This is a genomic window from Trinickia sp. EG282A (genome assembly GCF_040965455.1).
In the GTDB taxonomy this organism is placed as follows: domain Bacteria; phylum Pseudomonadota; class Gammaproteobacteria; order Burkholderiales; family Burkholderiaceae; genus Trinickia; species Trinickia symbiotica.
This window is the reverse complement of sequence record NZ_JBFRCC010000004.1, coordinates 460,440-517,279: the sequence shown is the minus strand read 5'-3', so window position 1 is coordinate 517,279 and position 56,840 is coordinate 460,440. Positions and strand designations below refer to the sequence as shown.

Below are 56,840 nucleotides of genomic sequence, written 5' to 3'. Positions count from 1 at the left end.
GAACGGAGCTTTCGTAAGCGCGGCCTGGCGCGCGAGCTCATGCGGATGGCGGAAGCCGAGTTTGCGAAACGCGGCGTCGAATACGCCATCCTGCATGCGACTGAACAGGGGCGCAGCCTTTACTCGGGCCTCGACTGGGGCACAACGACGGAAATGGCCAAGTCGATCGGTTTACTTCAGAAAAACCAAAACTGATTTTTTTGTTTCCGCGATTTTTCGCTACGTATGCTCGATGACAGTATCGGTGCCTGACTGCTGGAACTGGCGCCGAATCCGATCGAGCATCACTCATGCGACTAGACATTTTTCGTTCCCTCTGGGGCTATCGCGGCGAAATGCGGACCGTGCTCGAAGAAGCAAGCGTGTCCGAACTCGCGGGGATCGAGGCCCGCCTGCCGCTGGAAGCGGAGGCTCGTGTCGCGCTCGCTAAATCACTCGCCGCATACGGGCTCGATTACATCGCCATTTGCTTTACCGACAGTGCCGTGCTCCCGCGCCAGCACGCGACGCCCGCGGAACATTTGCAGGACCTCGCGCGAAAGCTCGATTGGGCCTCGGAGCTTTCGCCGCGGTTCGTCAATGTGCTCGCGGGCAATGACAGATGGCCGCTCGCGCAACAGGTCGACTTCTTTGGCCGCGCATTGGAACTCGCTGTCCGGCACGGACAGTTCTGCAGTTTCGAAACGCATCGCGCGCGCTCGCTCTACAGCCCGTGGGTCACGCTCGACCTCATCCGGCAACTGCCGGACCTTCGCTTTACGAGCGACATCAGCCACTGGGTGGTGGTCTGCGAGCGCCTCCTCGATGACACGGCCGACGACCTCGCGCCGTTCGTCGAGCGCGTTCACCACATCCAGGCCCGCGTCGGATATGACCAGGGGCCGCAGGTGCCGCATCCGGCCGCACCGGAGTTCGCGGCCCAATTGGCGTTTCATCAGTCGCATTGGGCCGCCGTATGGCGTGCCCAAAAAGCGCGCGGCTACGAGTCCTCGACGCTGACGCCTGAATTCGGACCGGACGGATACCTGCACCATCTGCCGTTCACCGACGTCCCCGTCGCTGATCTGACGCAACTCAACGATTGGATGGCGCGGACGGAACGCTCTCATTTCCACCGCATCGTGAATATCGATCAAGAAGGAGCACTCGATGCAAGACGCTGACAACACGCTCGCCAAGCCGTCCAAACACTTCACGTCGGTGCCCGTCGTCGATATTTCCGGCCTGTTCAGCGACGACCTTTCATCACGCCAGGCCGTTGCCAGCAAGCTCGGCGAGGCGGCACGCAATGTCGGCTTTCTCTATATTTCGGGCCACGGCATCGAGCCCGACGTCGTGGAAGGGCTGCGGCAAGCGGCGCAACATTACTTTGCCCAGCCGCTCGACAAAAAGATGGAACACTACATCGGGGCCTCACGCAGCCATAAAGGTTTCGTTCCGGAAGGCGAAGAGATCTACAACAAGGGCAAACCCGACCACAAGGAGGCATTCGATATCGGCTTTGAAGTCCCGGAAGACGACCCGCTCGTGATCGCACGCACGCCCTTGCTCGGACCGAACGATTGGCCGTCGCTCGACGGGTTCCGGCCCGCCGTTCAACGCTATTACGCGCAGGTATTCGCACTGGGACGCCGATTGTTTCGCGGATTTGCGCTCGCGTTGGGCCTGCCCGAGGACAATTTCGAAGGCTTCGTGACACGGCCTCCTTCAAAGCTGCGCCTCATTCACTACCCGTTCGACGACGAGGCGCAGGACGCCCCGGGGCTCGGCGCGCATACGGACTATGAATGCTTCACGATCCTCCACGCGGACGCCCCCGGCCTCGAAGTCATGAATGGACGGGGGGAATGGATCGACACCCCGCCGATCCCGGGCACGTTCGTCGTCAATATCGGCGACATGCTCGAAGTCATGACGGCAGGCGCATTCGTCGCGACGGCGCATCGGGTGCGGACGGTGAAGGAGGAGCGCTATTCGTTTCCCCTCTTCTATGCGTGCGACTACCACACCCTGATCGAGCCTCTGCCCGCATTCGCAAATCGCACGGATGAATATGAGCCCATCACGATCGGTGAGCACATGTATTCGCAGGCGCTGCAGACCTATCGATACCTGCGGCGGCGCGTGGAAGAAGGCACGGCGGTTCTGCCGCCGCGGGCGCGCAAGCCAGCGAGCTTCGGACATTTGAAGAAGAACGCGCAGCCGAGTTGAACCGATCGGCGAGCGCTCGCCCCTGTTACGACAAACCGGAGAACCACTGATGAATTCGATGAAAAACGCTCGACGCAGCCTCGCCGCATTCGCCATTTCGACGGCGATGACGCTGACCGGCGCATCCGCCTTCGCGCAAACGGCGTCTGCCACGCTCGAGCCGGGCCAATTGAAGGTCGGCATGGAGATCACCTATCCGCCGTTCGAGTCATACGAGGGCGACAAGGTGGTCGGCTCGGACCCGGACCTTGCACGTGCGATCGCCAAGCAACTCAGCACGGCCCCGAGTTTTGTCGATACTCGCTTCTCCGGCCTTATTCTCGGTCTCAACGCACGCCATTACGATCTCGTCATCTCGGGCATGTACGTCACGCCGGAACGCGCGGCACAGGCGCAGGCGATCCCTTATGCGCAGACGGGCGCGGCGATCATGGTGCCAGCGAGCGGTTCGCTCAGGCCCAAGACGCCCGAGGATCTGTGCGGACTGCACGTCGGCCTCGAGCAGGGGACGACGTGGGTGGCACAGCTGCAGGCGCTTTCGAAAAACTACTGCAAGCCGAACGGCAAAGGCGAGATAACGGTCAGCGAATACCCGTCCGCCCCCGAAGTATTGCAAGCCTTGTTGTCGAACAACGTACAGGCACAGATGGAAATCGCAGGTGCCGCGCACGCGCTCGCGCAGAAATCGGGCGGCCGTGTCATCGTCGCGTCGACGGCGCTCATCTATCCGCAGACGCTTGGCATCTACATCAGAAAGGACAACAAGGCACTTTATGACCTCGTCAAAAACGCACTCGACCAATTGAAGACGAGCGGCGAATATGACGCGATACTGAAGAAGTACAGCCTCGCCTTGCCTCCCGCCGGCCAATCATCGTGATCGGCCATTGACAACTTTGGGCCGCCGCGCGTAGGGAGTTCTCATGCACTTCGACCTCAGCTATTTCCTGTCGCTGTTCGCGTTCCCGGCGTTCTGGCAGGCCTGCCTGACCGTCATCGAGCTGAGCGCATTGTCGTGGCTGCTCGGCCTTCTACTGGGTTTTCCGCTTGCCGCGGCCAAACGGTCCCGATCCCGATGGATTTCGGCGCCGGCCGCGGTCTACGTCTGGTTCTTCCGCAGCGTGCCGCTCCTCGTGCTGATTGTCTTCGTCTACAACTTGCCGCAGATGTTTCCGGCAACAGGCGTTGCGCTCTCGCACCCGTTCTTCTCCGGCCTCGTGGCACTCGTGTTGACCGAATCCGCCTATATGGCGGAGATCCACCGCGGCGGATTGCTCTCCGTATCGCGCGGTCAATATGAAGCCGCTGCCGCGTTGGGCATCGGCACCATCGGACGGCAACGTCTCGTGGTCGTCCCTCAGGCTTTCCGGATCGCCTTGCCGGCGCTCATCAACGAGTTCGTGACCTGCGTCAAGCTCACGTCGCTCGCCTCGGTTATTTCACTCACCGAGCTTTTGATGGTTGGCCAACGTCTCTACTCGCAGAACTTTCTCGTCATGGAGACGCTGTCGGCCATTGCCGTCTACTACGTGCTGATCGTGACCGTCTTCGGATGGCTGCTCCAGTATGTCGAGCGGCGGCTCGAACTCGCGCGGCGCAAGCCCCAGACGCTCGACGATGCGGCGCTCAGCGCCTTGCGCTCCGAGATCGCGGAGCCACGGGACACGCGTGCCGAATCGGAGCCGCGCGGCGCGCCGAGCGCAGTGATGATGAAAAACCTGCACAAGCGTTACGGCCACCACGAGGTGCTGAAGGGAATCGACCTCGAAGTGCGCACAGGGGAAGTCGTTTCCATCATCGGGCCGTCAGGCTCCGGGAAGACTTCGCTGATTCGCACGATCAACGCGCTGGAGACACTCGACGAAGGCGAGATCGTCTTGTTCGGGCAGGGGCTGATTGCCGCGGGAGACCGGCCGAACGCGCAGCGTGTACGCAAAGCCATCCTCGATATCGGAATGGTGTTCCAGAGCTTCAATCTTTTCCCGCACCGGACGATCCTCGACAACGTGACGCTCGCACCTCGCTTCCATAAGCGATTCAGCCGCGAAGCGGCTCAAGCGCACGCCGTCGCACTGCTCGACAAGGTGGGGTTGCTCGCGCATGTGCACAAGTATCCGCATCAGCTTTCCGGCGGCCAGCAGCAGCGTGTCGCGATAGCACGCGCGCTCGCCATGGAGCCCGCCGTCATGCTCTTCGACGAACCGACTTCAGCGCTCGATCCGGAGCTCGTCGACGATGTGCTCAGCGTCATCGACGAACTCGCGAAGGAAGGGATGACGATGATCATCGTCACACACGAAATGGACTTTGCGATGTCCGTTTCAGATCGGGTCGTGTTCATGGAGCACGGCAAGATCCAGTTCGACGGATCGCCGGAAGCGGTACGGACAGCCCCGGAAGGAGAACGTGTGCGGCGCTTCATGGGCATTTCGGCGCAAGCATATCCGGCCCCGGCGACACCGATTCTCAAGCAAGCTTAGCTGCTGGTCTGCGAGCGCAACGTCTCGCGAAACTTCTGCACGAGCGGCTCCCTCGCCCGCCCACGCCGCACGATCATCGAGAACGGCGCTTGATAGCCGAAGCTTGCCGGCGCGAGCGCGCGCAGGCGTCCGCGTTCGACCCAGGACTGCGCAAAGTGCTCGGGCAGGAAGCCGATGTAAGCGCCCGATAGGATCAGGATCAACTGGCCTTCCATGCTGTCGACAGTCGCCTCGCTGCGCTTGAAGCCATGCCGCGCCAGTTCCGTCTGGCTCCAGTAGGCGCGCCCGACCATGCGCTGTCGATTCAGGATCTCCGGCTGAATCCGCTCTTCGTCGAAGAGCGGATGGCTATCGCTGCAATAGAGCCAATGCTGCTCGCGGTATAAGGGATGGTAGACGAGCCCGTTCATACGCAATTGAAACGCGCCTATCGCCATGTCGAGCCGGTTGCCGAGCACGCTCAGTTGCAGCTCATAGGGGTTCTGAACGTTCAGATGCAAATGGACGGCAGGATGCTCGCGGGCAAACACGCCGATCGCGGCGGCGAGCGGCAGCGATGCATCGGTTACCGTCGCATCGAGCACGCCGAGCCGAAAGCTTCCGCGCAGATCGCCCTTCAAGCTAGCCGCATAACGCTCGAATCCCTCGACTTCGCCAAGCAGGCGCAGCGCTTCCTGGTGGAACTCCTCGCCCTTCGGCGTAAGGCTGAAGCCGCCGCGTCCGCGATGGCAAAGCACTACGCCGACCAACGATTCGAGCTGGCTCATATAGGTGCTGATCGCGGAGGTCGACAGGTTGAGCTCCTGTTGAGCCGATGCGAAGCCCTGATGACGGACCACGCAGGTAAAGATTCGCAGTAAGCGGGCTTCGGGCAAGACGGTGGTCAATCTGGGCTCCTTCGCACGACACGCGCTCGTCGCCGCGCGGCATAGTTTAGAAATAACTGAACTAAATTTTTTATGCCAGCGATTTGTCGTTGCCCGCCCACGTCGCACGATGACAGTTGCAAAACATGGGAATCGATCCGAGGACTGTCATGGGCAAACAGTTTTATCAGCCGTTGGGCGGACATGAAATGCCGCGCTTCGGCGGCATCGCGACGATGCTGCGACTGCCGCATCTTCCGTCGCCGAAAGGTCTCGACGCCGCCTTCGTCGGTGTGCCGCTCGATATCGGCACGTCGCTGCGGCCGGGCACGCGGTTCGGCCCGCGTGAAATCCGGACGGAATCCGTCATGATCCGTCCGTACAACATGGCGACCGGCGCGGCGCCGTTCGATTCGCTCTCGGTTGCCGATATCGGTGATGTGCCAATCAATACGTTCAACTTGTTGGATGCAGTCAGAATCATCGAGGAATCCTACGATCGAATCCTCGAACACGGTGTGACTCCACTGACCCTTGGCGGCGATCACACGATCACACTGCCGATTCTGCGCGCGATGAGGCGCAAGCATGGCAAGGTGGGCCTCGTGCACATCGACGCGCATGCCGACGTCAACGACCACATGTTCGGAGAGAAGATCGCGCACGGCACGACGTTTCGCCGCGCCGTCGAAGAAGGATTGCTCGATTGCCAGCGCGTGGTTCAGATCGGACTGCGCGCGCAAGGTTACGCGGCCGACGATTTCGATTGGAGCCGGCGGCAGGGATTTCGCGTCGTTCAGGCCGAGGAGTGCTGGCACCGGTCGCTCGAACCGCTGATGGCGGAAGTCCGGCTCAAGGTTCAGGGCGGCCCCGTCTACCTGAGCTTCGACATCGACGGCATCGATCCCGCGTGGGCACCCGGCACGGGCACCCCCGAGATCGGCGGCTTGACCACGATTCAGGCCATCGAGATCATTCGTGGATGTCAGGGGCTCGATCTCGTCGGTTGCGACCTCGTGGAAGTATCGCCACCGTATGACAAGACCGGCAATACGTCGCTGCTCGGCGCCAATCTCCTCTACGAGATGCTGTGCGTCCTTCCGGGCGTGAAGCGGCGCTGACGTTTGCCCGCGATTGAAGCGCCTCACCGAGGCGGGGCGCTTCAATCGCAAATCGCAGTGAGCAAGGGACAATCATGAACGTTGAAAACGGCTTCGCCGACGATCCGCAGGCGGCCGAGCGAAGGATCCGAGTCGAGTTGGCCGCACTCTATCGTCTCGTCGCGCATTTCCGAATGACGGACATGATCGACACGCATATCACCGCAAGATTGCCAGGACAGCGGCCGACGTTTCTCATCAACCGGTACGGCGTCTTGTTCCATGAGATGCGCGCCTCCGATCTGGTCAAGATCGATTACGAAGGGAACGTCATCGATGAACGAGCGCACGACGGATCAGATCGCTACCGCGTGAACGCGGCGGGCTTCACGATCCATTCGGCCATCCATATGGCGCGCGAGGATGTCGGATTCGTCGTGCATACGCATACGGCGGCCGGTATTGGCGTTTCCGCGCAAGAGCACGGGTTGCTGCCGATCAGCCAGCATGCGCTCAAATTCTATGGACGCCTCGGCTATCACGACTATGAAGGCATCGCGCTCGACCTGGGCGAGCGAGCGCGGCTCGTCGCCGATCTGGGTCCGCACAAGGCGATGATCCTGCGCAATCACGGCCTCATCGCGGTTGGTGCATCGGCGGCCGAAGCGTTTCACGAGATCTACTTCCTGGAGCGCGCGTGCCAGGCGCAAATCAGCGCGCTCTCGGGTGGCACGCGGCTGCGCACCCCACCGCAGGAAGTCTGTGAGCGAACGGCAAAGCAATTCGCCGACGATGACTCGGCCGGTATCATCGGGCTGGCCTGGCAGGCCGCGCTGCGGCTCATCGAAGACGACGTACCGGATTACCGTTCATAGACGATCCCCGCATGACAAAACTCGTTCTCGTCGGTCACGATTTCGACATTAACGGCTTGAGGTCCGCGATATTAGCCGCGGCGCCCGATTTGCACGTCTGCGTCTTCGGCGAGCCCGGCGCCACCGACGCAGAAGTCGCCGTTTGCTGGGACCCGCCCCACGGTGCGCTGCGCACGTTGCCGAAGCTGCGCCTCGTGCATGCAATCGCCGCCGGCGTGGACAACATCCTGGCCGACCCCGAGCTGCCTCGCGTTCCGCTCTGTCGAGTCGTGGACCCTGAGCAGGCGCGCGGGATGGCCGAGTTCGTGCTCTGGGGCGTATTGCATTTTCATCGGAAGTTCGATCGCGTTCTGGCCAATCAGCGCGATCGGCGCTGGGACATGCCGGAACAGCGACCCGCCGCCGAGGTTGCCGTCGGCGCAATGGGTCTCGGCCGCATCGGTGCGCACGTCGCCGCCACCGTCGCAAGCATCGGCTTTCGCGTCCGGGGCTGGAGCCGAACGCCGAAGACGCTGTCCGGCATCGAGACATTCGCCGGCTCGCACACATTGCCGAGTTTCCTCGATGGGCTGGACGTGCTCGTGTGCCTGCTGCCGCTCACACGGGAGACCGAAGGGATCGTCGGCGATGTCGTCCTGCGGCGATTGCCCCGGGGGGCCAAGCTGATCCATGTCGGCAGAGGCGAGCAGCTGGTCCTCGATGCGCTCGTCGCGGCCCTATCGGATGGCCACCTCGGCGGTGCGATCGTCGATGTCTTTCCCCATGAGCCGCTGCCGCCGCATGATGCCCTGTGGGGTGTACCGAATTTGATCGTGACGCCGCACATGGCATCGGCGGCCAGTCTCGATGCCATTGCGGGGCAGGTCGTCGACAACGTGCGTCGCTTGCAGAGAAGCGACTCGCTCATCCATCAAGTCGATGTCGAGCTCGGCTTTTGAAGCGTAGCGATTTGTTGCCGCGGATTGCCTTCTGGCAGTTGCGATCGAGACTCTGAACCCGACTACGACGAGCCACGAGCGCCTTCCAGGTGCCGCGCCAGGAAATCGACGAAGGCGCGAATCCTCGTCGACATCTGGTGCCGCTGCGCATAGACGGCATAGATGTCGGCGCTCGGCGTGTCATACCCCGGCAGAATAGCCACCAGACGGCCGTCGGCCAAGTACTCGTCGATGTCCCATTCGGCCCGCATCAGAATGCCGTGGCCGTCGAGCGCCCACTTCACGGCGATCTCGCCGTCGTTCGTCGTCAGGTTGCCGTTGATTCTCACGGTTTCGGTTTTGCGCGCGGCACCCCTGCCCGATGTGAGCCGCCATATGCCGTAGGCCTCGTCGCCCTGCCGGATACCGATGCAGTTGTGCTTGGCGAGGTCGCGCGGGCACGTGGGCATTCCATGTGAGGCGATGTAGGACGGCGCCGCGCAAAGAAGCCGGCGATTCGGCGCGAGCCTGCGCGCCACCACGCGTGTGTCCGGCGGCTCGCCAAATCGGATGCAGACGTCGAAAGCATCCTCGGTCAGCGGCGGCGGTGCCACCGATAACTGAAGTTGCACCGAAACCTGCGGATACTGGGCAACGAAGCGCGATATCGCCGGCCCGATGTGGCTTCGGCCAAAACCGAGCGTTGCATTGACGCGCAACAATCCCTTGGGGCTTTTCTTCGCACTGCCGAGCAATTCCGATAGTTCGCCAATTTCATCGAGAATGCGGCGCGCGTGCGCGAGATAGAGCTCGCCTTCCGGCGTGAGCATCATGCGCCGCGTGGTGCGGTTGACGAGCGCGACGCCGGCGCGCCGCTCCATTAACGCGAGCCGCTTGCTGACTGCGGCCGCTGTCAGCCCAAGCTCACGCGCCGCGGCACTGAGACTGCCCGAGGCCGCGAGCGTCGAAAAGAAGCTCAAATCGGACGGCAGAACGGTTTCGGACACGGCTCGACTTGTGAAATGAAGTTAAGAATGCTTTGAGTCTAGCATCGGTTACGTCATCCGGCGTTGCGTTAATTTGGAGTCCTGACGACAAAGTATCGAGGACTGACCAAATGAGGACGTATCGCATCGCGGCGATTCCGGGCGACGGCATCGGCAAGGAAGTCATTCCGGCCGGCAAACGCGTGCTCGAGGCACTTGCGAAGACCGCCGATAGCTTCACTTTCGAATTCGAGGATTTCGATTGGGGCGCCGATTATTACCGCCAGCACGGCGTGATGATGCCGGCCGATGGCCTCGACGCGCTGCGCGACAAGGACGCGATTCTCTTCGGCTCGGCCGGCGATCCCGACGTCCCCGACCACATCACGCTGTGGGGTCTGCGTTTGAAGATCTGCCAAGGGTTCGATCAGTACGCCAACGTGCGGCCAACGCGAATCCTGCCGGGCATCGACGCTCCGCTCAAACGCTGCAAGCCGGGCGATCTCGACTGGGTCATCGTGCGCGAGAACTCGGAGGGCGAATACTCCGGCATCGGGGGGCGCGTGCATCAGGGGCATCCGATCGAAGCGGCAACCGACGTATCCATCCTCACGCGCGCCGGTGTCGAGCGCATCATGCGTTTCGCCTTTCGGCTGGCGCAGTCGCGTCCGCGCAAGCAGCTGACCGTCATCACCAAAAGCAACGCTCAGCGGCACGCAATGGTCATGTGGGACGAGGTGGCACTACGGATCTCGAAAGAGTTCCCCGACGTGAAGTGGGACAAGGAACTCGTCGATGCGTCGACGGCACGCATGATCAATCGTCCTGCCTCGCTCGATACGATCGTCGCGACGAACCTGCATGCCGACATTCTCAGCGATCTCGCCGCCGCGCTCGCCGGCAGCCTCGGCATTGCGCCGACGGGCAACATCGATCCAGAGCGCCGCTATCCCTCGATGTTCGAGCCGATCCACGGCTCGGCATTCGACATCATGGGCAAAGGCCTCGCCAATCCGATCGGCACCTTCTGGTCCGCTGTCATGATGCTCGAGCATCTCGGCGAATTCGGCGCCGCCAAGCGGCTGATGCGCGCGATCGAAGCCGTCACGGCGAACCCGAAACTCCACACGGGAGATCTCGGAGGCAGCGCGACCACCGCGCAGGTTACCCAGGCCGTGTGCGAACTCATTGCGCACGCGAACAGTCAGGCAACCGTCTAGCGCGTAGCAGTCTCAGGCTGTTACGCACATCGCGCACGAACGGACGCCTGCCCGCAGCGGCAGGCGTTGCGGTTGGACAGAGCGCGCCTCTCGAAGGGGCGCGCCGCTAAAACTGAAACCTCCAAGGGAGGAGACATGAACATCGACCTCGAGCATCGCGTCTCGCGGAAATTGATGTGGCGGATCATTCCGTTCGTCATGCTGCTTTATTTCGTCAGCTTTCTCGATCGCGTCAACGTCGGATTTGCCGCGATGACGATGAACAAGGCCATCGGCCTCTCGCCGAGCGCATTCGGTCTCGGAGGCGGTCTCTTCTTCATCGGCTACTTCCTGTTCGAAGTTCCGTCCAACCTCATTCTTCATCGCATCGGCGCGCGCATCTGGATCGCGCGCGTCATGATCAGTTGGGGCATCGTATCCGCCGCCTCCGCATTCGTGGCTGGCCCCACGAGCTTCTACGCAATGCGCTTTTTGTTGGGCATCGCGGAAGCGGGATTCTTTCCCGGCATCATTCTCTATCTGAGTCTTTGGTTCCCGGTGAAGCAGCGTGCGCTAGCGGCCGCATGGTTCATGGCGGCGGCGCCCATCTCGACCGCGATCGGCTCTCCGATCTCGGGGGCAATCATGCAGTTGCCGTCGATGTGGGGGCTGGCCGACTGGCAAATGCTCTACATTCTCGAAGCGATGCCGGCCGTCTTGCTCGGATTCGCCGTGCTGAAGTTTATGACGGACAAGCCCTCGCAAGCGCAATGGCTGAGCCCCGACGAGCGCCGCTGGCTGATCGCAAAGCTCGACGCGGAAGGCGGCATGACAAAGGCCCAGTCTGGGCATACTGCCGGCGCGATGAAGGCATTGCGCGATCCGCGCGTCCTCGCGCTCGCGCTCATTTATTTCGGCACGTCGGCGGGGCTCTACACGCTCGGGCTCTGGGCGCCGCTGATGATTCGCCAGTTCGGCTTTACCCCGATGGAGACAGGGCTGATCAACGCTATTCCGAGCGTCTTGGCCGTCGTCGCGATGATCGTCTGGGCAAGGCACTCCGACAAATCGCAGGAACGCACCTGGCATGTCGTCATACCGTGCGCGCTGGGCTGCCTCGGTTTCATCCTCGCGGGGCAGGCCGGCACGGCCTTGTTCGTCGTGCTCGCGCTGGTCGTCGTCAACATCGGGATCAGCGCCGCGAAAGCACCACTCTGGGCCATGCCGAGCATGTTTCTGTCCGGTGCAGGCGCGGCGGCCGGCATCGCGATGATCAATTCGATCGGCAATCTGGGCGGCTTCGTCGGCCCGTTCGTGATCGGCGCGCTGAAGGTCGCGACGGGCGGCTATGCGGCGGGGTTGTATGTCGTCGGCGCAACGCTCGCAGTATCGGCGATCGTGACGCTGTTTCTGAGCCGCAAAGCCGGCCAGCGCGCCGCCATACCCGTTGCGAAGCATGATCATTGAGCAGAAAACGGGCCGACAAAACAGCACAGCGGCCACGGTGCACCGTCGCTCCGCCTTCCGATTACCAAATGGTTTTGACGTGCTTGTAGGCGCGAATTTTCTCGTCTCGCGTCACGAGCGGGACAGCCAGCTTACGCGCTGTCGCTACGATCATGCGGTCAGCGCGGTCCTTATGAAACTCGCCCGGCAGGTTTACCGCCTTGAGGCCGATTTCGACATCCACGGGCAGAAAGCGGACGGCCTCGATCGCAGATACGGTCGTGAGCCAGCTTGCTACGTCCATCGAGATAACCAACTTTTCGCGATCGACCAGCATCGCGATTTCCCACGCAGATATCGCAGACACCACGATCTGGCCACCGTCCAACTCTCGATCGATGGCCGTCTTAGCTTTTTTACTCAGAGCGTCATCACCGTTCGCCCGTCAAACCAGCGCGTGCGTGTCGAGAACGATCAACGATTAGCCTCCCACTCAACATCTACCGGCTCGGTCGGATCATCATAGCGGACCACCGAGCCGCGCAAAACGTCGAGCGGATTCCGTTCATCGCTGCGGTACGGCCGGACCTCCAACGTCGGCTTGCCGTGATCGGTCACGACGACACTCTCGCCGGAGGCCTCGACCTGGCGGAAAAATTCGAGCGCTTTCGCCTTGAACTCGGACTTCGAAACTTGATTAGCTTCCATCCACGCACCTATAGTCACCTGACCAGAGTCATAATTCGTAGCTCAATGTGACCACTCCGGCAAGTCATTTTGGCTTCGTCCGAGTGCAGCAGTAACATATCGGATCGATAAGCTCGACTGAATCGGCACTATGGAGGCCCCTGATGCGCCAAGCCCTTGAACACCTCGAAGTCGAGACCGACGGACGCGGGCTCGTCGAAATCACGGAGCAAGTCCGCGAGTTCGTCGATCGGCAGTCAGTCGACATCGGCGTTCTGACGCTCTTTTGCCGCCACACGTCGGCATCGCTGCTGATTCAGGAAAACGCCGATCCCTCAGTGCAGCGCGACCTCGAACGATACTTCGAAACGATCGCACCCGAGGACCCGAAGCGTTACGAGCACGGCACAGAAGGTACTGACGATATGCCGGCTCACCTACGCACGGCTCTGACGCAGGTTCAATTATCGATTCCGATCGAGCAGGGTCGCCTCGTGCTCGGCACTTGGCAGGGTATCTATCTGTTCGAGCACCGGCAGCGCGAGCATTCGCGTGACGTCGTGGCCCATATCATCGGGAATTGACGCGACGCATTCAAGGCGCGTGCGCGATATCGAATCCGGCAACGAGACTCGATATCGCGCATGCAGTGCTGTCAGCATCAGCGGCGAGACGCATCGCGCCGCGTTTTATTCTCAGGCGACCGCCACTTCCCGTTCCTCGTCTGCCCCGACGGTTTCTTGAGGCGCACTGCGAATCAGATGATCGAACGCGCCGAGCGCGGCTTTCGCGCCTTCGCCGACGGCGATGACGATCTGCTTGAAAGGCACGATCGTGACGTCGCCCGCGGCAAAGACGCCCGGCACTGACGTGGCTCCCTTCGCATCGACGACGATTTCCCCGCGCTCCGAGAGTTCGACCGTGCCCTTCAACCATTCCGTGTTCGGCACGAGACCGATCTGGACGAAAACGCCTTCGAGCGCCACGCGTTTCGCCTCACCGGTGAGCAGGTCCTTATAGACGAGGCCGTTCACCTTCGCACCGTCGCCTTCGATTTCGGTGGTCTGCGCACGCGTGACGACCGTCACGTTGGCAAGGCTCCTCAACTTGCGCTGGAGCACTTCATCGGCCCTCAGGCTCTCGCCGTACTCGATCAGCGTCACCTCGCGGACGATACCCGCGAGATCGATCGCCGCTTCGACGCCCGAATTGCCGCCGCCGATGACGGCGACGCGCTTGCCTTTAAACAGCGGGCCGTCGCAGTGCGGGCAATAAGCGACCCCGCGATTGCGGTACTCGCGCTCGCCGGGCACGCCGATCTCGCGCCACCGCGCACCGGTCGCAAGAACAATGGTCTTAGCCTTCAACACGGCGCCGCTCGCGAGGCGGACCTCGTTCACCGCGCCCGGAATCAACGCTTGCGCGCGCTGAACGTCCATGATGTCGACTTCGTACTGCTTCACGTGCTGTTCGAGCGCCGTGGCAAACTTGGGCCCTTCCGTCTCCTGCACGGAAACAAAATTCTCGATGGCCAGCGTATCGAGCACCTGACCACCAAATCGCTCGGCAACGACGCCCGTCGCGATCCCCTTGCGGGCCGCGTAGATCGCGGCAGCCGCCCCGGCCGGCCCGCCGCCGACGATCAGCACGTCGAATACGGGCTTGTTCTCGAGTGCTTTCGCCGCTTTCGCCCCGGCATTCGTATCGAGCTTAGCGAGAATTTCCTTCACGCCGCTGCGGCCCTGCCCGAACACTTCGCCGTTCAGGAACATCGTCGGCACGGCCATGACCTCGCGCGCCTCGACTTCCTGCTGGAACAAGGCACCGTCGATCGCAACATGCCGGATGCGCGGGTTGATCATTGCCATCACGTTGAGCGCCTGCACGACCTCAGGGCAGTTCTGGCAGCTCAGCGAGAAGTAAGTCTCGAATTGATAGTCGCCGTCCAGCTCGCGAATCTGCTGGATCACCGCATCGTCCAGCTTGACCGGATGGCCGCCCACCTGCAGCAGCGCCAGCACGAGCGAAGTGAATTCATGGCCCATCGGAATACCGGCAAAGCGGATACCGGCCGGCTTGCCAAGCTCGCCGATCGAGAACGACGGCTTGCGCGCATCGTCGCCGCGGCGTTCGATGACGGTAATGTGGTCCGACAAAGCCTCGATGTCACGGAGGAGTCCGATCAGCTCTTGCGACTTTGCAGTATCGTCGACCGATGCGACGATCTCGATCGGCCGCGTGACTTTTTCGAGGTACGTTTTCAGTTGCGTCTTGAGGTTGGCGTCGAGCATGGTTCGTCCGGTTGAGCTTTGCGAAGGGCGAGGGAGGGCCGCGGCGTCATCTCTTGGATGACGCCGCTCATGCAGCCTCGTGGGCTGCGGGGTACTGCTGCGAGCGATTAGATCTTGCCGACGAGATCGAGCGAGGGCTTCAGCGTCTCGGCGCCCGGCGTCCACTTGGCGGGGCAGACTTCACCCGGATGCGCGGCAACGTATTGCGCGGCCTGGACCTTGCGCAACAGCTCGCCCGCATCGCGACCGATGCCGTTGTCGTGGATTTCGCAGAGCTTGATCTGGCCTTCGGGGTTGATCACGAACGTGCCGCGCAACGCGAGGCCTTCTTCTTCGATCATGACGTCGAAGTTGCGCGTGATCGCGCCGGTCGGATCGCCGATCATCGGATACTTGATCTTGCCGATGGCGTCCGACGTGTCGTGCCACGCCTTGTGCGTGAAGTGCGTGTCGGTCGACACGCTGTAGATCTCGACGCCAAGCTTCTGGAATTCAGCGTAGCGGTCGGCCAGGTCGGCGAGCTCGGTCGGGCAGACGAACGTGAAGTCCGCCGGATAGAAGACGACGACCGACCACTTGCCCTTCAGCGTTTCGTCGGTAACGGTCACGAAATCGCCGTTGTGGAAAGCGGTGGCCTTGAACGGTTTGACTTGGCTGTTGATGATCGACATTTCGCCTGGATCCTCATGGTTGGGTGAAAGTGTGACCATTATGCAGTGCGACTATCGCATCGTGAATTCGATAATCTAAATCTATGCGATTGGCAAAACCTATCGAGCGGTCCCGGTTGTGCTGAGCCCCTAGTTTTTCTTGTGACAGTCTTCAGAATTTGCCGATTGTCGATACCGTTGAACTGCCCGATAGTCGTGCTCCGGACGACTTGGTCCGAACCATTCGATTGCAAAGGAGCATGTGACAAAGATGGCTCATTCACCCAACCGCCGTGCATTGCTGCTAGCCGCGGTCGCTGCACCCTTCGCGTTTGCGCTCGACGCACGCGCGATGTCAGGAGAAGACCGCGAACCGTCAAAGACCAAGCTGGCGGCGATCGAAAAGCAATTCGGAGGAAGGCTCGGCGTCTACGCCCTCGACACGGGTAGCGGTACGGAGATCCGTCATCGCGCGGACGAGCGCTTTCCATTTTGCAGCACGTTCAAGATGGTTCTCGCATCCGCCGTGCTCGCGAAGAGTGTCCAGGAGCCGGGCCTGATGGAGCGACGGATGCAATACGCGCAAAGCGATCTCGTCAGCTACTCGCCCATATCAGGCAAGCATGTCGCCGACGGCATGACGGTAGCCGAGCTTTGCCGCGCCGCCGTCGAATTGAGCGACAACACGGCCGCGAACCAGCTGATCAAACTGCTGGGCGGGCCCGCCGCCGTGACCGCATTCGCGCGCTCGATCGGCGACAACACGTTCCGGCTCGATCGCTGGGAAACCGAGCTCAATACCGCGATACCGGACGACCCGCGCGATACCACGACGCCGAGGGCTATGGCGCACACGCTCCAAGCCGTGGCGCTCGGCAACGCGCTCCCCGAAACGCAACGCGATGCGCTCCAGACGTGGCTGCGCGGATGTCAGACCGGCGCGAAGCGAATCAGGGCCGCGGTGCCGGCCGGTTGGGATGTCGGCGATAAGACAGGCACGGGCGACCGCGGAACGGCCAACGACATTGCGGTCATCTGGCCTCCCTCACGCAAACCGATCGTCGTGGTCATTTATCACACTCAGGAAAAGCCTGACACGCGGGGACGCGATGAGGCCATCGCTGACGCCGCGCGCGTCGTGGTCGCCCAATTGCATCGGCCGAGCTAACCCTGCTTGGAGAACAAAGCATAGTGACGCGACCCTGAATCGCGTCATCACGCATCCCGCGCACCGGACCGACCGCGGACAAAATCGATATGTGTCTGCATCGCGGTGCGCGCTTCTTCCGGGTTGCGCGTGCATATCGCCTCGCAAAGCGCCTTGTGCTGCAGAAACAGAACGTCCGACGCCTCTTCGTCGTTTTCACGCAGGCCGGTGCCGCTCGTCGCGATATGTTCGCGCAGCATGCCGATCACGCTCGCGTGCAGATGAAGGAACATCGCGTTGTGCGAGGCGCGCGCAATCGCCTCGTGGAAGCTCGTATCGGCCCGTGCTTCGGCCGCCATATCGTTCGCCCGGCGAGCTTTCTCCAGGTCGCGCAGGAGCGCGCGGATACGCTTGCGGTCCTCGGCCGTCGCCCGCAATGCGGCGAAATAGGCCGTCGCCCCTTCGAGGACGCGGCGAAATTCGAGCATGTCGTCGCGCAGTACGGGGTGATCGGCAACGAGCTGCCCCCATGGCGAGGCGATTCCCGTCCGCAAGCGGTCCGTCACGAATACGCCCGCTCCATGTCTCGCTTGCACGAGCCCGCGCGCCGCCAAACGCTGGATTGCCTCGCGAACCGTATTGCGCGATACCGCATATTCGCTCGCCAGCGTGCGCTCGGCCGGCAGACGCGCACCGGCAGGCCACGTGCCATCGATCAAGGCCGTCTCGAGCCGACGCATGACCGCTTCGACACGTCCGCCTTCTTCGCCTCTCATCATCGTTCGGTTCCCACCGTCGCTGAGCCGGCCGAAACGCCGGAATCCAAATGTCCGTCACGCAGGCCCGCGACCCAAACTGGTCCAACCAATTTGTGCGTGAAGCCCGTCGACAGGATTATGCCCGGATCGCCGCACCCTCTCATCGCGCCTCAGGGGCGCAAGCGGCGCGATGGAGAAAAGCATGCAGGAACGGCAATACCCTTCGGCCACGCCCAAGGACATCTATCTGTTCGCGACCTGTCTCGTCGATCTGTTCGTCCCGCAGGCCGGCCTCGATGCAGTCCGTCTGCTCGAGCGCGAAGGATTGACCGTGCACTACCCGCGTGCGCAAAGCTGTTGCGGACAGCCCGCCTACAGCAGCGGCAATCCTGAGCACGCGCGCGAAGTAGCGCGCGCGCAGCTGGACCTGTTTGCCGAGCCATGGCCGGTCATCGTTCCTTCGGGTTCATGTGCGGGCATGATGCGCCATCACTGGCCGAAGCTGTTCGAAGGCGACCCGGAGGCGAGCGCGAAAGCGCGGGAGCTCGCGGCGCGCATCTACGAGCTCGGCGAATTCCTGCTGAACGTGGTCAAGCTCGACGTCACCCGTTACCTTGCTACCAAGCCGACGCCGGAGCGCGTGGTGCTGCACACTTCCTGCGCGGCACGGCGCGAGATGGGCACGCGTCAGCACGGCGTGGCGCTCGTCGATGCGCTGCCGGGCGTCACTCGAATCGATCACGAGCGCGAGTCGGAGTGCTGCGGATTCGGTGGCACGTTTTCGCTGAAACATCCCGATATCTCGGGTGCGATGGTCTATGACAAGATCGCTTCCGCTTGCGCGACGGGCTGCGATCGCCTTGTGTCGGCCGACTGCGGCTGCCTGCTCAACATCGGCAATGCCGCCGCTTTTCATAGCGCCCCCCTACCGGTCGAGCATCTCGCGAGCTTCCTATGGCGTCGCACGGGCGGCGCCGGCACGGATCAGCGCGACACGGGAGAAACGGCATGAGCGCACTCACCGCACGCGAACGAATCCTCGGCCGTCTTCGCGCCGCCGCGTCACAGCCCGAAATTCAAGTTACCGAAATCGACAAGCGCATCGACGCGCACTACGGCGAGCGCCGCCGCGCAGCCGGCCCGACATCGAAGCGCGAGCTGGTCGAGGCGATGCATTCGTCGCTGAAAACCGCGCATGCCGACGTATGGTGTTCGAGCGCAACGTCGTGGCCTGCCGAAATCGCTCGACGTCTGGCGGAAAATCGCGTGCGACGGCTGCTCGTCGACAAAGGCAGCCGCGAGGGCGCCGCATTGGCGCACGCGCTGCCGCCAACTGTCGAAGCGCTGTCTTATGACCGGCCGATCGAAGCCTGGAAGCGGGAGTTGTTCGAGACTGTCGACGCGGGTTTCACCGTCGCGCGCTCGGGTATCGCCGCAACGGGAACGCTCGTCGTTGCACCCGATGCCGGCTCGCCGCGCACCGCTTCTCTCGCGCCGCCCCTCCATATCGCGCTCGTTCACGAACGTACGTTGCACCCGGACCTGCATGCGGCGGCGCAAGCGGAGCGCTGGCATGAAGGCATGCCGACGAACCTCGTCCTTGTTTCAGGGCCGTCCAAGACGTCCGACATTCAGCAAACGCTTGCCTACGGGGCACACGGCCCCCGATGGCTATGGGTCGTCATCGTGACCGAATCGGTCGATAGGGAAGGAGACCACCGATGAGCACGAGCCCGATGCAATTCGTTCCCGCCGCGGATTTCAAGGCGCGCGCACGAGCCGCACTGGACGACCCGTTGTTGCGCAAGAGCATGCGCGGAGCGATGAACTTTCTGCAAACGAAACGCGCCGCGCAGTTTCCCGATGAAGACGAACGCGAAGTGCTGCGCGACCTTGGCGAAGCCGTTCGCCGTCACGCACTCGCGCGCTTGCCCGAATTGCTCGTGCAACTGGAGACGAAGCTGACGGCCGCGGGCGTCCGCGTCCATTGGGCCGAAACGAGCGAAGAAGCCAACGCCATCATTCATGACATCGTGGCAAGCCACGGCGCGCGCCGCGTCATCAAGGGAAAATCGATGGCGAGCGAGGAGATGGAGCTCAACCATTACCTCGGCGAGCGCGGCATCGATTGCCTCGAGTCCGACATGGGCGAATACATCGTGCAGATGGCAGGCGAGAAGCCCTCGCACATCGTCATGCCGGCCATCCACAAAACGCGCGAGCAGATCGGCGAGCTGTTCGAAGCGCATATCCCGGATACCTCGTATACGGAAGACGTCGACGAGTTGATCCAGACCGGCCGGCGGGCATTGCGCGGCGCATTCGTTGAAGCCGATGTCGGCATCTCGGGCGTCAACTTCGCGGCGGCTGACACCGGTACATTGTGGCTCGTCGAGAACGAAGGCAACGGCCGGCTTTCCACGACGGTGCCCGCCGTGCACATCGCGATCATGGGCATCGAGAAGGTCGTGGCGAAACTCGAGCACATCGTTCCGCTCGCGAGCCTGCTCACACGCTCGGCAACCGGGCAGGCGATCACGACCTACTTCAACTTGATTTCCGGCCCGCGACGGCCCGGCGAGCTCGACGGCCCGCGCCAAATGCACCTCGTGCTGCTCGACAACGGCCGCACGCAAGCCTATGCCGACCAACAGTTACGCGCGACGCTGCAGTGCATTCGTTGCGGCGCATGCATGAACCACTGCCCGGTCTACTCGCGCATCGGTGGGCAAGCGTACGGCACGACCTACCCTGGACCGATCGGCAAAATCATTTCCCCTCATTTGCTGGGGCTCGACGCGACCGCCGATTTGCCGACAGCCTCGAGCCTCTGCGGTGCCTGCGGCGAAGTATGTCCCGTTCGCATACCCATTCCGCAATTGCTGGTGCGGCTGCGGACGGAGGCAAATCGCGCGCCGGATGAGCAGGTTGCGCACCCGCTGCGCGGCCAGGGCGCGAACCATAGTCGCGGCGAGCAGCTCATCTGGCGATTCTGGAGCGGTGCGTTCTCGCATCCGCGCGTGTATCGATTCTTCCGCTGGTCGGCCACGCGGCTGCGCGCCTTGACGCCCGCGCGGCAAATGGGGTGGACTCAGCATCGGCTGCCGCTGAAACCGGCTCCGCGCAGCGTGTCCGATCTGCTGCGCGAGCGCGGGCAACCGGAATGACGACACGGCCCGCAATCAGTTAGCACCACGAAAGAATCGCCACCAGTCATCGTCATCGGCGCGCTAAGCGCGGACCCTGTCAACGGGGCGGCGGCTTTTTCGCAGGCAGCGGCTGATCGAGGCCGGGTTCCGCCGGCGCGGGGATAGCATCACCGAGCGGCTCCGAAGTTTCGGCCGGTGGCGCCTCCGTCGGCTCCTCCGGACGCTCGCCCGTTTCGTCGGAAGTCTCGTCAGGGTGCGTTGTCGGTGGCAGTGGCCGATCAAGGCCCGGCTCCTCCGGCGCGGGCACGGCGTCGCCAATTGGCTTGGGCAGATCGGTGGGGCGTTCTCGCGGCGCCTCGTCAGGCGCTTCGCTTTTGTCGGGTTGTCTGGTCATGGCAGTCATCTCCCGATTGCCAATGATGCCCGCGGGTCGGGAAGCATCGGTCGCGTCCGCATCGATGTATGCGGACGCCAACCAATTTACATTCCGTTGCCCGCGATGTCGAATCCGGGGCCGAACGGAAGCGGCTCAGCGCTTCTCCGTTAAGATCCCAACAGCCCGGCTGCGATATTGACGCATAACCCGAGCACCGCCGCATTGAAGAAGAACGACAGGATCGATTGCGCGAGCGCGGTCCGCCGCGCCTCCTTCGAGCACACCGTGACGTCGGACGTCTGAGACGCCACGGCGATCGTGAACGAAAAATAAAGGAAGTCCCAGTAGTCGAGCTCGGGGTTTTCTTCCGGAAATTTCAACGATGTCTTGTCGCCCGACTGATGGTAGTAACGCGCATACTGCAACGTGAAAATCGTCGGAATCAGGAGCCATGTGCCCACCATCGTCGCCCCTGTGAGCGTGTAATTCACAAGCGCGGCGCGGCCGCCGAGTCCCTTCGCCTGCGAGAGTTCGACGACGATCGCGACGATACTCGCGACGGCCGCGATCGTAATGATGGTCAGCATGGCCGTCGCGCCCTCGTCCTCGCGCTCGGCCACACGCTGCACTTCGGCCGGGCTCGCCTTCGCCATCCTGAACCAGATCAGGATCAGAAAGACCCACATGCAGCTGTCCCATGCCAGCAGCGCGTGCTGAATGGGACGCAAATGCCAGAGATCCAGAAGGTAGACGACGACACCGAAAATGAGACCGATGATGAAGCGGGGACGATTGGAGAAGAATCGCTGCGTCGCGCTCATTGTGCTCATCGAGTGTCTTGGCCTTAAAGCGTTATGGCGCCACCCCGCGCACCGCAACGCATAAAGAATAAAGCGAGGAGTTCGCCGTGATGAAAAGGCGATTGCGCAGCCGTCCGCCGAATGTCAGGTTGGCGACGACGTCGGGAATCAGGATCTTGCCGAGCAGCTCGCCCGCGGGCGAGTAGCAGTGTACACCGTCGAGGGCACTGGTCCAGACGTTGCCCTGCTCGTCGATGCGCATACCGTCGGGGATGCCTTCCTGAATCTCGGCGAACACGCGGCCATTGCGCAACTTGCCGTCGACGACATCGAATACGCGGATATGATGCGGCCCGTTCTCGAAGTGCGACGCCCCTGAATCCGCGATGTAGAGCCGGCTCTCGTCGGGGGAGAATGCAAGACCGTTCGGCTTCACGAAGTCGTCGGCAACGAGCACAGCCTCGCCGGTGCCGCTTTTCGGCTGCACGCAATACACATTGCATCGGCCGATCTCGCTCTCGGCCCGGCCCCCTTCGTAGTCGCTGAGGATGCCGTAATCGGGATCCGTAAACCATACCGAGCCGTCCGATTTGACGATGACGTCGTTCGGCGAGTTGAGCCGTTTGCCGTCATAAGCCGAGGCCAGTACGGTAATGCTGCCGTCGTGCTCGGTGCGCGTGACGCGTCGCAGGCCATGCTCGCATGTCACGAGCCGCCCCTCATGGTCCCGCGTATTCCCATTCGAAAAATTGGAGTTCGCGCGAAAGACCCCCACTCCCATGCCCGGCACCCACCGGAGCATGCGGCTATTAGGGATGTCGCTCCAGACGAGATAGTCGCCCGCCGGGAAGTAGACGGGGCCCTCGGCCCAAAGGCATTCGCCGTAGAGCTTTTCGAGCGGCGCATTCGGTTGGATCAGCGCGCGAAAGCGCGCGTCATGCACTTCGAATTCGGTCTTGTTCATGGGTGAGTTTATTCGGACTGCCTTTTGGAGGAACACCGCGCGTGGCGAGATTTTAATCTTATTACTGTGCAATTTGTCATTGCACCACGGCGAACCTAGAGCGATTGGGCGAACTCAGGCGAACGAGCGGCTGGCCGCCGCCGCGCGCTTGCGCAACCAGTTCATGCAGGCGAACAAAGCGATGGCGAACGCCATCAACAGCGTGGCCACGGCCAGGATCGACGGATCGATCTGGTCACGGATACCGCTCCACATCTGGCGCGGCACGGTCCGTTGCTCGGGCCCGCCGATAAACAGAATCACGATCACTTCGTCGAACGAAGTCGCAAACGCGAAGATGCTGCCGGTCGCGACAGCGGGAGTGATCAATGGAAGCGTGACGCGCCGGAAGGTCACCCAGGGTGGAGCCCCGAGGCCCGCCGCGGCGCGAAGCAAAGTTTGATCGAACGAGAGCAGCGATGCCGTCACTGTAATGACGACGAACGGCGTCCCGAGCGCGGCATGGGAGAGCACTACGCCCGCATAAGAATTCACGAGCCCTAGCGGCGAAAAAACGAGATAGAAACCCGCCGCGACCACCACGATCGGTACGATCATCGGCGATACGATGATCGGCATGACGATCGAGCGGAACGGAAACTGCGTCCGGCTCAACCCGAGCGCGGCGAGTGTGCCGAGCACCGTCGCGATCAGCGTTGCGGCCGCGCCGATGCCGATGCTGTTCGCAAACGCCCGTTGCCAATCCGGTGAACTCAGCGCCTGCGCATACCAGCGCAGCGAAAAGCCCTGCATCGGGTAGGAGAAGAACGAACCCGAGTTGAACGACAGGGGCACGATCGCGAGAATCGGCGCAACGAGGAAAAAGAAAATGATCGCGCAATGCACGCGCAATCCGGCGCCAGCGATGCGCTCCGAAAGTAGCCGGGTCCGTCCGTCTTTCATCGGGGTCCGCCTGTTAGTAAGCGATAGGAATGATCGTCGAGTCTTGCCGCCGCCGTTAGCCGAAGCGCAAGCGGTCGATACCGACCAGCCGGTTGAAGATGAAATAGAACACCGCCGTGAAGACGACCAGATAGCACGACAGCGCACCGGCGAGGCCCCAGTTGAGCTGATCGTTGGTTTGCGATGCGATGAGCTGGCTGATCATCTCGTCCCCGGCGCCGCCGAGCAGGGCCGGCGTGATGTAATAGCCGAGCGCGAGCACGAACACGAGAAAACATCCGGCGCCGACACCGGGCAGCGTTTGCGGAATATAAACGCGCGCAAAAGCCTCCGCCGGGTGCGCACCGAGCGATTTCGCCGCGCGCATGTACACCGGGGAAACGTTTTTCATCACGGAGTAAATCGCGAGGATCATGTACGGCAGCAGGATATGCGTCATACCGATCAACACTCCTGTGCGGTTGAACACGAGCGGTAATGGATGATTGACGAACCCAAAGCTCATCAATGCGCTGTTGATGACGCCACCGGGTTGCAGCAGCACGTACCACGCAGTCGCGCGCACGAGCAGCGAGGTCCAGAACGGGATAATCACGAAGAGCATGAGGCGGTTGCTCTGCTTTTCCGGCAACGTCGCGAGCAGATACGCCACCGGGTAGCCGAATAAAAGGCATAACAGCGTGACGGTCGCGCTGATCGTCACCGTGCGTCCAAAGGCTGCGCGATAGACGGCACTATCGGCCGCGACGGGCGTCACCGAGCCATCGGGCCCGACCTTCGCATCGACGGCGTTCAGCAAATAGTCGGGTGTCGGCGAGATGGACGCACGCTTGAGCAAGCGCCACGTTTCCGGCGCGTTCCACCGTGGGTCGAGCTCGATCAGCGCGGGCTTCCATTGCGCGAAGGTCTGCGCACGCGTGGCGCGCGCCGTCTTGAAGAGCAGGCTGCGGAACTCCGGCTGATAAAAGTTCATGCGGCGCGCGATGTTGCCGAGCTGACCGTTCTCGCCCGCATCCTTCAGGTCATGCACCAGCGCGGCAAATGCGGGCTCGCCGGGGACACCCACGCCGCTCCACCCGGCGAGCGCCGCGCTCAGCTCAGGCATGCCGACGCGCACTTCGGGGTTTCGCACGCTACGGCCGAGCAGGCTCGCAATCGGCGCGACGAACGTGACCAGCAGAAAGACGAGCAGCGGCAATGCGAGCAGCAGTGCGCGCGCCGCAGTCTTGCGGCGCGCGGCGCGGAACGACTCGCGGTCCGCGGCCTGCGGGCCGCGATCAAAACGAACGGTGGCGGGCAGCGGCGTGTTCATCGCATTCCTGTCTCTCCGATCACGATTTTTTCCGGCGGACGTGACTGCCTTATTGCGTCAGCCAGTTCTGAAACCGCTTGTTGATCGCATCGGCGTTGTCCGCCCAGAACGTTGCATCGATCTGCAGCGGACGCTTGAAGTTGTCCGGCGCCGTCGGCAGATCATTGAGGCGCGCCTTGTCGATGAGGGCAATAGCGTCCTTGCGCGGCGGCGCATAGGCGATGTACTTCGACAGGTCGGCATACGCCTGGGGCGTCGAGGACGAGATGATGAACTTCTGCGCCGCATCGGCATGCTTTGCGCCGTTGACCACCGCCCACCATTCGTAGTCGTAAACCTGCGCATCCCAGACAATCTTGAACGGCTTCTTGTCCTGATGCACTGCATTGTCGATGCGACCGTTATAAGCCTGCGTCATCACGACCGCACCGTCGGCAAGAAGCTGCGGCGCCTGCGCACCCGCCTCCCACCAAACGATGCTCGACTTGATGGTGTCGAGTTTCTTGAACGCACGATCGACGCCGGCAGACGTTCCGAGTACTTTATAGACATCCTTCGGGGCCACGCCGTCCGCGATCAGCGCCCACTCCATGGCCACCTTCGGTGACTTGCGCATTCCGCGCTTGCCGGGATATTTCTTCAAATCGAAGAAATCGTTGATGGTCGTCGGCGCGCTCTTCAGCTTGCTCGCGTCGTACGCATAAACGGTGGACCACACCATCGCCGCGACCGCGCAGTCGCTTATCGAGCCCGGCAGGAAATCGCTGGTGTTACCCAGCAACTTCTTGTCGAACTTTGCGATCAGGCCTTCGTCGCAGGCGGTGATCGCATCGTTGGTTTCGAGATCGATAAGATCCCAGGTCGGATTCTTCGCTTGTTCCATCGCCTGCAGTTTGGCGAGGCCGCCGTCGTACGATTCGGTCGCGAACTGGTCGCCGGTCTTCGCCGTGAACGGCTCGAACCAGGCCTTTTTCGCGGCGGCTTCATAGGCACCGCCGAAAGTCACGACGGAAATGGTCTCGGCCGCATGAGCCGCGACCGCGGCAAATAAACCAAACGCGCAGGTTGCGACGGTGGTCCGGAATGACGGGATAGTTTTCATTTCTAGTTGGCTCCTGCGATGAGTGGCGAGGCGGGTGAGGAAGCGGAAGCAGCGGAGTAGTCGGCGCCGTCGGTCGATGCGGCGGCATGCGGCGTGGCCGCCGCGGCGGGCAGCACCTTGCAGTCGTCGCGGCGCCAGGTGACGGCCGTTTGACTGCCGAGCGCGGGCAGATCGTGGCGCTCGGTGTTCGGCACCTTGACCACGACGGTTTCGCCATGGCCGAGCTTCAGATGCACGCGGTGATGGTCGCCGCAATAGACGAGTTCCTCGACGAGCGCCTGCACGATGTTCATGCTCTGCCGTGCCGCTTCCTGGGTGGCTTCGGGCGTCGCCGCGATATGCGCGCGCTCCGGGCGCAACGCGAGCATCGCGGTATCGCCGGTGGCGAGCCCCGCGCCCACACGACCATATACCGTGCTGCCGTCGCGCAGTTGCAGTGCGGCCCATTCGCCGTCGCCCACGAGGACGCGGCCGGTCAGTCCGTTGTTCTCGCCAACGAAGTTCGCCACGAACGCATTGGCCGCGTTCTCGTAGAGCTCCGTCGGCGTGGCGGCCTGCTGAATGCGTCCGTCGGAAAACACGGCGACCCGATCCGACATCGTCAATGCTTCGTTCTGGTCGTGCGTCACATAGACGATCGTGAGCGAGAGCTCACGATGAAGCCTCATGATTTCGTACTGCATGCTTTCGCGCAGCCGCTTGTCGAGCGCACCGAGCGGCTCGTCCATCAGCACCACGCTAGGCTCGAAGACGAGCGCACGGGCAAGCGCGACGCGCTGCTGCTGGCCGCCCGATAACTGCGCCGGCCGCCGTCCCGCCAGATGCGACAGCTCCACCATCTCGAGCGCGCGCTTAACGCGCGTCTTCTGCTCGCCGCGGGCAATCTTTCGCACGGACAACGGAAACGCCACGTTCTCGGCGATCGTCATGTGAGGGAACAGCGCGTAGTTCTGGAACACCATCCCGATGTCGCGCTGATGCGGCGGCTTATTGTCCAGACGCTTGCCGGCGAGGCGAATCTCGCCGCGCGTCGGCGATTCGAATCCCGCGAGCATCATCAGCGTCGTCGTCTTGCCCGAGCCGGACGGCCCGAGCAACGACACGAACTCGCCTCGCGCAACGTCGAGGTCGAGCCCTTCGACGACGTTCGCTACGCCGTCATACGACTTGCTGACGCCCGAGAAAGAAATGAACGGATCGCTTGACATGAGAAGGTCGGCGGTTTGTTGGCTGTTCATACGCGGCGACGTTGTCACATTGCGCCAAGGCGGCCCGCGAGGTAGCGCGCGAAGTCGTAGTTAGGCCGCTCCAGCGGGCTCAGGCGGCCCGGCTTGGCGAGCGGCGCGTGCACACCGCGAAACACCGCCTCGACACCGCGCCGGTCTTCGGCGTTCACTTCGTCGAGCAGTGTCTTCAACGTCGCCATGTAGTCGGTGGCTTTAGGATCGTCGATGAATTCCGGCGCGAGTCCGCCGCCGAATCGAATATGCACTTTCCCTACGCCCATCGGTTGCAGTATCAGATACCAGAAGTAGCCGGGGGTGAGCGTGACGAGATGCGTCGGATAGATCGCGAGCAGTGCAGTCGTGCGGCGCCAATGGCCTTGCAGGCGCTGGTTGGCCGGATGCGCGTTGCCGATCGGCAGCGTCGCTTCCTTGGTGATCCAGTGATAGTTGAACGCCCGGTGGCCTGGCGGGCACTCCATTTCGTCGAGCTTCGAGTGCGGACCGACGGTCGCGCGATGCAGCATCGGCAGGTGATAGCTTTCCATGAAGTTTTCCGCGAGGATCTTCCAGTTGGTGTCCCACACATGCTCTTCATGGAAAGTCTCGACGTAATCGGTCATGCCGTACGGTTCGATGAGCGCGCTCAGCTCGGCGAGGTGGGCGGACACGGGCGGCGCATGCTCGTTCAGCGTCACATAGATCCAGCCTTGCCACGTTTCGCAGCGGACGGCGGGCAGCGCGTAATGCTCTTTGCAAAAGCCCGGCTGGCGATCCATCAACGGGGCGCCGGCAAGCTTGCCGTCGAGTGTGTAGTTCCAGGCGTGATACGGGCATACGATGCGATGCACGTTGCCGCGCCCTTCGAGCAGCACCGACATTCGATGCAGGCAGACGTTCGAAAGCGCACGCAACGCGCCGTCCGTATCGCGCAGCACGACCACCGGCTGGTCGCCGATGCGCGCCGTCAGGTAGTCGCCGCTCTGAGCGAGCGCGCTCACCCGGCCCACGCACAACCACTCGTGTTCAAACAAATCACGCTGCTCGAGCGTCAGGAACGCTTCCGACGTATAAACGCCAGGCGGCATCGCTCGCGCATCCTCGAACGGGCGCTCGCAGTTTTCGCGCAAGGCGCGGACAAGGTCGAATCCAGCGTCCGGCGAAAGAGGAAAGGCTGCCATGCGGGCCTCCTGGCGGTGCGTGCATGCGATGAGCACCAATCTAACAATCCAAATTACTAGGTAAAATATTGTTTTTGGATGCATTGAATAGGCCGAGCCTATGCGGAGCCTCCGGAGCCCGTCAGACGTGCAAACGGCGGATGTAGCTCTCGCAAAACGTCGAGAAGCGCTTGACGACCTCACGCGGCTTCACGGCGCTCGGCAATGCAATGCCAAGGTTCGTTGCATTGACGTTCTCCTTGAAACGCTTAATGACGAAGTCTTCCCCGTCGACGGTTCGGCTCGACTTCAGCGGGAAGTTCAAAATGCTGTAGCCCAACCCATTGGCCACCATGCCACGCACGACTTCCGGCTGTGAAGAACGGAAGGCCGCGGTCGGACGGCTGCCGACCGCATCGAAGAGCGCCGAGAAGTACTCCCGGCTATGCGGAAGGTCCAACATCACGTACGGCTCCGAAAGCAGATCGGCCAATGACACCTTGCGCGCCCGTGCAAGGCGGTGCGTCTTGGGCAGAATTGCATAAGGCGGCAGAGAAAGAAGTGGGGTAAACGCGATGCCGTCGCTGATATCGAGACTGTACGTCAGCGCGATATCGAGCGAGCCGTCGCGCAGTCCGTTCAGCAGCGTGTCCTGATGGCCCTCGGTAGTGCGAAAGGTGATCGCCGAGTGGTCCTGCACGAAGCGGCTGATGATCCCGGGCATCAGCGGCGGGGCAAGCGATACCATGCAACCCAGCGAGATCGAGCCCGACATCCCGCCGTCCATTTCTTTCGCCGCCAATTGCAGCTCTTCCGCGTTCTTCAACAGGTTGCGTGCGTGGCCGAGCAGATCGCGGCCCGGTTGCGTGAGGGAAAGGCCGCTCGCGTGGTGGCGGACGAAGAGCTGCACACCGAACGACTCCTCCAGATCGGCAAGCGCCGTCGATATCGATGGCTGAGAAATGTGCAGCCGCCTCGCCGCGGCGGTAAAAGAAAGCGTCTCCGCCGTGACGACGAAATACCGTAGCTGACGCAACGAATACCGCACCGAGTTGCCGTCCATCTGCGCCCTCCTTGGCCTGTCCGGCCCATTGTCGCTCTCCAATCGGGCGTTTGCATAGAGAAAAGCGATGCAAAGCATTTTTTAAATATATTTTTCCGTAGCCGCGACGGAGCGTAGATTCTGTCCGAACGCGGTCGGGCAAATCATGACGCGCTGCTTGCCAGCTCGAGCGAAGCGATCGTCGGCGCGCCTCGATGACGGATGCGTCGAGGAAGACGGATCTGAACCCGACTGCTTTTCCGAAGGAGACAGCCATGACGGCTGACAAATCGTCGATCGATACGCTCGTCGTGGGGGCCGGTCAGGCTGGCGTGGCGATGAGCGAACATCTGACCCGGCTGGCCGTGCCGCATCTCGTGCTGGAGCGCGACCGTATCGCGGAGCGCTGGCGCACGTGCCGCTGGGATTCGCTCGTCGCCAACGGCCCGGCCTGGCACGACCGCTTTCCCGGCATGGAATTCGAAGGCCTCGATCCCGACGCCTTCGCGACGAAGGATCAGGTCGCCGATTACTTCGAGACCTATGCGCGCAAGTTCAACGCGCCGATTCGCACTGGCGTCGAAGTGACGAGCGTCGTTCGGCAAACCGGCAGGCCGGGCTTTACGGTCGAAACCTCCGACGGCACGATCGAGGCCAATCGCGTGGTCGTCGCGACGGGGCCGTTCCAGCGTCCGGTCGTTCCGCCGATCGCGCCGCGGGATGCGAGCCTCACTCAACTTCATTCGGCCGACTATCGCAATCCCGCGCAATTGCCCGAGGGCGCCGTGCTCGTGGTCGGCGCGGGTTCGTCGGGCGTCCAGATCGCGGACGAGCTTTTGCGCGCGGGCCGCAGGGTCTATTTGTCGGTCGGCGCACACGATCGTCCGCCGCGCGCTTACCGCAATCGCGATTTCTGCTGGTGGCTCGGCGTGCTCGGCGAATGGGACAAGGAAGCCGCCGGTCCGGGGCGCGAGCACGTGACGATCGCGGTGAGCGGCGCGTACGGCGGCAAGACAATCGATTTCCGCGGGCTCGCGCACCAGGGCATGATGCTCGTCGGTACGACGAAATCGTTCGAGAACGGCATCGCGACGTTCGAGCAGGACCTCGCCGCGAATTTGAAGCGCGGCGACGACAATCTGATGTCCCTGCTCGACGCGGCCGATGCATATGTCATTCGTAACGGCATCGATCTGCCGGAAGATCCGGATGCGCGCGTCATCCCCCCCGATCCGGAATGCGTGACGCATCCGCTCGCCGAACTCGACCTGACGAAGGCGGGCGTGAACACGATCATCTGGGCGACCGGTTATTCGATCGACTTCGGTTGGCTGCACGTCGATACATTCGACGAAAAAGGCAAGCCCCGACATCTGCGCGGCGTCTCGAAGGAGCCCGGTCTGTATTTCCTCGGCTTGCCCTACCTGTCGCATCGCGGATCGTCGTTCATCTGGGGCGTCTGGCACGACGCGAAGCGCATCGCCGATCACATCGCCACGCAGCGCCGCTACCTCTCGTATCACGACGCGTCGCAGCGCCGGCAGGAGGCAGGCAACGCGCGTACCGCCGACTCGAGCGGCGCCGAGTGCGACGGCAGCGCATCGCATTCGCATCGAGCCAACGAAATAGGAGTGAATTGATGCCGACGCATACTCGAATCCGCATGTTCAATACGAAAGACACCTACCCGAATCAGTCGCTCGACAACGATCTGTGTCAGGCCGTCCGCGCGGGCAACACCGTCTATGTACGCGGTCAGGTCGGCACCGATTTCGACGGCAACCTGATCGGGCTTGGCGATCCTCGCGCGCAAGCCGAGCAGGCGATGAAAAACGTCAAGCAACTGCTGGAAGAAGCAGGCAGCGACCTCTCGCACATCGTCAAGACGACCACCTACCTCATCGACCCACGCTATCGCGAGCCGGTGTATCAGGAAATCGGCAAGTGGCTGAAGGGCGTCTACCCGATTTCGACGGGGCTCGTCGTGAGCGCGCTCGGGCAGCCGCAGTGGCTGATGGAGATCGACGTCATCGCGGTGATTCCGGATAACTGGAACCCGGCTCAAGGGTAAGGAATCGATCATGACATTCTCGATCGTCGGACGTTGCCGGGAAACGGGCCAGCTCGGCATCGCCATCAGTTCGTCGAGTATCGCGGTAGGCGCGCGGTGTCCGTGGGCGCGCGCGGGCGTCGGCGCGGTGGCGACGCAGAATGTCACGTTGCCCGCGCTCGGCCCGCGTATTCTCGATCTGCTGGAACACGAGCGGATCGGGCCCGATGCGGCGCTCGAACGAGCGTTGAGCGAGAGCGAATGGAGCGAGTACCGACAGGTGACGGTGGTCGACAGTCAAGGCCGAACCGCGATGTTCACCGGCAAGGAAGCACTCGGCGTGCACCACGCCGTGGCCGGCGATCAGTGTGTCGCGGCGGGCAACCTGCTTGCCGATCGACACGTGATCGATGCGATGGTGAAAGCGTTCGAGCAGACACAAGGCGCGCTCGCCGATCGGCTGATAGCGGCCATGCACGCAGCGGTCGAAGCCGGCGGCGAAGCGGGACCCGTGCATTCGGCTGCGCTCGAAATCGTCGACACACCGATCTGGCCGATCGTCGATCTGCGCGTCGACTGGGCGGACGACGACCCGATCGCCCGACTCGACGCGCTATGGCAAGCCTACCGGCCGCAGATGCACGATTACGTCGTGCGCGCGCTCAACCCGACCGCGGCCCCGAGCTACGGAGTGCCGGGCGACGAGTGAACGATCGAGCCGCATGCGGCACGGCGGGCGCTACAACGCCGCGATGCGTGCGCGAAACTGCTCCGTGCCGGCCACGATCTTGTCGAGCACGGCGTCCAGCGCCCAGAAGCGTTCGCGGACGTCATAGTCGATCGCGCGACAACGAATCGACTGGAATGTGCCGATGCGCTGGTGATACATCTTCGCGAGCGCCGGATAGCCGAGCGCTTCGGATACCGCCGCGACGACGAGGAATGCCGACAGTTCCTCGGCCAGAGCGGGGGCAGTCGCGCTCCGCGTGCGCAGCCATTGATAGAGATCGGGGTGAAAGTTCGTGAATACCCCGTTGAATCCCGCTGAACCCGCCTTCATTGCGTCCCAGGCGATCGCCGCGTTGGCGTTGAGAATCTTCAGCGTAGAGCCGCGCGCGAGCGCAACGCGCCGCTTCACCGTTTCCAGATCGCAGCTCACGTCCTTCAGCATGACGAAGCGGCCTGTATCGATACAGGCTTTCAATTCGTCGTCGCTCAACAGCCGGCGATAAGGTGCGGGACATTCGTAAAGGCCGAGCGGGACATCGGACGGCAGGCGCGAGAGCAGCTGTTTCAAATTCGCGAGAAACGTCGCGCTTCCCTGCCGGTGCGGATCGAGACGGTTCGTGACAAGGACGATCCCCTGCGCCCCCGACTCCGCGGCCACCGTCAACTCCTCGACCTGCGCATCGAGCGCGTGGCTGATATGGCCCGACACGACGACGGGCACGCGGCCGGCTACGCGATCGACGACGAACCGCGCCAACTGATAGCGCTCACTGAGACTGAGGAATTGCATCTCGCTCGATTGCGCGACGGCGAAGAGCGCGTCCGTGCCGTGCTGCAGATACCATTCGATGAGCCGCTCGAGTCCGGCGTAGTCGATTGCGCCGCTATCGTCGAACGGCGTCAGCATGACCGGCACGATGCCTTCGATCGATTTGCCGGACTGCACTGCATGGACCATCACATCCTCCTTTGATCTTTCAAGATTGGGCAGCGGGCGCTTCGCCCGACGGCGCGGCGGCCGCGGCATGCGCAGAGTGCTCGGGGATCGGCTTTCTGACGAGCAGCAGATAGGCCATCGCGCCGATGAACGCAATCGCGGCCGCCGTGAGCAGCGCCGGGACGAACGACCACCTTTGCGCGATGAAGCCGGTGACGATCGGCGCAAGCGAACCGCCGATAAAGCCGCCGAAGTTCTGAATCGAGCCGAGCGAAGCAACGCGGTTCGACGGAGCGGCGGCCGTCGCGAGCGCCCACGAGCACGCTGACGCCGCGTTGGCCAGGAAAATGACGACCGAAATGCAGGCGATCGCCACGGTATTGCTTTGCGCGAGCGCCGCGGGGATCGTGAAGGCGACCATGCCGAGCATGGCGACCACCGCCGCGTTGCGCCGGCTCGCGACGGCGTTGCGACTGCCGCGCGTGATCAAGTCCGAAAACCAGCCCGCGGACAGCGCGCCGATGAATCCGCAGAAGAACGGGACCGACGCGGCGAAGCCCGTGCGCAGCAGGCTCATGTGACGCTCCGTCGTCAAATAGGCCGGCAGCCAGGTCAGATAGACCCAGTTGAGGTAAACCGAGCCGAAAAAGCCGATCAACATGCCCCATGTCGTGACGTGCGAGAACAGTTCGCGCCAGTCCGCGAAAGTCACTTTGGGCGCAGTGACACCCTGCTCGGCACCCGCATCGAGGTAGCGGCACTCGTCGACGGAAAGCCGCGAGCGCACCGGGTCGCGGTAAAGCGCGAACCAGACGAGTGCGACGACGAGGCCTGCCGCGCCGGTTGCGATGAATGCCCAGCGCCAGCTGAACGAGACGACGAGGATCGAAAGCACGAGCGGCGCAAGCGCGGTGCCGAGCGGCGACGCCGCGTTGAAGATGCCGGTCGGCGTTCCGCGCTCGCGCAGCGGAAACCAATTGCTGACGACGCGCGCGGCCGAGGGGAACTGCGGGGCTTCGCCGATACCGAGTGCGATGCGCGCGATGATGAACCAGCCGAACGTCGCCACGAGGCCGCCGGCGGCCTGAGCAAGCGACCAGAGAATCAAGCCTGCGCCGAGCAGCCGGCGCGGACCGACACGGTCGGCCAGCCCGCCCATCGGCAACTGGCAGAGTGCGTAGCTCCACGAGAACGCCGACAGCAAGACGCCCATCTGCCCCATCGATAATCCGAGATCGCCGCGAATCGAAGCATTCGCGACCGCAAGCGTGCCGCGATCGAGATAGTTGACGGCGCCGCTCACTACCAACAACGCAAGCGCCACGCGCTGCGCGCGGCGAATGCGCGGCGACGCGCTTGGCTCGGATGAGGTCTCTTTCATCGACGTTGTCTCCATGTATTGATCGTCTGGCCTGTCCCTGGTGGCGCAGCGCTGATGTTGTGCTGCGTGTAACCGCTTACATAAGCAAACAGCGAACGGCCAGCTGCTGGGAATCTCGTGGAACATGCGGGGATACAGCGCACCGCATTACTGGCATAATCGCAGCGATCGGCGCGCTGTCAGCGCTTACATTCTCACAGGCATCGCTCGTTATGCAAGGCCCACTGCTCCAATCGAGGGTAAACCACGATGCTCCATGACACCGCGGACACCGCCGTGATGCGCGAGCGCCGCGGCACGGGGCGCCCGGTGCTCAGCGATGTCGCGAAGTTGGCCGGTGTATCCACCGCCACCGTCTCGCGCGTCTATAACGATCCCGGCAAGGTCTCGGCCGAAGTCCAACAGCGCGTGCGCGATGCAGCGCGAGCACTGAACTGGATTCCCAATGCCGCGGGCCGCGCGCTCGCATCGACTCGCACCCATATCGTCGGCGCGATTATCCCGACGCTCGACAACCATGTGTTCGCATCCCAGGTTGCCGGCATGCAGACGGTGATGGCCGAGCACGGCATCACGCTTTTTCTCGGCTGCTCGAACTACGATCCCGCGCAAGCGCTCACCCAAGTCGGCGCGATGCTCGCGCGCGGCGTCGAGGCCGTATCGGTGGTGGGCGAGGCGCATCCGCCCGAACTGTTCGAACTCCTGACGAATCGCGGCGTGCCCTATGTCGTCACCTATGCGTATCGCGAAGGCAGTCCGCATTGCTGCATCGGTTTCGACAATCGCGCGGCATTCGCCGCCATGACGGAGCACTTGCTCGCGCTCGGGCATCGCGACTTCGCCGTGATCGTGCAACCGTCGGCCGATAACGATCGCGTGCAGGCACGCCTGCGAGGGATCCATGAGGCGCTCGCGACGCAAGGGCTCGCCGTTCGGCCCACGAATTTGCGCGAAGGTCCGGCGACGATCGAGTTCGGCCGGCAAAGCCTGAGGGCGATATGGGATAGCTCGACCGCTCGGCCGACGGCCGTCATCTGCGGTAACGACAACCTCGCTGTCGGCGCACTGCTCGAAGCGCAGGCGCTCGGGATCGAGGTGCCTCGGCAGCTATCGATAACGGGCTTCGACGATATCGCGCTCGCCCGCGAGCTGCGCCCCTCGCTGACGACGATGTGGGTCGACACGGACGCAATCGGAAGAACCGCGGCTTCCGCGCTGCTCGACCTCCTGGCGGGCGGCTCCGATGTCGCAGGCCACGAAGTACCTGCGGAACTGAGAGTTCGCGATTCAACGGGACCCTGCCATCGAGCCTGACGACTTTCCTCGCCTCGCGATGCGGGGCGGGGCGGGCCAGCGCAGTAAATTGCCTTTACCGTCCGAATATGCGGCTCGAACGACGAGTCCGCGCGACCGGCTTCAACGCGGCCATCGGCTACGACTGACGACAGCAAAGCTCACCGCGATGGAGCCCATTGCCTGGCATGTATCGGATTGCGCCTGCCCTGCGGATTGCGCGTAGCTGCGCCGACGCGGCGAGTCGCGGCGCGAATCGACGCGGTCCTCGCGAGGAGGAGCGGCGTCGCCGCTTTCGGCTGTCGGTTCCATGACCGCACCAGCCGCTGCTGCCGCATTGAAAATCGTTCGAGAGGACATTTCGTGGGGTGTCAGTGAGACTGCATGCAGTCATTGAACGTCGCGGCGATCGATAAGTAAAATGAATGTTTCTACCGTTTCGATCACCGCATAGAATGGAAATCCGACTGCTAAAGACGTTCCTGACCGTGGCCGAACTGCGCCATTTCAGCCGTGCCGCCGATGCGCTCCATATGAGCCAGCCGGCGCTCAGCAAGCAGATCGGCGCGCTCGAGGCGAGCCTCGGCGGCAAGCTCTTCGAACGGGGACGGCACGGCGCCGAGCTGACGCCGTTCGGCGAGGAATTCCTGCCCGATGCGCAGGCGCTCGTTCACGATGCGGAGGAAGTGCTCGTGCGAGCCCGCGAAGCGAGCAGCGGCCGCCGCGGCCATCTGCGCGTCGGCATCTGCATCTCCGTGCTCACGCTCGTGCCGAAGCTCATCTCCGATTTCCGGCGTCAACATCCCGGCGTTGCGATTACGCTGAGCGATCTCTCGTCGGCCGAGCAAACGCGCCGGCTCCTTTCGCGCAAGCTCGACGCGGGCTTCTTGCGCCTGCCGGTCGGAGAAGGGCTTTCGTCGTTCAAGGTGATGGACGAATCGCTCGCGTTGGCCATCCCTCCTCAGCTTCGCTACAAGCGGCTGCCATCGGACCTCGGCACGCTCAATGAAATCGGCTTTATTGCGCTCTCGCGTTCGCGCGGCCCGGGACTCGCCGCGCAGATCGATCGCTGGTGCGGCGAGCACCGCTTCGTGCCGAACGTCACGCAGCAGGCTGAGGATATTCAGTCGGTGCTGACGTCGGTCGCGGCCGGGGTCGGCATCGCATTCGTTCCTTCGCGCGCGCAACATCTGCTGCGCGACGCGACGATACTGCCGCTGCACGGCAGGCCGGCGACATGGCGCGTCGGGCTCGCGTGGCCGTCGGCACGCGAGGACGCCGTGACCGACCGCTTCGTCTCCTTCGTGCGCGACGCAATGAAAGGCATCGAGACCTGAATGGCGCTGACGCGCCACCCGATCAAACGGCGTGGCAGCCCAAACAGGCACGTGTTCTGCATCTCCCTCATCGACGCAACCGAGCATGGGTTTGGAGGCGATAGATGCCCGCCATCGCGCTGCGAACGTTCTTCGGTGCGACGCGTCGAGAAGGCGCGCGCTTCGTGGATGCCGTTATGCGTTTCAGTCAACATCGCTGCTCGACGATGGCGGCGGGCATCGCCTTTTATTCCGCGTTCTCGTTGGCGCCAATGCTCGTGATGGTCATCGCCGTCGCCGGGTGGTTCTTCGGAACGGACGCGATACGAGGACAGATTTACCAGGATGCGCACCAGTTGATCGGCGATCAGGCGGCCGCCGCCGTTCAGATGATCGTCATCAACTCGCGCAAGCATAGCGACACGGGGGGCTTCGCCGCATTCGTCTCTTTCATCGCGTTGGCGTTCGGTGCCTCCGCCACGTTCGCCTCGCTCAACACCGCGCTCTCCATCATATGGCCGCAAAGCGCGGGCGGCCGCTTCGCAAGCGTACTCACGCTCGTCAAGATTCGCCTCATTTCGTTCGGTCTCGTGCTCGGTGTGGCGTTTCTCGCCATCGTCTCGCTCGTGCTCGATACGTTCATCACCTACATCGGGACATGGCTTTGGGGCAACTCGACTTATGTGATCGTCGGAGACGCGCTGCAACTTGCGTTCGGCCTTGCCGTACTCTCGCTGTCGTTCGCTGCGCTGCTCAAGTTCCTGCCCGACGCCTATGTCGCCTGGCGCGATGCGATCGTCGGAGGAATCCTCGCCGCCGTGCTTTTTTCCGGCGGCAAGAAGCTCTTCGCGATTTATCTCGCCCATGCCGGCATGGCCAACGCATTCGGGGCGGCCGGCTCGCTGGCCGTGCTGTTGATGTGGCTTTACTTTTCTGCGGCGGTGCTGCTTTTCGGAGCGGAATACGCCGCGGCGCGCGGGCGAACGCACGCCCGATCAGCGGCACGCACCGAACACGCGCACGGCGGCCCGCACTCGGCGCATTGAATCGTCAGTTCATTGCGCATTCAGCGGTGCGCGCGCACCTGAATGGGACATCGAGCCCAAAAGGGATGCAAAGAATGCATTATTGCAGCGGTACTAATTAGCTATTTCCGAATATGAAATAAAGCGAGCCATCGACTCAGGCCACCGTCAATCGAGATAACCGGCAGACCGTTGTCCAGCGCCGCGCAACGCGTTGTTACCTTTTCGAGACACTTTATTTTTTCCGTTCGTCGTCTCGAGGGCGTTGAGCTATTCTGCGTTCCGCAACAAACTCATAACTCATCCGCGTGGAGAAATGATGAAAAAAATCGCTTTGTCGAGCCTCTCGCTCGCGCTTATCGGTGCAGCTGGAGTGGCGCACGCGCAAAGCAGCGTGACGCTGTACGGCATCATCGATACGTCGATCACGTATGTGAACCATGCCGACGGCGGCAAGAATCAGTGGTCGGTCAGCAACAGCAACTCGGGTGACCTGTCGGGCACGCGCTGGGGCTTGAAGGGCCAAGAAGATCTCGGTGGCGGCCTCGCCACGATCTTCCAGTTGGAAAACGGCTTCGATCCGGGCAACGGCAAGCTCGGTCAGGGTCAGCGCGAATTCGGCCGTCAAGCCTTCGTCGGCCTGCAGAGCAATCAGTTCGGTACGGTGACGCTCGGCCGTCAGTACGATCCGCTCATCGACCTCGTGCAAGGTATCACCGCCGACAACTACTTCGGCAGCGTCTTTGCTACGGCGGGTGACGTCGACAACTACGATAACAGCTTCCGCGTCAACAACGCGATCAAGTACACGTCGCCGACGTATGCCGGCTTCCAGGTCGAAGCTTTGTACGCGCTTGGCGGCGTGGCCGGCAAGACGAGCAGTGGCCAAACCTGGTCGTTTGCGGCAGCTTACAACAACGGCCCGATTGGCGTTGCGGCCGGCTATTTGCTGACCGACAACGCGAACAGCGCGGCGCGCACCACGTGGACGTCGACGGGATCGGCAGCGGTATCGTCAACGTCTGACGGCACGTTCGATGGCCCGGTTAACAGCGGTTATGCCACGGCGAAGTCGATCGGCATCGCTCGAGTGGCTGCGCAGTACACGTTGGGTGCATTCACGTTCGGCGCGGGCTACAGCAACGCGCAGTACAAGGCTGATGGATTCTCCGCGTTCCATACGACCGAGAAGTACAACACGGGCCAAGGCTTCCTGAACTACCAGGCAACGCCGGCACTGCTCTTGGGCCTCGGCTATAGCTACACGAAGTCGAGCGGCGACACATCGGCGACGTATCACCAAGTTTCCGCCGGCGCCGACTATAACCTGTCGAAGCGCACGGACGTGTATCTGGTCGGTGCGTGGCAGCATGCAAGCGGCGATACGGGCGACGGCACGGGCGGCAAGGTGGCGGCTCAAGCATCGGTCGGCTCGTACGGCTACGCCGGCACGTCGAACCAAACCCTCGTCAGCCTGGGCCTGCGCCACAAGTTCTGACGATGCGCTAAGCAGTCCGAAGCAACGCTTCGAAAGCTGCACTTCGAAAGCAGCACCGAGCCAGCCGAAGGCCAGTCCTTCGGCTGGTTTTTTTTCGCCGTCATCGACGCGCTCCGTTGCCCGGCGCACGACTCGTAAACGAACAGAAAGCTTTCCTTCCCTTAGCGTTCATCTACGCATGATGGAATACGTGCGCTTCACATCACCCACCGCATAGCCCTCCTTCGCCAGATTGAGATCCGTTCATGCGGGGTCGATCTGTGTCGCGCGGGCGCCGCGGTTACCAATAACCAGGAGCCCCCCAATGCTTCGGCGCCAGATTGCTCTTCTTTCCCTTTCGGCCATCGCGCTTGCGTCCACGGTCGCGTGGAGCGCGAGCGACGACCACGACAACGGCCATTCGGATTCGCATGCGGAAGCGGTCCGTACGGCAACGCCCATCAAGCACCTTGTCGTGATCTTCAACGAGAACGTTTCTTACGATCACTACTTCGCGACGTACCCGCACGCGGCCAACCCGACCGGAGAGCCGAGCTTCACGGCCGCCGCCGGCACGCCGAGCGGCAACGGTCTCTCCGGCGCATTGTTGACGGACAACCCGAACGCGACGAATCCGGCCAACGGCACGGGCGCGACGAACCCGTTCCGCCTCGACCGTTCGCAAGCGGCCACGGCTGACCAGAACCACGCCTATACGGCCGAAGAACAAGCGAATGACAACGGCGCGGCCGACCTCTTTCCGAAATACACGGGCCGCGGCTCGAGCGGCGGGGCCGGCGCATTCGGCACGAACGGTCAGGTCATGGGCTACTACGACGGCAACACCGTGACCGCGCTCTGGAATTACGCGCAGCACTATGCGATGAGCGACAACGCCTACACGTCGACCTACGGTCCCTCGACGCCCGGCGCGCTCGAGGTCATCGCGGGACAGACGAACGGTATGAAGCCGGTCTTGACGACGAAGAAACCGTCGGCGCCTGGCTCCTACTACGTCAACGACGGTCAGGGCGGCTTCACGATGATCAACGACGTCGATCCCGCCAACGACGTCTGCTCGAGCAAGACTGACCAGGCCTTGATGACGGGCAAGAACATCGGCGATTTGCTGAACGCGCGCGACATCTCGTGGGGCGGGTTCATGGGCGGCTTCAACCTGCAGACGACGAACGCCAACGGCACGACGAACTGCCAGCGCAGCACGTTCTCGACGGTGGTCGGCTCGGCAACGGCCGACTACATTCCGCACCACAACTGGTTCCAGTACTACGCGTCGACGTCGAACCCGCAGCACTTGCGTCCGAGCTCGGTGAAGGCCATCGGTCATACCTACGACCCGCACAGCAAGACGCTCGATCCGGCCAATCACCAGTACGACATCGATGACTTCTTCGCCGCCGTGCGCGCCGGGAATTTTCCGTCGGTCAGCTTCCTGAAGGCGCCCGCCTATCAGGACGGCCATGCGGGCTACTCCGATCCGCTCGACGAGCAGGCCTTCGTCGTCAAGGTTCTCAACTTCCTGCAACAGCAACGGGAATGGCGCGATACGGCCGTCATCGTGACGTGGGATGACTCCGACGGTTGGTACGACCACGCTTACGCGTTGCCGACGAGCGCCTCCTTCGATTCCGTCGCCGACCAGCTCAACGGCAACGGCATCTGCGGCTCGGGCACGGCGCCGGCCGGCCTGAACGGCAAGCCCGTCAACGGCCGTTGCGGTCCGGGCACGCGCATTCCGTTCCTCGTGATTTCGCCGTGGGCGAAGCACAACCACATCGACCATACGCTCATCGATCAGTCGTCCGTCGTTCGCTTTATCGAAGACAACTGGCTCGACAGCGAGCGCATCGGCGGCGGCTCGTTCGACGCCAGCGCGGGCAGCGTCATGGGCATGTTCGAGTTCAATCGCCGCGACGAAGAGCATGGCGAGTCGGCGAAGCTCTATCTCGATCCGAACACGGGCGTGCCCGTCGATTCGGAAGCCGGGATTTGAAGCGCGGTGCCGCGGCACTGATGAAGTTGTTCCACTAGATGGCTAGCGCGCACAGCCCGGCTTTTTGCCGGGCTGTGCGCGTTTTTATCGATCGATCGCCACCCTACTCTTGTCAACGATGCACTCGCCCGAATCCAATTGGACCGCTAACCGACCGCGCGTAACGCGGCCGCGCGCGTCGCTCGTGCGCGCCTGCGCGACTGTTGCGCTCATCCTCGCCGCCGTCGGAATCGGCGCGGGCACGGCGATGCATGCGCATGCGCAAACAGAAACGCGACAAGAGCAACCGCAAAGCGCCGCGGCCAGCGGCGCCGCAATCCCGGCCGATGACGGCATCGGGCACGACGGATGGAACCCCCATCCGGTCCACCTGCAACGCCCGGCCGTAGCGCCGCTGAGCGCAATGGCTCAACTGGGCAAACTGATTTTCTACGATCCCTCGTTATCGGCCTCGGGCAAGATGTCGTGCGCGTCATGTCATAGCCCGCAACGCGCCTACGGTCCGCCGAATGCGCTGTCGGTCCAGCTCGGCGGTCCTTCCTTGAAATTGCAGGGCGTGCGAACGCCGCCCTCGCTGATGTACCTCTATCGCCAGCCGAATTTCAGCATCGGCCCCGACCAGGCCGATGCCGACGCGCCCGTCGACCTCACACTGGCAGCGGCGCAAGTTTCAGGTGCGGCCCGCGCGCAGAAAACCGCCGGCGTCGCGCCCGCCGCACCGGCACTCGTGCCGCAAGGCGGCCTCTTTTGGGACGGACGCGCCGACACGCTCCAATCGCAAGCGTACGGCCCGTTGCTCGATCACGCCGAGATGGCGAATGGAAGCATCGACGAAGCGGCCGAGAAGATCGAACGCAGCCCGTATCGAGCCCAATTCGAGCAACTTTTTGGCCCAGGAATTTTCAAGAACCGCCGTCTGTTGCTGTCCGAGGCGCTCTTCGCGGTGGCTCGCTATCAGGTCGAAGAACCGTCGTTCCATCCGTACACGAGCAAATACGATTACTGGCTCGAGGGCAAAGCGCGTTTGACGCCGGCCGAACTGCAGGGATTGCGGATCTTCAACGATTCGAAAAAGGCGAACTGCGCGGGATGCCATCTCTCGCAACCGAGCAAGGACGGTCAACCGCCGATGTTCACCGACTATCAATACGAAGCACTCGGGGTGCCGCGCAACCGACGCATCGCGGCCAACCGCAATCCGCGCTCCTTCGATCTGGGTGTTTGCGGCCCCTATCGCAGCGATCTCGCGACGCAAACGCAGTACTGCGGGATGTTCCTCACGCCGACGCTGCGCAACGCCGCCACACGTGAGGCGTTTTTTCATAACGGCGTCTATCGCACGCTCGATGAAGTCATCGACTTCTACAATCTGCGCGACGTCGATCCCGCGAAGGTCTATCCGCGCGACACGCATGGCCGCATCCTGCAATACGACGATCTGCCCGCGAAGTACCGGGCGAACATCGACAAGCAAGACGCACCATTCGATCGAAAGCGCGGCGACGAGCCTGCCATGTCGAAAGATGACATCGCCGATCTGATCGCGTTCCTGAAGACTTTGAACGACGGGTACCGTCCGCAATAAGACAAAAAGACAAAACCCCGCGAGGCGCGGGAGCTCGAAAGCTCCCTACCTCACGGGGTTTTTGCAACCAAGCGTGATTCGCTCGTCGAATGCCCGACTAAACGCCGGACGCGGCATCCTTCAGCTTCTTGAGCGCGCGTGCCTTGATGCGCACGGTGGCCGGCTTCGCCGGGAACCAGCGCTCTTCGCCCGTGAACGGGTCCTTGCCGAAGCGCTTCTTCTTCGCCGGAACCGCCTGCACGACGATCTTCAGGAGGCCAGAGAGCGTGAACTCGCCGGCGCCCTTCTTGTGCACGGAGCCGAGGATCGTGTCCTCGAGCGCCGAGAGGACGGCCTTGACCGATTTCGGCTCGACAGCGGCACGCTCGGCGAGGTGGGCAGCCAGCGAGGCCTTCGTGAAGGTGTCCTTGATCGGCGCGGGTGCGCCGGACGCCTTCACGGCGACCTTCTTAGCCGCGACCTTCTTTGCGGGCACTTTCTTGACAGCTGCTTTCTTGGCCGGTGCAGCCGCAGCCTTTTTCGCAACCTTCTTTGCGGAAGTCGACATGTTTCTCCTACCTGTTGGTCGTTGAACGCAGGAAGCGCGCGCCAAAGTAGCGCGCCGCTTCAACGCCGGATTCTACAAGCGCCGCGCGGCTTAATGCATCTTTTTATGCGCGCGAGCCGCTTCACCGGCCGAAAAACGTTGCGTCCGTCAGACTATCGGCACTCGTGGCGCCCCTTCGAACAGGCAGAGACGGGTACGTCGGAAGCAAAAGTCGCAGGGGTACAGGGTTCGCCCTCATAGGGCGAGCCCTGTGCTTCGACGATGAACTACCCGGCGATCACGACGCGCCCAACGCCGGATCGCTCATGCTGCTGTGGCCGGTTTCGACGTGGCCGGCCAGCGTTCTGGCGAACGATGCATCGGTATCGACCGTCACCGTCAGGTCGTACCAGCCATGGAATGCGCGCAAATCGAGGTACAGGTCCACGCTTTTTCCACCCGCCACCTGGCGCGTGAGGCTGCCGCCGTCGTAAGCGTTGGCGATCTTGAACGTGCAAGCCGACGTGCCGGCGTTCTTCAGATGCAGTTCGATGTTGCCGTTCGCGACGTCATAGGACTCCGTCACTTCGGGCACGGCCGTATCCGCGTGCCACGCATGCAGCGTCGCCGCTTTGCCCGCAAAACCGCGGGCGAAGCCGTTCGGTCCATGCACGACGTATCGGTAGCTGCCATCCGCGCCGAGCGGCAAGTCGTCGGTGAGCCGCTTTTTCGCCTCGACGGTGTACGAGCGCGGCGCATTGACGGATGCCGGTTGATAAGCGAGCAAGGCGGCGCCCGCCTCACCCGTATTCACGAATTCGAGGCGCAGCGTGCTGTTCCCCGCTTCGGCATGCGCGCGCACGAAAAGCTCATAGGGCAGCGCGCGTGCCGGACGCACGCCCGGCTCCTGGCTCGGCATCGACTGAGCCGGCGGAGGCACGGGCACGTAGTCGGGGTGCCGCTGCTGATCGGGCGGCACATAGCTCGTCGTCGCCGGCAGCACCGGGAATGCGGCGTTCGGATTCGCGAAGTCGAAGGCGCGGGTCAGATCGCCGCAGACGGCGCGGCGCCATGGCGTAATGTTGGCCTCGCGCAGATTGCCGTGGCGACCGAAGCGCTTTTCGATGAAACGGATGATCGACGTATGGTCGAACGTCTCCGAGCAAACCCAGCCGCCCTTCGACCACGGGGAAACGACGATCATCGGCACGCGCGGGCCGAGTCCGTAGGGTCCCGCCGGATAAGTGCCGTTACCCGCGAAATACTCGTTCGTCGTGTCGACCGTCGAGCGCCCCGACGTCGTCGACCAGGCCGCGAACGGGGGCGCCACATGGTCGAAGAAGCCGTCGTTCTCGTCGTAAGTGATGAGAAGCGCCGTTTTGCTCCATACGGCCGGGTTCGACGTGAGAACTTGCAGGACCTGGTCCACGTACCATGCGCCGTAGTTCGCCGGCCAGTTCGGATGCTCGGAGTACGCCTCCGGTGCGACGATCCACGAAACCTGCGGCAAGGTCCCGTTCTGCACATCGGCCTTCAGCATGTCGAAATAGCCGCCGCTCACGGCCACGTTAGTGCCGGTGCGCGCTCTGTCATAGAGCGGATTGCCGGGCTGCGCGCCGCGGTACTGGTCGAAGTAGAGCAGCGAGTTGTCGCCGTAGTTGCCGATATAGGCGTCCTGCGTCCAGCCCCATGAACCGTTGGCGTCGAGTCCCGTGCCGATGTCCTGGTAGACCTTCCAGGAGATGCCGGCTGCCTGCAGCACTTCGGGATACGTCGACCATGAATAGCCCGCTTCGGCATTGTCGATGACGGGCCCTCCCCCGTTGCCGTCGTTGCCGACCCAGCCTGTCCACATGTAGTAGCGGTTCGGATCGGTCGGCGTCATTCCCGAGCAGTGGTAGGCGTCGCAGATCGTGAACGCATCGGCGAGCTGGTAGTGGAACGGAATGTCCTGCCGCGTGAGGTAGGCCATCGTCGTCGTGCCTTTCGCCGGCACCCACTGATCGTAGCGACCGCCGTTCCACGCGGCATGCGTCGTCGTCCAGTCATGGGGCAGATCCTGCAGGAACTGCAGGCCGAGGTCCGGCGCGCTCGGGTGAAACGGCAGGACGTAGCCCGCGTCGGCGGCGAGCGGCTGATACCAGACGGGCTTGCCGTTCGGCAGCGTGATTGCGCGGCGATCGCCGTATCCGCGCACGCCGCGCAGCGTACCGAAGTAGTGGTCGAACGAGCGATTCTCCTGCATCAGGATGACGATGTGCTCGATATCTTCGATGCTGCGCGTCGCATCGTTGGCGGGAAGCGCGAGCGCGTTACGAATGCCGGCGGGCACGATGCCCATCGCGGTGGCCGCGCCGGCCGCTTGGGCGGCAGCGCGCAGGAAGTCACGGCGGCTTGTCGAAGTCATATTCGGTTCGTCTTGGGCGAAAGTGGAACGAGACGGCCTCGTGCGAACGAAGCGCGTCGGCGAGTACTGCCAGACAACAAACGCTGAAAAACGAGGACAACGAGAAATCTCGACGGTATTGCTCGAAACGGCATTTACAGTGCCGTCGATCGAACTCAATCGGCGGAATGCATGACAGGCGGCAGCAATGGGTTCGAAGCGGGCGTCTGTCCCGGGCCGGGAGGCGTACCGAAGCCCTGAGCGAGCGAGCCGCTCGCCGCGTGGCCAGCATCTTGTAGCAGGCCGGCGCGCGCGCCGGGCAACATAGGCGTGGATTCGGACGCTTGCGCCGCCGTTTCCGCTTCCACACTGCCGCCGCGATTCCCGCAAGCCGTCAATGCGATGGCGGCATACACCGGGAACACACGCCACCCCCTCACAAACGCGCCGAGCCACAAACGTTTGCCCAAAAGCGCACCTTCGCGCCACTTGTTCGTCGACACCGTTCCTCCATGACCGAGCTCGATGCCGGACACGCATGAGCACGCCAAAGTCTGCCAACAGCCGGATGGCGGTCAGCATAGGAACGAATCGTGTCGGACTGATGAAGATCTTACGGAGTCGGAATCAATCGTAACTTCTTGTAACGCACTCAAATTCGAAGTGCGATTCCGAAGCAGGGACATGCGCGGCGGCCCGCTAGCCGCACGAACGCGTGGAAGAACGTAAGGGAGGCGAAGGCGCGTGCCTGGGCGACACGCGCGGCCGACGAAGGCGAACGATCAGACAGTGAGATGCGCCACGTAGTCGCGCAGGTAGGCATCGAACGAGTCGCCGATCTCGGGGTGGCGCAGCGCGAACTCGACGGTCGCCTTGAGATAACCAAGCTTGCTGCCGCAATCGTAGCGCGTGCCGTAGTACCGATAAGCCAGCACTTGCTCCTCCGTCAGCAGCGAATGCAAGGCGTCCGTCAGCTGAAGCTCGCCGAGCGTACCGGGCTCGAGCTTGCGCAAGTGCGCGAAGATGCTCGGCATGAGCACATAGCGGCCGACTACGCCGAGGTTCGACGGTGCATCGTCCGGCGCCGGCTTCTCGACGATGCCCGACAGCTTGAAGATGTCCTCCTCCCATTCGCGACCTTCCACCACGCCGTACGAACGCGTGTCCTCACGCGCGATCGCTTCGACGCCGACGATCGAGCTGTGATAGTGGTTGAAGACGTCGATCATCTGCTTCATGACGGGCCGCTCGCAGTAGAGCAAGTCATCCGCGAGAATCACGGCGAACGGGTGGTCCGCCACGAGCTTTTCGGCGCACAACACCGCGTGCCCCAAGCCGCGCGCGGTCGGCTGACGCACGTAGAAGCAATCCACATGGCTCGGCTTGATGTTGCGCACGAGGTCGAGCAGCTTTTCCTTGCCGCGCGCTTCGAGCTCCGCCTCGATCTCGTACGATGTGTCGAAATGATCCTCGATCGCGCGCTTGCTGCGGCCCGTCACGAAAATGAGCTCCGTGATTCCGGCCTCGATTGCCTCCTCCACCGCATATTGGATGAGCGGCTTGTCGACGATTGGCAGCATCTCCTTGGGGCTCGCCTTCGTAGCGGGCAAGAACCGCGTACCCAAGCCAGCCACCGGGAATACCGCTTTGGTGACTTTCAACATCATCAACCCCTCTCTGTCAGTTCTTTATGTGAAGCGTGATTAAGCTATTCGAAAGAAAAAGCTAGACGCGCTCGACCGCCTCCTCGCTGCCGCGTGCGTCCCGGTGCTTGTCTCGAACCGCCGAGAAGCGCGCCGCTTCATCGCGCTCGACGGCCTCCCGGTAGGCCGATACGGCAACGAGAATCAGCAGCACGGCGCCCCCCGCTATCCAATGCAAGTCCATGAGACGCCTCCCTTGGCGACCTGTCGTACGTGCAAGCTAACATCAAAAAAACAGAACAATAATCCGCCGCCGGGCGGCCAATGTTTTTTACCGGATGACAGAAAGCGTTGCCCCTATCCGTATCGACAGGCCTGTACGGGCACTAGCCGTTTTAGTCGTTTTTTTTCACTCTACGATGCGATTTGAATGCGGGACCTGTGTTTGCAGGTGCCGCCGCGATCAATCGACCATTCCATTCCCGAGAGGCTCGCGCATGAACGAATCGCCCGCCCTCCCCGTCGACGGCGCCGCGCCGGCCGCCCCCGCGGCCGGCTTGCTCGGCGTATCGCCGTCAGCCGTTGCCTCCAAGGAAGCTTTCATCGACGCGATGCGCGGCGTCGCTGCGCTGCTCGTCGCGTACTTTCACTGCAGGCAGGTTGCGTGGATCGGCATGCACCGATTTCATGAGCTGGCGGGATTCTCGCTCGACCCGAGCGTCGTGATCGGTTACCTGACGCTGCCCATCGCCTACGGCTCGGCCGGCGTATCGATCTTCTTCGTCGTCAGCGGCTATTGCATTCATCGCAATGCGGCACTGCGGCTCGCGGCGGACCCGTCCTACCGGCTCGACGCCGGTATCTTCTGGGCACGCCGTTTCACCCGCATCTATCCCGTCCTGATCGCGGCATTGCTCTTGACGCTCGCGCTGGACTCGATCAGTCGCGGCTTCCCGCCCGTCAGTCACAAGATTCTCGATGACGGTCCGCACGCGTTTCTCGTCAATCTTTTCTCGTTGCAGGGCGTATTCGGACATACCTACGGTTCGAACGGCGCGCTCTGGACACTCGCCATCGAAGTTCAGTTCTACGCCGTCTACCCTCTTATTTTCGCCGCGCGCCGACGGTTCGGGATGCCAATCGTCCTCGCCTGCATTGCGGTCCTGAACATCATTTCCGGTTGGCTGCTCGAACCGAAGTTCATCTCCTTCTTCACCTCGTACTGGTTCTCGTGGGCGATCGGCGCCTATCTCGCCGAAATTCGCGCTCAGCCGGGAGCCTTGGCGCTCAGCGCGCGCGGCGTCGTCGTTTGGCGCAGCGCCGCGGTGGCGGGCGCCGTGCTGGGATGCGCGGCGTTCAATGTCAGTCAGTACGTCGCGTTCCAGTTCTGGGCTATCGGTTTCGCATGCCTCCTGCGCACGGCCCTGAGACCGGACGACAGGCGCGCTTCGTCCAGCATCGTCATGCAGTCGTTCACTCGCCTGGGCGCATTCAGCTACTCGCTGTATGCCATCCACCTACCCATCTTCGTTTGTCTGCAGGCTGTCTTGTTCCGCTCGGCGTTACAGGCTTCGATTTGGCCGTCGATCGCTTTCATGCCCGTCGCCGTCGTTGCCGCTTATCTGTTCTATCAATGCGTGGAGTTGCCCGCCATCCGCTGGTCAGCCAGCATTAAACGGCGAGCGCCGCGCAGCACCGCTTGAGCCGCCGATCACGGCTTTTCGCGCGCCGCCGTCCGACCTAGAATGCGCCGTACGTCGTCGGCGTACGCCTGATCGCCGAACCTGCGCCGCGCGGCTTCGTAGCCGTTTTCGATCAGCCGCGCACGAAGGCCTTCGTCCGTGCGTAACCGAGCGAGCGCTTCGGCCAGCGCGGTCGCATCATCGGGTTCGCAAAGCAGACCGTTCGTTCCATCTTCGACAATCTCGGTCACGCCGCCGGCCCGCATGCCGACGACGGGCCGCTTCGCCAGCATGCCTTCGACGATGACGCGACCGAAGGGCTCGGGCGCGATGGACGTATGCGCGATGATGTCGACGGCGCGCATGCAAGCCGGTATATCTTCGCGAAAGCCGAGGAAATGGACACGCGATGCCATGCCGTGCGTTTGCGCGAACGCCTTCAACGAGGCCTCGTAATCGTGCTCGCCGAAGAGCGGCGCGCCAACGAGCGCAACATGCATGTCGGGATCGCGCAGCGCCGCTTCGAGCAGCACATGCTGCCCCTTCCAGTGCGCGAGGCGGCTGAACGAGCCGACGATGAACGCATCGAGCGGCAATCCGAGGCGCTCCCGCAGCACGTCCCTCGGCACCTTGTCGTAACGGCGAAACGGCGTTTCCGATATGCCGTTGAAGACGACATCGACGCGCTCCTTTCGCGCGCCCGTCAAATCGATGAACGCCTTCGCGGACGCGGCCGAATTCGCGATCACGTGATCGAGCCCGAACTTGCCGCACCATTTGATCGCCATCCGCTGCAAACGCCCGAAGTGCTCGGCGCTGACGATATCGCGCAGATGCCAGACGACGGGCCGCCGCGCGATGGCGCCTGCGAGCGCGCTCACCACCATCGCCCTCTGCGTGTTGGCGTAGATCACGTCGAAATGCCGCGCCCGTCGTGCCGTCTCGCGCACGAGCAGCCCGATGCCGCGCAACGTCGCTATCCTCGGCAGGCCGCCGCCCTTCGTAATTCCGCGCAGCCGCGGCGCCTCGAGCACGTCGACGCCGACGCCGGCCTGCTCGAGCGCAAGGCGAAACGGCCCGTCGTCGAACAGGACGACTTCGACGCTATCGCTCATATGGCGGCCGAGTTCGAGCAGCGACAGCTCCGCCCCGCCGAGTACGCCGCTCTGGTCGACCGCAAGCACTTTGATCGGCGCGGGCACGCGGCCGCCCGCGCGATTCGCGACATCAGGCGCGACGGCAGGCGCCGTCTCGACGCGACCGTTGCTCCTGAGAGCGGAGGTCCCCGGACGCACCTCGTCCAAGTAGGCGAGGAACCGTTCGTGGAAACGAGCGACCGAGAAGCGCTCGGCATTCGCGCGACAATCGCGTGCTGAAAACCGCTGCGCCTCTCGCTCGAATTCGCCGACAGCGGCGACGATGGCCGCGGCGCTCTGCTCTTCGAAAAAGAGCCCCGTAGGCGACGATTGTGACAAGCCTCGCACCGTTTCGAGCGCGCCTCCCTTTCCGTACGCGATCACGGGCGTTCCGCATGCCTGTGCTTCGACCGGGGCGATGCCGAAATCCTCTTCCGCGGCGAAGACGAACGCCTTGGCCCTACGCATGTACTCGTGGAGCACGGAGAACGGCTGATAGCCCATGACTTCGACGTTGGCCGCCGCTTTCGCGCGCACGGCATGCATCTGCGGCCCATCGCCGATCACGACGAGCTTCTTCTCCGGCATGCGCGCGAACGCCTCGACGATCAGCTCGACCTTCTTGTACGGAACCAGTCGCGAAGCGGTCAGATAGAAATCCTCCTTGTGCTCGCCGAGCGAAAATGCCTCGACGTCCACCGGCGGGAACACGACACGCGCCTCGCGCTGATAAACCTTCTTGATTCGACGCGCGATGAATTCAGAATTCGCGACGAAGTGGTCGACCGAGTTGACGGTGCGAATATCCCAATTGCGAATGTAATGAAGCACGACGCGGGCGAGCGCCGAGCGCAGACCTCGGGTAAGGTGCGATTGCTCGAGGTACTGGTGCTGGAGATCCCACGCATAGCGAATCGGCGAATGAACGTAGCTGACATGCAGTTGGTCCGGGCCCGTCAACACCCCTTTCGCCACGGCGTGGCTGCTCGATATCACGAGATCGTATCCGCTCACGTCGAGTTGCTCGATCGCGAGCGGCATCAGCGGCAGGTAGGCGCGATAGCGTGTGCGCGCGAACGGCAGATGCTGAATGAAGGAAGTCGTCGCACGCTTGCCGCGCAGGAACGTCCGATCCTCGAGAAAATCGACGAGGCTGAACAGATCGGCCTCGGGAAAGCAGGCGATGATCTGCTCCAGTACGCGCTCGGCGCCCGCGTAAGTCACGAGCCAGTCGTGAACGATGGCCACGCGCGGCGTTCGCGCTGCCGTCGCGGGAGCGGTCCGCCACGATATCGGGGTGGAAACGAGCGAAGCGGCCTCGCTCGTGATCAGCGCTTCGTCGCTCATGCGCTTCTCCTTGGATCGAGGCGCAGCAACAGGTTGCGGACGATGCCGCGCAGGGCGGGCGAAGTGGTCATCGACCACGAGACGTTCGCGCAGGCCAGGCCCGTGGCCAATACCGCCAGCGCGGCGAGATTCGTGACGGCGTGGGCGCAATACGCGCTGACACCGAGAAACGCCAGATGGCCGAGCATATCGAGCACGATCGGGCGAGCACGTATCGACGACAAATGAAGCAGCACGCCGTAATCGACGAGCGAGCGCATCACGACGACGACGGCGGCGCCCGTCAGGCCGAAGTGCGTAATGCCGAGCATCAGGACGCCCGCGAAAAACGGCAGCTCGACGATGCCGATCCATGCCGCGCGCGCCGGATCGATTTGCGACTGGATCAAAAGCCGCGTGACGCCGGCCTGCCCGACGAGCCACACGCTCACGATCAGGATGCGCCCCACGTTCACCGAGGCCGATGCGAGCTCGTTACCGACCCACAGGTCGAGAAACGGCCCGAGCGCGAGCATGGCGACGATCATGATCGGCGTGAAGACGCCGTTGAGGAATTCGAGCGCCTGCCGTATGAGCGCATCCGCGTGATCGCGCTCGATCGCCGACAAGCGTGGAAACAGCGTGCGCACGAGCGCATTTGGCAGCATATTGAGCCGCGTCACGAGGTTTTGCGGCACCGTGTAGTAGGTCACGAAGCGCGCGCCGAGCCCCGCGCCGAGCAACACGCGATCGAGCGTATCGCCGATCATGATCGCCATGCTCGCCACGAGCATCCAACCGCCGAAGCGAAACAGGTCCTTGGCCACGCGCAAGCGCGGCATGAGGATGCGATCGATGCCGAGCACGCGCATACCGGCGCGTGCGAGCAGCACCGCTCCGATCGCGCGCGCGAGCACGGCGGCCGCGAGCACGCTCGGCAAAGTCGGTGCGATGAGCCATGCGGCGCCGAGCGGCAACAGCTGAAAGAGAAATGTCCCTAGCGTCTGGTTCGCGTTGTAGACGCCGAAGCGCTCGGCCCCATTGATGGCGCCCGCGCAGACCCATGAGACGTTGGCGATCGGAATGGCGAGAGCAAGCCACGGAAGCGCGTGATAAACCTCTTCACGCAGCAGCGGAGCGGTATGCGTGAAGTAGGCCGTGTAGACGAACCCGCCCACGTAGATCAGCGCTCCGCCCGCGACACCCGTCACGAGATTGAGCCAAAACGCGCTCCAGAAAACGAGCGCGCTATGCTCACCATCGTTCGCCGCGCGCGCCTTCGAGATGTGGTTCTGGGCAGCCATGCTCATGCCGAGGTCGAGCACGCCGAAATAGCCGATGAACGTCCAGACGAGGCTCACCACACCGTACCGCTCGACGCCAAGCAGCCGGATATAGCTCGGCACCGTGACCAGCGATACGAACGTCGGCAGGATCAGCCCGAAGAAGTTGATCGCGACGTTTCTGAGCATCCCCTTATCCATCGGTGCTCACCCGCGATGGCGTCCAGCGGTACATCATGACCTTGCCGCGCGCATCCTCCTCGACGAACACGAGGTATTCGCCGTTCTCGCGCCGATGCGCCGTAATGGCATTGGCGACGTCGATGTGGCCCGAGGTATTGCCGACCTCCGCGCCCGGGTTGATGACGCCGAGCTCGGCGCCGGTGTTTTTGTCGAATACGTGCACCGCCCCGATGAATTCGACGGCGAAGAGATAATCGCCTTCCACCGTCACGCTGACGAGTGTGCGCCGCGGGTTTCCGCCCGGCTGCCAGAGCAGATTCGTCGCATACCGCAACGTCGGCTTCGCGCTCGACCAGTGGTCGTAGCGCGCGAGCACACGGCCGATTTCCTTCGGCACATCCTTGCTCTCCGGCATCGCATCCGCGGTGTAGCCGGTGACGAACAGCGTATCGCCGCCGGCGTCGTAGATCGCACGCTTGACGTACCTGAAAGGCGCGGGAATCGGAAACGTCGCCATCTTCGCGTACGAGTAGACCGGATTCCCCGAAGAGTCGATACCGCCGAAGCGCAAGCGATGAATCGCCGTATCGTTGGCACGCCAGATATCGCCCTTTGTGTCGACCCACCAGCCCCAGCCGCCCGCGAGCTTTTCGTCGCTCGTGTTTCGTTCGAACTCCTCAGGATTGAACTGCCCATCGCCCTTCTCGTTGCGCCAGATCCACTCACCGCCCGGCGGGGCGTTGGGCACGGACCGGACACCTGAGGCCCGCCCGGCGATGAAACCCGACGGAATGGCGGTCTCGCCGTCATGCGGCGGATCGAAGCGATAAATCTTCAAGTGATCGGCGTACATATCGGTCAGATAGAGGAACGTACGGCCGTTCACACGCCGCGCGAGAGGCGTGCCCGGCCATTGATCCATATGGAAAACCGTATCCTCGGGATACTTGAACCGGTTAGAGAGGAATCCTGCGTATTTCCATTCGTGGCCAGGCGGCTGAGAGAAATCGAGGACGAAGCGCTTGTTGCCGGTGAAGACACTGTCGCGCCGGCCTGGATCGGCGCATGCCCCATCGACGAACAAGAGCCCGTCCACCTCCCATCGCAGCCGGCCGTCGGGCGAATAGCTCTGCAGCGATGCGCCGAGCCCGGCCCCGATGGTGCCGGGATGCGGACCGACGCCGTTCATGGAGACATAGATGTTCCCTGCGGCGTCGACGCCGACACCGGTCAGTCCGTTGAATCGCAACGGTCCGGGCCGCCCTGATTCGCTCGGCGCGCCGCCCCAGATTCCGTTGCGTTGTCCGAACGTGCCGCTCAGTTCATATCGGCCCGGCTTCGTGGCCGTAAAAACGAGGATCTGCTGACGCCAGCCGTTGTCCGCGATCAGCAAACGCCCGTTCTTGTCGACGGTGACGTCGACGGCTCGGGTGTCCTCCGGCAATGCCACGACGTCGGGCAACTTCTTGCCGTCGGCGCCATAGTGAGCGAGATTCGCGGACGTCCCGGTCAAGGTATCGGTCAATACCCATAGCGTGCCGTCGGGTGCCAACGACATCCGCCCGGGCTCGTGCACGGGCCACGTCGCGACTTTCTTCATCGACTCGGCGTCGAACACATCGATCTCGTCGCGCTTTGCAGTGGCCGCATAGAGCATCGAATCGGTCGCAGCCAGTCCATCGATCCGTTCGCCGGTTCCAACGGCCACGTCGTTGACGGGCAGAAAAGCCGATGCGAGCACCGCGTGCGGGTCCGCGCCTGACACCTGGCGAAATGGCTGGACTCGCGTAACGTCGCCGATCGCGCGGCGCGTGATGCCGAACCATTGCCTCCCTTTCGGCGGCCAGACGCCTTCGGCCGCGAGCTTGCCATTCTCGTTGCCCCGTGCGACGGCAATGAACGCATAGCGGTTATTGATCGCCACGGCGTTGCCTCCCGCGTTGCCCCAACCGTGCGTGCCGCCCGCGAATTGAAGCCGCCGGCCGTCCTGATAGACGCTCGCTTCGGCACCGCTCTCGTCCCATGGCGAATCCGTGAACACCCGGCCATCGGGCGAGACGGCGATCGATGTGATGTCGATCTGCGTCCATTCACCGTGGCCGAAGCCCGAGGTATTGCCGATCCACGATGTAGTCACGGCGAGCTGCCTGCCGGGCGCGCGAACGAGAGGCCGCGGCGAGTCCTGAGCCTGAGCCCCCATGCATTCAGCGAGCAGCGCGACGCACATGAGAACGCAGCGGATCGCCCGCCGAGTCGACATACCCATCCATTCCCCCTCTGCGTCTATGAACGCCTTATCTGTCGTCGTTCAGCCGCCTTCAGAGTACGGAGAAACTATTGCCCGTAAAGGCCAAATTTTTCTAAAAAAAATACCGTTCCCCTGCTCGGCATCCGAAATGGATCGCGCACGCGCCCGATGCGCTTTATGGGTTTTTCATCAATTTCTTTTTTCTAGAATGGGTCGATCCGAACGCACTGCCCGGCACGCCTCGCCGGCCAAGGAAACGAGCCTATGTCCCGACTGACCGAGTCGAGCCATCCCGAGATCGACACCGCCCGCGAGACTGTGCGCATCGTTCAGCTCGACGGCGTTCGTGCCGTCGCCGTATTGGCCGTATTTCTCACGCACGCGCTCGGCGTTTCGCTCTGGATGGGCGTCGACTTGTTTTTTGTCTTGAGCGGCTTTCTGATCACCGGCATTCTGCTCGAGCGCAAAAAGCGCAAGCAGTCCTATTTCAGTTATTTTTACGCACGCCGCGCGCGCCGCATCCTGCCGCCGTACGTCATGCTGCTCGTGCTGTCGTCGCTACTCTTCGGCGTCGGATGGCTCAGTCACTGGTGGTGGTACGCGTTTTTCGCGACGAACATCGGCTACGCATTCGGCGAATCGGGGAATCCCGGCTTTGGCGTCCTATGGTCGCTCGCGATCGAGGAGCAGTTCTATCTGATTTGGCCGGTCATCGTCTGGTTCGTATCCGAGCGCAAGCTCGCCGCCGTCGCGGGAGCGGGCATCGTGATCGCTCCGGTGCTGCGCGCGGCCGCAACACCGTTTTTCGATTCCTTTTGGCCGGTTTATTACCTGACGCCCTTTCGCATGGATCTGCTATGCGCGGGCGCGCTGCTCGCAATCTTGTTGCGGCGCCGGCCCCACTTGCCCGAACGCCTGGCGATCGTAGCGTGGGCGA

At 62.8% G+C, this 56,840-nt stretch carries 52 protein-coding genes (2 of these 52 cut by a window edge); 26 read left to right on the top strand and 26 right to left on the bottom strand.

Annotation, left to right across the window (positions count from 1 at the left end; genetic code table 11):
• The 5 genes from AB4Y31_RS21535 to AB4Y31_RS21515 all read left to right on the top strand — a co-directional run.
• Positions 1-195: the 3' end of a GNAT family N-acetyltransferase gene (locus AB4Y31_RS21535; protein ID WP_368675698.1), read on the top strand. The gene continues 282 nt to the left of window position 1, outside the view; only the last 195 of its 477 coding nucleotides appear in the window; its start codon lies off the left edge, out of view; the stop codon is at positions 193-195.
• Between the two features lie 95 nt (positions 196-290).
• On the top strand, positions 291-1,163 hold the full coding sequence (locus AB4Y31_RS21530; RefSeq protein WP_368675697.1) for a sugar phosphate isomerase/epimerase family protein: 873 nt from the start codon (positions 291-293) through the stop codon (positions 1,161-1,163).
• The gene (locus tag AB4Y31_RS21525) at positions 1,150-2,211 is read left to right on the top strand and encodes an isopenicillin N synthase family dioxygenase (RefSeq protein WP_368675696.1); all 1,062 of its coding nucleotides are present in this window, start codon (positions 1,150-1,152) and stop codon (positions 2,209-2,211) included. The genes AB4Y31_RS21530 and AB4Y31_RS21525 overlap by 14 nt, the downstream gene beginning before the upstream one ends.
• A gap of 49 nt (positions 2,212-2,260) precedes the next feature.
• Complete coding sequence (locus AB4Y31_RS21520; protein WP_368675695.1) at positions 2,261-3,091, top strand: ABC transporter substrate-binding protein; 831 nt, start codon at positions 2,261-2,263, stop codon at positions 3,089-3,091.
• A 43-nt stretch (positions 3,092-3,134) separates the two neighbouring features.
• Positions 3,135-4,691 (top strand): amino acid ABC transporter permease/ATP-binding protein, encoded by a 1,557-nt coding sequence (locus AB4Y31_RS21515; protein ID WP_368675694.1) that lies wholly within the window; start codon positions 3,135-3,137, stop codon positions 4,689-4,691.
• On the opposite strand, the gene AB4Y31_RS21510 is transcribed toward AB4Y31_RS21515, so the two are convergent.
• Positions 4,688-5,578, bottom strand: coding sequence for a LysR family transcriptional regulator (locus tag AB4Y31_RS21510; RefSeq protein ID WP_368675693.1), 891 nt, complete (start codon positions 5,576-5,578; stop codon positions 4,688-4,690). The two genes, AB4Y31_RS21515 and AB4Y31_RS21510, sit on opposite strands and share 4 nt — an antisense overlap.
• A 149-nt stretch (positions 5,579-5,727) precedes the next feature.
• On the opposite strand from AB4Y31_RS21510, the gene speB reads away from it, so the two are divergent.
• From speB to AB4Y31_RS21495, 3 genes are all read left to right on the top strand, one after another.
• Entirely contained in the window at positions 5,728-6,678 is a 951-nt protein-coding gene (gene speB, locus AB4Y31_RS21505; protein ID WP_368675692.1) for an agmatinase, read from the top strand.
• Positions 6,679-6,752: 74 nt separating this feature from the next.
• Positions 6,753-7,532, top strand: a complete 780-nt coding sequence (locus AB4Y31_RS21500) for a class II aldolase/adducin family protein (protein ID WP_368675691.1) — start codon at positions 6,753-6,755, stop codon at positions 7,530-7,532.
• An 11-nt stretch (positions 7,533-7,543) separates the two neighbouring features.
• Positions 7,544-8,470, top strand: a complete 927-nt coding sequence (locus AB4Y31_RS21495; RefSeq protein ID WP_368675690.1) for a 2-hydroxyacid dehydrogenase — start codon at positions 7,544-7,546, stop codon at positions 8,468-8,470.
• Positions 8,471-8,532: 62 nt separating this feature from the next.
• Here the strand turns inward: AB4Y31_RS21495 and AB4Y31_RS21490 are convergent, their stop codons facing one another.
• Positions 8,533-9,456 (bottom strand): LysR substrate-binding domain-containing protein, encoded by a 924-nt coding sequence (locus AB4Y31_RS21490; protein WP_368675689.1) that lies wholly within the window; start codon positions 9,454-9,456, stop codon positions 8,533-8,535.
• Between the two features lie 110 nt (positions 9,457-9,566).
• On the opposite strand from AB4Y31_RS21490, the gene AB4Y31_RS21485 reads away from it, so the two are divergent.
• Positions 9,567-10,655 carry a tartrate dehydrogenase gene (locus AB4Y31_RS21485; protein WP_368675688.1) on the top strand — a complete coding sequence of 363 codons (1,089 nt, stop codon included), beginning with the start codon at positions 9,567-9,569 and terminating at the stop codon, positions 10,653-10,655.
• 135 nt (positions 10,656-10,790) lie between these two features.
• Positions 10,791-12,101: an MFS transporter gene (locus AB4Y31_RS21480; protein WP_368675687.1), complete on the top strand. Its 1,311-nt coding sequence runs from the start codon at positions 10,791-10,793 to the stop codon at positions 12,099-12,101.
• A gap of 61 nt (positions 12,102-12,162) precedes the next feature.
• On the opposite strand, the gene AB4Y31_RS21475 is transcribed toward AB4Y31_RS21480, so the two are convergent.
• Positions 12,163-12,504 carry a type II toxin-antitoxin system VapC family toxin gene (locus AB4Y31_RS21475; RefSeq protein WP_368675939.1) on the bottom strand — a complete coding sequence of 114 codons (342 nt, stop codon included), beginning with the start codon at positions 12,502-12,504 and terminating at the stop codon, positions 12,163-12,165.
• 50 nt (positions 12,505-12,554) lie between these two features.
• Positions 12,555-12,788: a type II toxin-antitoxin system Phd/YefM family antitoxin gene (locus AB4Y31_RS21470; protein ID WP_018444280.1), complete on the bottom strand. Its 234-nt coding sequence runs from the start codon at positions 12,786-12,788 to the stop codon at positions 12,555-12,557.
• Positions 12,789-12,931: 143 nt separating this feature from the next.
• On the opposite strand from AB4Y31_RS21470, the gene AB4Y31_RS21465 reads away from it, so the two are divergent.
• Positions 12,932-13,351, top strand: coding sequence for a secondary thiamine-phosphate synthase enzyme YjbQ (locus tag AB4Y31_RS21465; RefSeq protein ID WP_368675686.1), 420 nt, complete (start codon positions 12,932-12,934; stop codon positions 13,349-13,351).
• A 111-nt stretch (positions 13,352-13,462) separates the two neighbouring features.
• Here the strand turns inward: AB4Y31_RS21465 and ahpF are convergent, their stop codons facing one another.
• The gene (ahpF, locus tag AB4Y31_RS21460) at positions 13,463-15,058 is read right to left on the bottom strand and encodes an alkyl hydroperoxide reductase subunit F (RefSeq protein WP_368675685.1); all 1,596 of its coding nucleotides are present in this window, start codon (positions 15,056-15,058) and stop codon (positions 13,463-13,465) included.
• A gap of 107 nt (positions 15,059-15,165) precedes the next feature.
• Complete coding sequence (gene ahpC / locus AB4Y31_RS21455) at positions 15,166-15,729, bottom strand: alkyl hydroperoxide reductase subunit C (protein ID WP_018444283.1); 564 nt, start codon at positions 15,727-15,729, stop codon at positions 15,166-15,168.
• A gap of 250 nt (positions 15,730-15,979) precedes the next feature.
• Between ahpC and bla the strand changes: the two genes are divergently transcribed.
• Positions 15,980-16,876, top strand: a complete 897-nt coding sequence (bla, locus tag AB4Y31_RS21450; protein WP_368675684.1) for a class A beta-lactamase — start codon at positions 15,980-15,982, stop codon at positions 16,874-16,876.
• A gap of 47 nt (positions 16,877-16,923) precedes the next feature.
• On the opposite strand, the gene AB4Y31_RS21445 is transcribed toward bla, so the two are convergent.
• Complete coding sequence (locus AB4Y31_RS21445) at positions 16,924-17,634, bottom strand: FadR/GntR family transcriptional regulator (protein WP_368675683.1); 711 nt, start codon at positions 17,632-17,634, stop codon at positions 16,924-16,926.
• A gap of 181 nt (positions 17,635-17,815) precedes the next feature.
• On the opposite strand from AB4Y31_RS21445, the gene AB4Y31_RS21440 reads away from it, so the two are divergent.
• Genes AB4Y31_RS21440 through AB4Y31_RS21430 form a run of 3 tightly spaced genes read left to right on the top strand, consistent with a single transcriptional unit; the run spans position 17,816 to position 20,780 of the window.
• Complete coding sequence (locus tag AB4Y31_RS21440; protein ID WP_368675682.1) at positions 17,816-18,625, top strand: (Fe-S)-binding protein; 810 nt, start codon at positions 17,816-17,818, stop codon at positions 18,623-18,625.
• A complete protein-coding gene (locus tag AB4Y31_RS21435) occupies positions 18,622-19,338 on the top strand; it encodes a lactate utilization protein C (RefSeq protein WP_368675681.1) in 717 nt (238 codons plus the stop codon). The genes AB4Y31_RS21440 and AB4Y31_RS21435 overlap by 4 nt, the downstream gene beginning before the upstream one ends.
• Positions 19,335-20,780 (top strand): LutB/LldF family L-lactate oxidation iron-sulfur protein, encoded by a 1,446-nt coding sequence (locus AB4Y31_RS21430; RefSeq protein WP_368675680.1) that lies wholly within the window; start codon positions 19,335-19,337, stop codon positions 20,778-20,780. The genes AB4Y31_RS21435 and AB4Y31_RS21430 overlap by 4 nt, the downstream gene beginning before the upstream one ends.
• A gap of 79 nt (positions 20,781-20,859) precedes the next feature.
• Here the strand turns inward: AB4Y31_RS21430 and AB4Y31_RS21425 are convergent, their stop codons facing one another.
• The 9 genes from AB4Y31_RS21425 to AB4Y31_RS21385 form a co-directional block, all read right to left on the bottom strand.
• Positions 20,860-21,156: a hypothetical protein gene (locus AB4Y31_RS21425; protein ID WP_368675679.1), complete on the bottom strand. Its 297-nt coding sequence runs from the start codon at positions 21,154-21,156 to the stop codon at positions 20,860-20,862.
• 149 nt (positions 21,157-21,305) lie between these two features.
• On the bottom strand, positions 21,306-21,959 hold the full coding sequence (locus tag AB4Y31_RS21420; RefSeq protein WP_368675938.1) for a DUF1345 domain-containing protein: 654 nt from the start codon (positions 21,957-21,959) through the stop codon (positions 21,306-21,308).
• Positions 21,960-21,990: 31 nt separating this feature from the next.
• Positions 21,991-22,902, bottom strand: a complete 912-nt coding sequence (locus tag AB4Y31_RS21415) for an SMP-30/gluconolactonase/LRE family protein (RefSeq protein ID WP_368675678.1) — start codon at positions 22,900-22,902, stop codon at positions 21,991-21,993.
• Between the two features lie 114 nt (positions 22,903-23,016).
• Positions 23,017-23,844 (bottom strand): ABC transporter permease, encoded by an 828-nt coding sequence (locus tag AB4Y31_RS21410; protein ID WP_368675677.1) that lies wholly within the window; start codon positions 23,842-23,844, stop codon positions 23,017-23,019.
• Positions 23,845-23,899: 55 nt separating this feature from the next.
• Entirely contained in the window at positions 23,900-25,156 is a 1,257-nt protein-coding gene (locus tag AB4Y31_RS21405; protein WP_368675676.1) for an ABC transporter permease, read from the bottom strand.
• Positions 25,157-25,205: 49 nt separating this feature from the next.
• Positions 25,206-26,258, bottom strand: a complete 1,053-nt coding sequence (locus tag AB4Y31_RS21400; protein WP_368675675.1) for an ABC transporter substrate-binding protein — start codon at positions 26,256-26,258, stop codon at positions 25,206-25,208.
• Between the two features lie 2 nt (positions 26,259-26,260).
• Positions 26,261-27,466 (bottom strand): ABC transporter ATP-binding protein, encoded by a 1,206-nt coding sequence (locus AB4Y31_RS21395; protein ID WP_368675674.1) that lies wholly within the window; start codon positions 27,464-27,466, stop codon positions 26,261-26,263.
• A gap of 44 nt (positions 27,467-27,510) precedes the next feature.
• Positions 27,511-28,662, bottom strand: coding sequence for an SRPBCC family protein (locus AB4Y31_RS21390; protein WP_368675673.1), 1,152 nt, complete (start codon positions 28,660-28,662; stop codon positions 27,511-27,513).
• A 121-nt stretch (positions 28,663-28,783) separates the two neighbouring features.
• Positions 28,784-29,704, bottom strand: a complete 921-nt coding sequence (locus AB4Y31_RS21385; protein ID WP_368675672.1) for a LysR family transcriptional regulator — start codon at positions 29,702-29,704, stop codon at positions 28,784-28,786.
• Between the two features lie 254 nt (positions 29,705-29,958).
• On the opposite strand from AB4Y31_RS21385, the gene AB4Y31_RS21380 reads away from it, so the two are divergent.
• From AB4Y31_RS21380 to AB4Y31_RS21370, 3 genes are read left to right on the top strand one after another with little or no spacing between them, the layout of a single operon-like run.
• On the top strand, positions 29,959-31,323 hold the full coding sequence (locus AB4Y31_RS21380; RefSeq protein WP_368675671.1) for a flavin-containing monooxygenase: 1,365 nt from the start codon (positions 29,959-29,961) through the stop codon (positions 31,321-31,323).
• On the top strand, positions 31,323-31,754 hold the full coding sequence (locus AB4Y31_RS21375; RefSeq protein WP_018444299.1) for a RidA family protein: 432 nt from the start codon (positions 31,323-31,325) through the stop codon (positions 31,752-31,754). The genes AB4Y31_RS21380 and AB4Y31_RS21375 overlap by 1 nt, the downstream gene beginning before the upstream one ends.
• A gap of 10 nt (positions 31,755-31,764) precedes the next feature.
• Positions 31,765-32,442 (top strand): DUF1028 domain-containing protein, encoded by a 678-nt coding sequence (locus tag AB4Y31_RS21370; RefSeq protein WP_368675670.1) that lies wholly within the window; start codon positions 31,765-31,767, stop codon positions 32,440-32,442.
• Between the two features lie 30 nt (positions 32,443-32,472).
• Here AB4Y31_RS21370 and AB4Y31_RS21365 read toward each other — a convergent pair whose 3' ends face one another.
• Together AB4Y31_RS21365 and AB4Y31_RS21360 are read right to left on the bottom strand one after the other, a co-directional pair.
• Positions 32,473-33,420: a dihydrodipicolinate synthase family protein gene (locus tag AB4Y31_RS21365; RefSeq protein WP_368675669.1), complete on the bottom strand. Its 948-nt coding sequence runs from the start codon at positions 33,418-33,420 to the stop codon at positions 32,473-32,475.
• Positions 33,421-33,439: 19 nt separating this feature from the next.
• On the bottom strand, positions 33,440-34,780 hold the full coding sequence (locus tag AB4Y31_RS21360; RefSeq protein WP_368675668.1) for an MFS transporter: 1,341 nt from the start codon (positions 34,778-34,780) through the stop codon (positions 33,440-33,442).
• Positions 34,781-35,029: 249 nt separating this feature from the next.
• On the opposite strand from AB4Y31_RS21360, the gene AB4Y31_RS21355 reads away from it, so the two are divergent.
• The 6 genes from AB4Y31_RS21355 to AB4Y31_RS21330 all read left to right on the top strand — a co-directional run bounded on the left by AB4Y31_RS21355 (position 35,030) and on the right by AB4Y31_RS21330 (position 43,490).
• A complete protein-coding gene (locus AB4Y31_RS21355; RefSeq protein ID WP_368675667.1) occupies positions 35,030-36,094 on the top strand; it encodes a LacI family DNA-binding transcriptional regulator in 1,065 nt (354 codons plus the stop codon).
• Positions 36,095-36,528: 434 nt separating this feature from the next.
• Positions 36,529-37,410, top strand: a complete 882-nt coding sequence (locus tag AB4Y31_RS21350) for a LysR family transcriptional regulator (protein ID WP_018444305.1) — start codon at positions 36,529-36,531, stop codon at positions 37,408-37,410.
• A 104-nt stretch (positions 37,411-37,514) separates the two neighbouring features.
• Entirely contained in the window at positions 37,515-38,435 is a 921-nt protein-coding gene (locus AB4Y31_RS21345; RefSeq protein WP_368675666.1) for a YihY/virulence factor BrkB family protein, read from the top strand.
• Between the two features lie 298 nt (positions 38,436-38,733).
• The gene (locus AB4Y31_RS21340; RefSeq protein ID WP_368675937.1) at positions 38,734-39,912 is read left to right on the top strand and encodes a porin; all 1,179 of its coding nucleotides are present in this window, start codon (positions 38,734-38,736) and stop codon (positions 39,910-39,912) included.
• A gap of 304 nt (positions 39,913-40,216) precedes the next feature.
• Positions 40,217-41,905 carry a phospholipase C gene (locus AB4Y31_RS21335; RefSeq protein WP_368675665.1) on the top strand — a complete coding sequence of 563 codons (1,689 nt, stop codon included), beginning with the start codon at positions 40,217-40,219 and terminating at the stop codon, positions 41,903-41,905.
• A 118-nt stretch (positions 41,906-42,023) separates the two neighbouring features.
• Positions 42,024-43,490, top strand: a complete 1,467-nt coding sequence (locus tag AB4Y31_RS21330) for a cytochrome-c peroxidase (RefSeq protein WP_368675936.1) — start codon at positions 42,024-42,026, stop codon at positions 43,488-43,490.
• Positions 43,491-43,587: 97 nt separating this feature from the next.
• Here AB4Y31_RS21330 and AB4Y31_RS21325 read toward each other — a convergent pair whose 3' ends face one another.
• The 5 genes from AB4Y31_RS21325 to AB4Y31_RS21305 all read right to left on the bottom strand — a co-directional run bounded on the left by AB4Y31_RS21325 (position 43,588) and on the right by AB4Y31_RS21305 (position 48,289).
• Complete coding sequence (locus tag AB4Y31_RS21325; protein ID WP_018444310.1) at positions 43,588-44,037, bottom strand: HU family DNA-binding protein; 450 nt, start codon at positions 44,035-44,037, stop codon at positions 43,588-43,590.
• 277 nt (positions 44,038-44,314) lie between these two features.
• A complete protein-coding gene (locus tag AB4Y31_RS21320) occupies positions 44,315-46,423 on the bottom strand; it encodes a phosphocholine-specific phospholipase C (protein WP_368675664.1) in 2,109 nt (702 codons plus the stop codon).
• 155 nt (positions 46,424-46,578) lie between these two features.
• Positions 46,579-46,905: a hypothetical protein gene (locus AB4Y31_RS21315; RefSeq protein ID WP_368675663.1), complete on the bottom strand. Its 327-nt coding sequence runs from the start codon at positions 46,903-46,905 to the stop codon at positions 46,579-46,581.
• Between the two features lie 279 nt (positions 46,906-47,184).
• Positions 47,185-48,066 carry a UTP--glucose-1-phosphate uridylyltransferase GalU gene (gene galU / locus AB4Y31_RS21310; RefSeq protein WP_026230351.1) on the bottom strand — a complete coding sequence of 294 codons (882 nt, stop codon included), beginning with the start codon at positions 48,064-48,066 and terminating at the stop codon, positions 47,185-47,187.
• Positions 48,067-48,127: 61 nt separating this feature from the next.
• Positions 48,128-48,289, bottom strand: coding sequence for a hypothetical protein (locus AB4Y31_RS21305; RefSeq protein ID WP_368675662.1), 162 nt, complete (start codon positions 48,287-48,289; stop codon positions 48,128-48,130).
• Positions 48,290-48,542: 253 nt separating this feature from the next.
• Here AB4Y31_RS21305 and AB4Y31_RS21300 point away from each other — a divergent pair, with 253 nt between their 5' ends.
• A complete protein-coding gene (locus tag AB4Y31_RS21300; protein WP_368675661.1) occupies positions 48,543-49,748 on the top strand; it encodes an acyltransferase family protein in 1,206 nt (401 codons plus the stop codon).
• An 8-nt stretch (positions 49,749-49,756) separates the two neighbouring features.
• Here the strand turns inward: AB4Y31_RS21300 and AB4Y31_RS21295 are convergent, their stop codons facing one another.
• The 3 genes from AB4Y31_RS21295 to AB4Y31_RS21285 are packed head-to-tail and all read right to left on the bottom strand — an operon-like array spanning position 49,757 to position 55,915.
• The gene (locus AB4Y31_RS21295) at positions 49,757-52,210 is read right to left on the bottom strand and encodes a glycosyltransferase family 4 protein (protein ID WP_368675660.1); all 2,454 of its coding nucleotides are present in this window, start codon (positions 52,208-52,210) and stop codon (positions 49,757-49,759) included.
• Positions 52,207-53,673, bottom strand: a complete 1,467-nt coding sequence (locus AB4Y31_RS21290; RefSeq protein ID WP_368675659.1) for a flippase — start codon at positions 53,671-53,673, stop codon at positions 52,207-52,209. The genes AB4Y31_RS21295 and AB4Y31_RS21290 overlap by 4 nt, the downstream gene beginning before the upstream one ends.
• The gene (locus AB4Y31_RS21285) at positions 53,666-55,915 is read right to left on the bottom strand and encodes a hypothetical protein (protein WP_368675935.1); all 2,250 of its coding nucleotides are present in this window, start codon (positions 55,913-55,915) and stop codon (positions 53,666-53,668) included. The genes AB4Y31_RS21290 and AB4Y31_RS21285 overlap by 8 nt, the downstream gene beginning before the upstream one ends.
• Positions 55,916-56,167: 252 nt before the next feature.
• Between AB4Y31_RS21285 and AB4Y31_RS21280 the strand changes: the two genes are divergently transcribed.
• A protein-coding gene (locus AB4Y31_RS21280) for an acyltransferase family protein (protein WP_368675658.1) crosses the window boundary here: on the top strand, positions 56,168-56,840 show its 5' portion. Its footprint extends 401 nt past the window's final position; the window shows 673 of its 1,074 coding nt (coding positions 1-673); its start codon is at positions 56,168-56,170; its stop codon lies off the right edge, out of view.

Coding starts and splice junctions, on each gene's coding strand:
- AB4Y31_RS21320 (WP_368675664.1), bottom strand. CDS start 46,423: ATGACTTCGACAAGCCGCCGTGACTTCCTGCGCGCTGCCGCCCAAGCG.
- AB4Y31_RS21430 (WP_368675680.1), top strand. CDS start 19,335: ATGAGCACGAGCCCGATGCAATTCGTTCCCGCCGCGGATTTCAAGGCG.
- AB4Y31_RS21295 (WP_368675660.1), bottom strand. CDS start 52,210: ATGAGCGACGAAGCGCTGATCACGAGCGAGGCCGCTTCGCTCGTTTCC.
- AB4Y31_RS21410 (WP_368675677.1), bottom strand. CDS start 23,844: ATGAAAGACGGACGGACCCGGCTACTTTCGGAGCGCATCGCTGGCGCC.
- AB4Y31_RS21405 (WP_368675676.1), bottom strand. CDS start 25,156: ATGAACACGCCGCTGCCCGCCACCGTTCGTTTTGATCGCGGCCCGCAG.
- AB4Y31_RS21300 (WP_368675661.1), top strand. CDS start 48,543: ATGAACGAATCGCCCGCCCTCCCCGTCGACGGCGCCGCGCCGGCCGCC.
- speB (WP_368675692.1), top strand. CDS start 5,728: ATGGGCAAACAGTTTTATCAGCCGTTGGGCGGACATGAAATGCCGCGC.
- AB4Y31_RS21340 (WP_368675937.1), top strand. CDS start 38,734: ATGAAAAAAATCGCTTTGTCGAGCCTCTCGCTCGCGCTTATCGGTGCA.
- AB4Y31_RS21400 (WP_368675675.1), bottom strand. CDS start 26,258: ATGAAAACTATCCCGTCATTCCGGACCACCGTCGCAACCTGCGCGTTT.
- AB4Y31_RS21305 (WP_368675662.1), bottom strand. CDS start 48,289: ATGGACTTGCATTGGATAGCGGGGGGCGCCGTGCTGCTGATTCTCGTT.
- AB4Y31_RS21520 (WP_368675695.1), top strand. CDS start 2,261: ATGAATTCGATGAAAAACGCTCGACGCAGCCTCGCCGCATTCGCCATT.
- AB4Y31_RS21485 (WP_368675688.1), top strand. CDS start 9,567: ATGAGGACGTATCGCATCGCGGCGATTCCGGGCGACGGCATCGGCAAG.
- AB4Y31_RS21290 (WP_368675659.1), bottom strand. CDS start 53,673: ATGGATAAGGGGATGCTCAGAAACGTCGCGATCAACTTCTTCGGGCTG.
- ahpF (WP_368675685.1), bottom strand. CDS start 15,058: ATGCTCGACGCCAACCTCAAGACGCAACTGAAAACGTACCTCGAAAAA.
- AB4Y31_RS21480 (WP_368675687.1), top strand. CDS start 10,791: ATGAACATCGACCTCGAGCATCGCGTCTCGCGGAAATTGATGTGGCGG.
- AB4Y31_RS21435 (WP_368675681.1), top strand. CDS start 18,622: ATGAGCGCACTCACCGCACGCGAACGAATCCTCGGCCGTCTTCGCGCC.
- bla (WP_368675684.1), top strand. CDS start 15,980: ATGGCTCATTCACCCAACCGCCGTGCATTGCTGCTAGCCGCGGTCGCT.
- AB4Y31_RS21395 (WP_368675674.1), bottom strand. CDS start 27,466: ATGTCAAGCGATCCGTTCATTTCTTTCTCGGGCGTCAGCAAGTCGTAT.
- AB4Y31_RS21500 (WP_368675691.1), top strand. CDS start 6,753: ATGAACGTTGAAAACGGCTTCGCCGACGATCCGCAGGCGGCCGAGCGA.
- AB4Y31_RS21370 (WP_368675670.1), top strand. CDS start 31,765: ATGACATTCTCGATCGTCGGACGTTGCCGGGAAACGGGCCAGCTCGGC.
- AB4Y31_RS21525 (WP_368675696.1), top strand. CDS start 1,150: ATGCAAGACGCTGACAACACGCTCGCCAAGCCGTCCAAACACTTCACG.
- AB4Y31_RS21465 (WP_368675686.1), top strand. CDS start 12,932: ATGCGCCAAGCCCTTGAACACCTCGAAGTCGAGACCGACGGACGCGGG.
- AB4Y31_RS21390 (WP_368675673.1), bottom strand. CDS start 28,662: ATGGCAGCCTTTCCTCTTTCGCCGGACGCTGGATTCGACCTTGTCCGC.
- AB4Y31_RS21355 (WP_368675667.1), top strand. CDS start 35,030: ATGCTCCATGACACCGCGGACACCGCCGTGATGCGCGAGCGCCGCGGC.
- AB4Y31_RS21285 (WP_368675935.1), bottom strand. CDS start 55,915: ATGTCGACTCGGCGGGCGATCCGCTGCGTTCTCATGTGCGTCGCGCTG.
- ahpC (WP_018444283.1), bottom strand. CDS start 15,729: ATGTCGATCATCAACAGCCAAGTCAAACCGTTCAAGGCCACCGCTTTC.
- AB4Y31_RS21360 (WP_368675668.1), bottom strand. CDS start 34,780: ATGAAAGAGACCTCATCCGAGCCAAGCGCGTCGCCGCGCATTCGCCGC.
- AB4Y31_RS21375 (WP_018444299.1), top strand. CDS start 31,323: ATGCCGACGCATACTCGAATCCGCATGTTCAATACGAAAGACACCTAC.
- AB4Y31_RS21530 (WP_368675697.1), top strand. CDS start 291: ATGCGACTAGACATTTTTCGTTCCCTCTGGGGCTATCGCGGCGAAATG.
- AB4Y31_RS21440 (WP_368675682.1), top strand. CDS start 17,816: ATGCAGGAACGGCAATACCCTTCGGCCACGCCCAAGGACATCTATCTG.
- AB4Y31_RS21345 (WP_368675666.1), top strand. CDS start 37,515: ATGCCCGCCATCGCGCTGCGAACGTTCTTCGGTGCGACGCGTCGAGAA.
- AB4Y31_RS21415 (WP_368675678.1), bottom strand. CDS start 22,902: ATGAACAAGACCGAATTCGAAGTGCATGACGCGCGCTTTCGCGCGCTG.
- AB4Y31_RS21420 (WP_368675938.1), bottom strand. CDS start 21,959: ATGAGCGCGACGCAGCGATTCTTCTCCAATCGTCCCCGCTTCATCATC.
- AB4Y31_RS21445 (WP_368675683.1), bottom strand. CDS start 17,634: ATGATGAGAGGCGAAGAAGGCGGACGTGTCGAAGCGGTCATGCGTCGG.
- AB4Y31_RS21335 (WP_368675665.1), top strand. CDS start 40,217: ATGCTTCGGCGCCAGATTGCTCTTCTTTCCCTTTCGGCCATCGCGCTT.
- AB4Y31_RS21365 (WP_368675669.1), bottom strand. CDS start 33,420: ATGGTCCATGCAGTGCAGTCCGGCAAATCGATCGAAGGCATCGTGCCG.
- AB4Y31_RS21495 (WP_368675690.1), top strand. CDS start 7,544: ATGACAAAACTCGTTCTCGTCGGTCACGATTTCGACATTAACGGCTTG.
- AB4Y31_RS21425 (WP_368675679.1), bottom strand. CDS start 21,156: ATGACCAGACAACCCGACAAAAGCGAAGCGCCTGACGAGGCGCCGCGA.
- AB4Y31_RS21385 (WP_368675672.1), bottom strand. CDS start 29,704: ATGGACGGCAACTCGGTGCGGTATTCGTTGCGTCAGCTACGGTATTTC.
- galU (WP_026230351.1), bottom strand. CDS start 48,066: ATGTTGAAAGTCACCAAAGCGGTATTCCCGGTGGCTGGCTTGGGTACG.
- AB4Y31_RS21350 (WP_018444305.1), top strand. CDS start 36,529: ATGGAAATCCGACTGCTAAAGACGTTCCTGACCGTGGCCGAACTGCGC.
- AB4Y31_RS21330 (WP_368675936.1), top strand. CDS start 42,024: ATGCACTCGCCCGAATCCAATTGGACCGCTAACCGACCGCGCGTAACG.
- AB4Y31_RS21325 (WP_018444310.1), bottom strand. CDS start 44,037: ATGTCGACTTCCGCAAAGAAGGTTGCGAAAAAGGCTGCGGCTGCACCG.
- AB4Y31_RS21470 (WP_018444280.1), bottom strand. CDS start 12,788: ATGGAAGCTAATCAAGTTTCGAAGTCCGAGTTCAAGGCGAAAGCGCTC.
- AB4Y31_RS21515 (WP_368675694.1), top strand. CDS start 3,135: ATGCACTTCGACCTCAGCTATTTCCTGTCGCTGTTCGCGTTCCCGGCG.
- AB4Y31_RS21380 (WP_368675671.1), top strand. CDS start 29,959: ATGACGGCTGACAAATCGTCGATCGATACGCTCGTCGTGGGGGCCGGT.